Source organism: Rhodoferax sp. (genome assembly GCF_034519335.1).
Taxonomy (GTDB): domain Bacteria; phylum Pseudomonadota; class Gammaproteobacteria; order Burkholderiales; family Burkholderiaceae_C; genus Allorhodoferax.
In genome coordinates, this window is the sequence record NZ_JAXHOL010000025.1 from 1 (window position 1) to 57,671 (window position 57,671).

50 protein-coding genes, 2 tRNA genes, 2 pseudogenes and 3 riboswitches (1 of these 57 running past the window's edge) are annotated in these 57,671 nt (G+C 59.7%); of the genes and pseudogenes, 14 read left to right on the forward strand and 40 right to left on the reverse strand.

From position 1 onward, the window contains the following. From U5O12_RS10655 to U5O12_RS10680, 6 genes are all read right to left on the reverse strand, one after another. A partial coding sequence (locus tag U5O12_RS10655; RefSeq protein WP_322578615.1) for a hypothetical protein occupies nt 1–246 on the reverse strand: 246 nt, incomplete at its 3' end. A gap of 130 nt (nt 247–376) precedes the next feature. After that, nucleotides 377–877: a GNAT family N-acetyltransferase gene (locus tag U5O12_RS10660; protein WP_322578616.1), complete on the reverse strand. Its 501-nt coding sequence runs from the start codon at nt 875–877 to the stop codon at nt 377–379. Between the two features lie 4 nt (nt 878–881). Next, nucleotides 882–2,213 carry a phosphoglucosamine mutase gene (glmM, locus tag U5O12_RS10665; protein ID WP_322578617.1) on the reverse strand — a complete coding sequence of 444 codons (1,332 nt, stop codon included), beginning with the start codon at nt 2,211–2,213 and terminating at the stop codon, nt 882–884. Nucleotides 2,214–2,277: 64 nt separating this feature from the next. After that, nucleotides 2,278–3,222, reverse strand: a complete 945-nt coding sequence (gene folP, locus U5O12_RS10670; RefSeq protein WP_322578618.1) for a dihydropteroate synthase — start codon at nt 3,220–3,222, stop codon at nt 2,278–2,280. A 101-nt stretch (nt 3,223–3,323) separates the two neighbouring features. Then, nucleotides 3,324–5,237 (reverse strand): ATP-dependent zinc metalloprotease FtsH, encoded by a 1,914-nt coding sequence (gene ftsH, locus U5O12_RS10675; RefSeq protein WP_322578619.1) that lies wholly within the window; start codon nt 5,235–5,237, stop codon nt 3,324–3,326. Between the two features lie 133 nt (nt 5,238–5,370). After that, nucleotides 5,371–6,057: an RlmE family RNA methyltransferase gene (locus U5O12_RS10680; RefSeq protein ID WP_322578732.1), complete on the reverse strand. Its 687-nt coding sequence runs from the start codon at nt 6,055–6,057 to the stop codon at nt 5,371–5,373. A gap of 18 nt (nt 6,058–6,075) precedes the next feature. Between U5O12_RS10680 and U5O12_RS10685 the strand changes: the two genes are divergently transcribed. After that, entirely contained in the window at nt 6,076–6,549 is a 474-nt protein-coding gene (locus U5O12_RS10685) for a YhbY family RNA-binding protein (protein WP_322578620.1), read from the forward strand. A 72-nt stretch (nt 6,550–6,621) separates the two neighbouring features. Here U5O12_RS10685 and U5O12_RS10690 read toward each other — a convergent pair whose 3' ends face one another. The 22 genes from U5O12_RS10690 to rpsB form a co-directional block, all read right to left on the reverse strand. Then, on the reverse strand, nt 6,622–7,041 hold the full coding sequence (locus U5O12_RS10690; RefSeq protein WP_322578621.1) for a hypothetical protein: 420 nt from the start codon (nt 7,039–7,041) through the stop codon (nt 6,622–6,624). A gap of 29 nt (nt 7,042–7,070) precedes the next feature. Further along, nucleotides 7,071–7,478 (reverse strand): DUF4149 domain-containing protein, encoded by a 408-nt coding sequence (locus U5O12_RS10695; RefSeq protein ID WP_322578622.1) that lies wholly within the window; start codon nt 7,476–7,478, stop codon nt 7,071–7,073. Further along, nucleotides 7,478–7,954 (reverse strand): transcription elongation factor GreA, encoded by a 477-nt coding sequence (greA, locus tag U5O12_RS10700; RefSeq protein WP_087497048.1) that lies wholly within the window; start codon nt 7,952–7,954, stop codon nt 7,478–7,480. The genes U5O12_RS10695 and greA overlap by 1 nt, the downstream gene beginning before the upstream one ends. 192 nt (nt 7,955–8,146) lie before the next feature. Further along, complete coding sequence (gene carB / locus U5O12_RS10705) at nt 8,147–11,401, reverse strand: carbamoyl-phosphate synthase large subunit (protein ID WP_322578623.1); 3,255 nt, start codon at nt 11,399–11,401, stop codon at nt 8,147–8,149. Between the two features lie 24 nt (nt 11,402–11,425). Next, nucleotides 11,426–12,094 (reverse strand): leucine efflux protein LeuE, encoded by a 669-nt coding sequence (leuE, locus tag U5O12_RS10710; protein WP_322578624.1) that lies wholly within the window; start codon nt 12,092–12,094, stop codon nt 11,426–11,428. A 6-nt stretch (nt 12,095–12,100) separates the two neighbouring features. Next, nucleotides 12,101–13,270: a glutamine-hydrolyzing carbamoyl-phosphate synthase small subunit gene (gene carA / locus U5O12_RS10715; protein ID WP_322578625.1), complete on the reverse strand. Its 1,170-nt coding sequence runs from the start codon at nt 13,268–13,270 to the stop codon at nt 12,101–12,103. Nucleotides 13,271–13,451: 181 nt separating this feature from the next. Beyond that, nucleotides 13,452–14,222 (reverse strand): RNA methyltransferase, encoded by a 771-nt coding sequence (locus tag U5O12_RS10720; protein WP_322578626.1) that lies wholly within the window; start codon nt 14,220–14,222, stop codon nt 13,452–13,454. Continuing rightward, a complete protein-coding gene (gene rnhB / locus U5O12_RS10725) occupies nt 14,219–14,854 on the reverse strand; it encodes a ribonuclease HII (protein WP_322578627.1) in 636 nt (211 codons plus the stop codon). Before rnhB ends, U5O12_RS10720 begins: the two co-directional genes overlap by 4 nt. After that, on the reverse strand, nt 14,826–16,001 hold the full coding sequence (gene lpxB / locus U5O12_RS10730; protein ID WP_322578628.1) for a lipid-A-disaccharide synthase: 1,176 nt from the start codon (nt 15,999–16,001) through the stop codon (nt 14,826–14,828). Before lpxB ends, rnhB begins: the two co-directional genes overlap by 29 nt. A gap of 22 nt (nt 16,002–16,023) precedes the next feature. Next, nucleotides 16,024–16,818: an acyl-ACP--UDP-N-acetylglucosamine O-acyltransferase gene (gene lpxA, locus U5O12_RS10735; protein ID WP_322578629.1), complete on the reverse strand. Its 795-nt coding sequence runs from the start codon at nt 16,816–16,818 to the stop codon at nt 16,024–16,026. Between the two features lie 9 nt (nt 16,819–16,827). Next, entirely contained in the window at nt 16,828–17,268 is a 441-nt protein-coding gene (gene fabZ, locus U5O12_RS10740) for a 3-hydroxyacyl-ACP dehydratase FabZ (protein WP_322578630.1), read from the reverse strand. After that, the gene (gene lpxD, locus U5O12_RS10745) at nt 17,265–18,257 is read right to left on the reverse strand and encodes a UDP-3-O-(3-hydroxymyristoyl)glucosamine N-acyltransferase (RefSeq protein ID WP_322578631.1); all 993 of its coding nucleotides are present in this window, start codon (nt 18,255–18,257) and stop codon (nt 17,265–17,267) included. Before lpxD ends, fabZ begins: the two co-directional genes overlap by 4 nt. A gap of 30 nt (nt 18,258–18,287) precedes the next feature. After that, the gene (locus tag U5O12_RS10750) at nt 18,288–18,797 is read right to left on the reverse strand and encodes an OmpH family outer membrane protein (RefSeq protein WP_322578632.1); all 510 of its coding nucleotides are present in this window, start codon (nt 18,795–18,797) and stop codon (nt 18,288–18,290) included. Continuing rightward, complete coding sequence (bamA, locus tag U5O12_RS10755; RefSeq protein WP_322578633.1) at nt 18,797–21,112, reverse strand: outer membrane protein assembly factor BamA; 2,316 nt, start codon at nt 21,110–21,112, stop codon at nt 18,797–18,799. The genes U5O12_RS10750 and bamA overlap by 1 nt, the downstream gene beginning before the upstream one ends. A 47-nt stretch (nt 21,113–21,159) precedes the next feature. Further along, a complete protein-coding gene (rseP, locus tag U5O12_RS10760; protein WP_322578634.1) occupies nt 21,160–22,536 on the reverse strand; it encodes an RIP metalloprotease RseP in 1,377 nt (458 codons plus the stop codon). 18 nt (nt 22,537–22,554) lie between these two features. Further along, complete coding sequence (gene ispC / locus U5O12_RS10765) at nt 22,555–23,754, reverse strand: 1-deoxy-D-xylulose-5-phosphate reductoisomerase (protein WP_322578635.1); 1,200 nt, start codon at nt 23,752–23,754, stop codon at nt 22,555–22,557. Continuing rightward, the gene (locus U5O12_RS10770; protein WP_322578636.1) at nt 23,751–24,596 is read right to left on the reverse strand and encodes a phosphatidate cytidylyltransferase; all 846 of its coding nucleotides are present in this window, start codon (nt 24,594–24,596) and stop codon (nt 23,751–23,753) included. The genes ispC and U5O12_RS10770 overlap by 4 nt, the downstream gene beginning before the upstream one ends. 11 nt (nt 24,597–24,607) lie before the next feature. Beyond that, complete coding sequence (uppS, locus tag U5O12_RS10775) at nt 24,608–25,333, reverse strand: polyprenyl diphosphate synthase (protein WP_322578637.1); 726 nt, start codon at nt 25,331–25,333, stop codon at nt 24,608–24,610. A gap of 14 nt (nt 25,334–25,347) precedes the next feature. Next, entirely contained in the window at nt 25,348–25,908 is a 561-nt protein-coding gene (frr, locus tag U5O12_RS10780; RefSeq protein WP_322578638.1) for a ribosome recycling factor, read from the reverse strand. A gap of 42 nt (nt 25,909–25,950) precedes the next feature. Next, the gene (gene pyrH / locus U5O12_RS10785; protein WP_322578639.1) at nt 25,951–26,673 is read right to left on the reverse strand and encodes a UMP kinase; all 723 of its coding nucleotides are present in this window, start codon (nt 26,671–26,673) and stop codon (nt 25,951–25,953) included. Between the two features lie 40 nt (nt 26,674–26,713). Beyond that, nucleotides 26,714–27,637: a translation elongation factor Ts gene (tsf, locus tag U5O12_RS10790; protein ID WP_322578640.1), complete on the reverse strand. Its 924-nt coding sequence runs from the start codon at nt 27,635–27,637 to the stop codon at nt 26,714–26,716. Nucleotides 27,638–27,721: 84 nt separating this feature from the next. Next, nucleotides 27,722–28,474 (reverse strand): 30S ribosomal protein S2, encoded by a 753-nt coding sequence (rpsB, locus tag U5O12_RS10795; RefSeq protein WP_322578733.1) that lies wholly within the window; start codon nt 28,472–28,474, stop codon nt 27,722–27,724. 247 nt (nt 28,475–28,721) lie between these two features. On the opposite strand from rpsB, the gene U5O12_RS10800 reads away from it, so the two are divergent. From U5O12_RS10800 to U5O12_RS10815, 4 genes are read left to right on the forward strand one after another with little or no spacing between them, the layout of a single operon-like run. Then, a complete protein-coding gene (locus U5O12_RS10800; protein ID WP_322578641.1) occupies nt 28,722–30,014 on the forward strand; it encodes an FAD-dependent oxidoreductase in 1,293 nt (430 codons plus the stop codon). 60 nt (nt 30,015–30,074) lie between these two features. Next, the gene (locus U5O12_RS10805; protein WP_322578642.1) at nt 30,075–30,917 is read left to right on the forward strand and encodes an HDOD domain-containing protein; all 843 of its coding nucleotides are present in this window, start codon (nt 30,075–30,077) and stop codon (nt 30,915–30,917) included. Between the two features lie 10 nt (nt 30,918–30,927). After that, on the forward strand, nt 30,928–31,815 hold the full coding sequence (locus tag U5O12_RS10810; RefSeq protein ID WP_322578643.1) for an MBL fold metallo-hydrolase: 888 nt from the start codon (nt 30,928–30,930) through the stop codon (nt 31,813–31,815). Beyond that, a complete protein-coding gene (locus U5O12_RS10815; RefSeq protein ID WP_322578644.1) occupies nt 31,799–33,259 on the forward strand; it encodes an NAD(P)H-hydrate dehydratase in 1,461 nt (486 codons plus the stop codon). The genes U5O12_RS10810 and U5O12_RS10815 overlap by 17 nt, the downstream gene beginning before the upstream one ends. Nucleotides 33,260–33,366: 107 nt before the next feature. On the opposite strand, the gene rnr is transcribed toward U5O12_RS10815, so the two are convergent. Continuing rightward, nucleotides 33,367–35,670, reverse strand: coding sequence for a ribonuclease R (gene rnr, locus U5O12_RS10820; RefSeq protein ID WP_322578645.1), 2,304 nt, complete (start codon nt 35,668–35,670; stop codon nt 33,367–33,369). Nucleotides 35,671–35,835: 165 nt separating this feature from the next. Between rnr and U5O12_RS10825 the strand changes: the two genes are divergently transcribed. After that, nucleotides 35,836–35,922, forward strand: a tRNA-Leu gene (locus tag U5O12_RS10825). Nucleotides 35,923–36,031: 109 nt separating this feature from the next. Here the strand turns inward: U5O12_RS10825 and rimO are convergent. From rimO to U5O12_RS10840, 3 genes are all read right to left on the reverse strand, one after another. Next, nucleotides 36,032–37,435 carry a 30S ribosomal protein S12 methylthiotransferase RimO gene (rimO, locus tag U5O12_RS10830; protein WP_322578646.1) on the reverse strand — a complete coding sequence of 468 codons (1,404 nt, stop codon included), beginning with the start codon at nt 37,433–37,435 and terminating at the stop codon, nt 36,032–36,034. 51 nt (nt 37,436–37,486) lie between these two features. Beyond that, nucleotides 37,487–37,936: a polyhydroxyalkanoate synthesis repressor PhaR gene (gene phaR / locus U5O12_RS10835; RefSeq protein WP_322578647.1), complete on the reverse strand. Its 450-nt coding sequence runs from the start codon at nt 37,934–37,936 to the stop codon at nt 37,487–37,489. A gap of 118 nt (nt 37,937–38,054) precedes the next feature. Continuing rightward, a tRNA-Val gene (locus U5O12_RS10840) sits at nt 38,055–38,131 on the reverse strand. A 130-nt stretch (nt 38,132–38,261) separates the two neighbouring features. On the opposite strand from U5O12_RS10840, the gene U5O12_RS10845 reads away from it, so the two are divergent. After that, complete coding sequence (locus U5O12_RS10845) at nt 38,262–39,020, forward strand: 3-hydroxyacyl-CoA dehydrogenase (protein ID WP_322578648.1); 759 nt, start codon at nt 38,262–38,264, stop codon at nt 39,018–39,020. Between the two features lie 29 nt (nt 39,021–39,049). Here U5O12_RS10845 and U5O12_RS10850 read toward each other — a convergent pair whose 3' ends face one another. Then, complete coding sequence (locus U5O12_RS10850; RefSeq protein ID WP_322578649.1) at nt 39,050–39,949, reverse strand: DMT family transporter; 900 nt, start codon at nt 39,947–39,949, stop codon at nt 39,050–39,052. A gap of 30 nt (nt 39,950–39,979) precedes the next feature. Beyond that, nucleotides 39,980–40,762, reverse strand: coding sequence for an SDR family oxidoreductase (locus tag U5O12_RS10855; RefSeq protein ID WP_322578650.1), 783 nt, complete (start codon nt 40,760–40,762; stop codon nt 39,980–39,982). Between the two features lie 136 nt (nt 40,763–40,898). Between U5O12_RS10855 and U5O12_RS10860 the strand changes: the two genes are divergently transcribed. Then, nucleotides 40,899–42,590, forward strand: coding sequence for an electron transfer flavoprotein-ubiquinone oxidoreductase (locus U5O12_RS10860; RefSeq protein ID WP_322578651.1), 1,692 nt, complete (start codon nt 40,899–40,901; stop codon nt 42,588–42,590). A gap of 45 nt (nt 42,591–42,635) precedes the next feature. Here U5O12_RS10860 and U5O12_RS10865 read toward each other — a convergent pair whose 3' ends face one another. Next, nucleotides 42,636–43,358, reverse strand: coding sequence for a 1-acylglycerol-3-phosphate O-acyltransferase (locus U5O12_RS10865; protein ID WP_322578652.1), 723 nt, complete (start codon nt 43,356–43,358; stop codon nt 42,636–42,638). A 161-nt stretch (nt 43,359–43,519) separates the two neighbouring features. Further along, nucleotides 43,520–43,622, forward strand: a riboswitch (glycine riboswitch). A gap of 16 nt (nt 43,623–43,638) precedes the next feature. Next, a riboswitch (glycine riboswitch) is annotated at nt 43,639–43,762 on the forward strand. 63 nt (nt 43,763–43,825) lie between these two features. Between U5O12_RS10865 and gcvT the strand changes: the two genes are divergently transcribed. The 5 genes and pseudogenes from gcvT to U5O12_RS10890 all read left to right on the forward strand — a co-directional run bounded on the left by gcvT (nt 43,826) and on the right by U5O12_RS10890 (nt 51,548). Next, on the forward strand, nt 43,826–45,076 hold the full coding sequence (gcvT, locus tag U5O12_RS10870) for a glycine cleavage system aminomethyltransferase GcvT (protein ID WP_322578653.1): 1,251 nt from the start codon (nt 43,826–43,828) through the stop codon (nt 45,074–45,076). Nucleotides 45,077–45,164: 88 nt separating this feature from the next. Then, entirely contained in the window at nt 45,165–45,536 is a 372-nt protein-coding gene (gene gcvH, locus U5O12_RS10875; protein WP_322578654.1) for a glycine cleavage system protein GcvH, read from the forward strand. A gap of 159 nt (nt 45,537–45,695) precedes the next feature. Further along, a pseudogene (gene gcvP / locus U5O12_RS10880) lies at nt 45,696–48,545 on the forward strand (aminomethyl-transferring glycine dehydrogenase); the annotation flags it as partial. Nucleotides 48,546–48,610: 65 nt separating this feature from the next. Further along, nucleotides 48,611–48,707: riboswitch (glycine riboswitch) on the forward strand. Nucleotides 48,708–48,895: 188 nt separating this feature from the next. Next, entirely contained in the window at nt 48,896–50,119 is a 1,224-nt protein-coding gene (locus U5O12_RS10885) for a D-amino acid dehydrogenase (RefSeq protein ID WP_322578655.1), read from the forward strand. A 39-nt stretch (nt 50,120–50,158) separates the two neighbouring features. Next, a pseudogene (locus U5O12_RS10890) lies at nt 50,159–51,548 on the forward strand (L-serine ammonia-lyase). Nucleotides 51,549–51,731: 183 nt separating this feature from the next. Here the strand turns inward: U5O12_RS10890 and U5O12_RS10895 are convergent. The 5 genes from U5O12_RS10895 to U5O12_RS10915 all read right to left on the reverse strand — a co-directional run bounded on the left by U5O12_RS10895 (nt 51,732) and on the right by U5O12_RS10915 (nt 56,805). Next, nucleotides 51,732–52,166, reverse strand: a complete 435-nt coding sequence (locus U5O12_RS10895; RefSeq protein ID WP_322578656.1) for a hypothetical protein — start codon at nt 52,164–52,166, stop codon at nt 51,732–51,734. Nucleotides 52,167–52,345: 179 nt separating this feature from the next. Next, entirely contained in the window at nt 52,346–53,479 is a 1,134-nt protein-coding gene (locus tag U5O12_RS10900) for a methyl-accepting chemotaxis protein (RefSeq protein ID WP_322578657.1), read from the reverse strand. A 77-nt stretch (nt 53,480–53,556) separates the two neighbouring features. After that, nucleotides 53,557–55,269: a YbaL family putative K(+) efflux transporter gene (gene ybaL / locus U5O12_RS10905; protein WP_322578658.1), complete on the reverse strand. Its 1,713-nt coding sequence runs from the start codon at nt 55,267–55,269 to the stop codon at nt 53,557–53,559. A 6-nt stretch (nt 55,270–55,275) separates the two neighbouring features. Further along, nucleotides 55,276–55,824, reverse strand: coding sequence for a helix-turn-helix domain-containing protein (locus tag U5O12_RS10910; protein WP_322578659.1), 549 nt, complete (start codon nt 55,822–55,824; stop codon nt 55,276–55,278). A gap of 201 nt (nt 55,825–56,025) precedes the next feature. Then, complete coding sequence (locus U5O12_RS10915; RefSeq protein ID WP_322578660.1) at nt 56,026–56,805, reverse strand: class III extradiol ring-cleavage dioxygenase; 780 nt, start codon at nt 56,803–56,805, stop codon at nt 56,026–56,028. A 140-nt stretch (nt 56,806–56,945) separates the two neighbouring features. Between U5O12_RS10915 and U5O12_RS10920 the strand changes: the two genes are divergently transcribed. Then, nucleotides 56,946–57,671, forward strand: partial view of an ionic transporter y4hA gene (locus U5O12_RS10920; protein ID WP_322578661.1) — the 5' portion only. Its footprint extends 360 nt past the window's final position; 726 of the gene's 1,086 nt are visible here — the first part of the coding sequence; it begins with the start codon at nt 56,946–56,948; its stop codon lies off the right edge, out of view.

Here is a 57,671-nt window from a genome sequence, read left to right on the forward strand (position 1 = left end):
GTAATGTAGACGGCAAAACTCGGTTGATACATCCGGAGCTTGACGATACAGACTTTTTGGAAAAAATGCGAAACCCGCATGTGCATTGACTCTGCGGCACGCAGGCTGTGCAAATATGCAGGTATAAATTTTCCATGAAACCCGGTGTGCCTCCAAAGCTGTGCAGCCCATGTTTTTTAAGAAAAACGTACGGGCGAGATCTACGACCGGACTATAGCGTGAAGGCAGTGGGTCAAAACGCGTCATGGATGCCCTGGGCCAAGGCGAGAAGGTAGGCCGACAGACAGCAGTCATTGGCGACCGTCAGCACCTGGCCCAAACCAGTCTCACTCCTACAGACTAGCCCCTCGTGTATCGCTGCGGCGCTGACTCGCGACTAAGCCAACCACTTCTGCATAAACCCGGCCTGCCCCATGGCCGGGTCCAGCTCGTAATAGGCAAAGCCCACGCGCTCATACAGCTTGACGGCGCCGCCGTTGCCCGACAGCACTTCCAGTGTGAGCTTGCAGGCGCCACGCTCAATGGCGATCTGCTCCACCAGCGCCAGCATCTTCTCGCCAATGCGCTGACCACGGTAGCCGGGCAGCACCGCCACGTCGTGCACGTTCACCAGCGGCTTGCAGGCGAAGGTAGAAAAACCTTCGATGCAGTTGATCAGGCCCACGGGCACGCTGTCGTCTTCGGACGCAAAGGCCAACACGCTAAAGGCTTGCGGGCGCGCGGCCAGCGAAGGCACGAGCTGGGCTTTGGCAAAGTCGCTCAGGCCTTCGCCACCGCCCATGGGGTCACTGGCGTAAGCATCGAGCAGCATCACCAAGGCCGCTGCATGCACGGGGTTGGCGTAGTCGGCACGGACTGCGCGGATCGCATTTGTCATGGGTTCAGGCTTTCAGGGTGTCTGCAATGCGCTGGGCGCAGCTTTGGGCTTGTGCGGCATCGCGCGCCTCCACCATCACGCGCACCAGCGGCTCGGTACCGCTGGCGCGGATGAGCACGCGGCCGGCGTCGCCCAGCGCAGCCTCCGCAGCTTTGGTTTCTTCGGCCATGCGGGCGTTGCTCTTCCAGTCCTGGCCGGGCGTCAGGCGCACATTGATCAGGGTCTGCGGGAACAGCGTCACCCCCTGCAGCAGCTGGGCCAGCGTCTTGCCACTGCGCACGCAGGCTTGCAATACTTGCAAGGCCGACACCAGGCCATCACCCGTGGTGTGCTTGTCCAGCGCCAGCAGGTGGCCCGAGCCTTCGCCACCCAAAATCCATTGGTGCTTTTCCAGCTCTTCGAGCACATACCGGTCGCCCACCTTGGCGCGCACAAACTGCACGCCACGGGCCTTGAGCGCCACTTCCACCGCCATATTGGTCATGAGCGTGCCCACCACACCGGGCACATGCTCGTCGCGGCCCAGGCGGTCGTCGGCCATCAGGTACAGCAGCTCATCGCCGTTGTAGAGGCGGCCTTCGGCATCCACCAGCTGCAGGCGGTCGGCATCACCGTCCAGCGCCACACCAAAGTCGGCTTTGTGCTCTTTCACGGCCGCGACCAGGGCCTCAGGGTGGGTGGCGCCCACGCCCTTGTTGATGTTCAGGCCATCGGGCGAGCAGCCAATGGCGATGACTTCAGCGCCCAGCTCGTGGAACACCTTGGGTGCGATGTGGTACGCCGCGCCGTGCGCCGCGTCCACCACGATCTTCAGGCCCTTGAGGGTCAGATCATTGGCAAAGGTACTCTTGCAGAACTCGATATACCGGCCTGCCGCGTCGTCCAAACGACGGCTCTTGCCCAGGCTGGCCGAGTCCACCCACACGGGCGGCTTTTGCAGCTCGGCCTCCACCGCCAGCTCCCAGGCGTCAGGCAGCTTGCTGCCTTTGGCGCTGAAGAACTTGATGCCGTTGTCCGCAAAGGGGTTGTGACTGGCGCTGATGACCACGCCCAACGAAGCACGCTGCGCGCGTGTGAGGTAGGCCACGCCCGGTGTGGGCAGCGGGCCCAGCAGCACCACATCCACGCCTGCAGAGTTGAAGCCGCTCTCCAGCGCGCTCTCCAGCATGTAGCCCGAGATGCGGGTGTCTTTGCCGATCAGCACCGTGGGGCGCGCCTCGGTTTCCTTGAGCACGTGGCCCACGGCGTGCGCCAAGCGCAGTACAAAGTCGGGGGTGATGGGGGCCTGCCCCACCGTGCCGCGAATGCCGTCGGTGCCGAAATACTGTCGTCCCATTGAATGTCCTTGTGTTGTTTGTGTTTGTTTTTTTGGGCAGGTTTTAGCGCCGGGCCGCCCCAAGCTAAAACGCGCCCCCGGTGCGTAGCGCCCCCTTCGGTAGTGGGGAAGCGACCCGCGCAGCGACGGAGCGTGGGGGCTCTTGCCCTTGCATGGCGGCCAACACTTTCAGTGCGCTCACGGTGTCGCGCACATCGTGCACCCGCACCACGTTCGCACCGTTTTGCACGGCCAGCACCGCTGCTGTGATACTGGGCGCACGGCGCTGGTCCACGTCCATGCTGGCCGCGTTGCTCAATGAGGTTTGGGTTACGGCCGCCAGCGATGATTTGCGCGACCAGCCCGCGAGCACTGGGTAGCCTTCGGGCACAGCCTGGGCTTGGCGTGCCAACAGCGAAAAATTCTGTGCCACCGTCTTGCCAAAACCAATGCCAGGATCCAGGCAAATACGAGGAGAATCGACGCCCAGCCCTCGTAAATGCTGCGCAAGCAGCTCCAAAAATGATAGCACCTGCGGCACCACGTCGCCCTCCATCGGCGCTACCTGCATGGTCTGCGGGTCGCGGTGCATGTGCATCAGGCAAACACCGCAGCGTGGGTGACCCGCCACCACGGACTCGCCCGTGGGGCCGCCCAGCCCGTCGCGCCAGCGCAGGGCCCACACATCGTTGACGATGTCGGCGCCCAGGTCCAACGCGGCCTGCATGACGGCCGGCTTGTAGGTGTCCACCGACACCGGCACCCCCAAGGTCACCGCATGGCGAATGACCGGCAGCACGCGCGCCAGTTCCTCTTCCAGCGTGACCGGCGGCGCACCAGGTCGGGTGGACTCGCCACCGATGTCCAGAATATCGGCACCATCCTTGAGAAGGCGCTCGCAATGCGCTTGGGCCGAATCGCGCGCGGCATACTGCCCGCCATCCGAAAACGAGTCGGGCGTGACATTGACGATGCCCATCACCTTGGGGGTGCGGAGATCGATGTCGAAACGGGAGGTTTGCCAGTGCATGGGCACGATTATCGGTGTTGCCGAAGGGGCACCTTGGGAGGTGGAGACCCTAAAACGAACACAGGGCCCGAAGGCCCTGTGGATGTCAGCGCAGCCTGGTATCAGGCGGCAGTGGGTGCGGGGTCCGCAGCCACGGCTGGGGAGCCACCGCTGCCTCCGCCGCCGTTGTTGGGCGTGCGGGGTGTCCAGTCTTTGGGCGGACGGGGTTCACGGCCGGCCATGATGTCGTCGAGCTGCTCTCCATCAATGGTTTCCCAATCCAGCAAGGCCTTGGCCATGGCGTGCATCTTGTCGCTGTTTTCTTCGATCAGCTTGCGCGCCAGGGCGTACTGCTGATCGATGATGCGGCGCACTTCTGAGTCCACCTTCTGCATGGTTTGTTCGCTCATGCTGGTGGTCTTGGTCACGCTGCGGCCCAAGAACACTTCGCCTTCATTCTCGGCATACACCATGGGGCCCAAGGCGTCAGTCATGCCGTAACGGGTCACCATGTCGCGGGCAATGGAGGTGGCACGCTCAAAATCGTTGCTGGCGCCGGTGGTCATCTGGTTCATGAACACTTCTTCGGCAATACGGCCACCAAACAACATGCTGATCTGGTTCAGCATGAATTCGCTGTCATAGCTGTAGCGGTCTTGTGCGGGCAGGCTCATGGTCACGCCCAAGGCACGGCCACGGGGAATGATGGTGACCTTGTGCACCGGGTCACACTTGGGCAGCAGCTTGCCGATGAGTGCGTGGCCAGACTCGTGGTACGCCGTGTTCTTGCGCTCTTCCTCGGGCATGACCATGCTCTTGCGCTCGGGGCCCATCAGGATCTTGTCCTTGGCTTTCTCGAAGTCCTGCATTTCCACCAGACGTGCATTGCGGCGCGCAGCCATGAGGGCGGCTTCGTTGCACAGGTTGGCAAGGTCGGCACCACTCATGCCGGGCGTACCGCGGGCAATCGTCAGGGCGCTCACATCTTGGCCCAAAGGCACCTTGCGCATGTGCACATTCAAAATCTGCTCACGGCCACGGATGTCGGGCAGCGTGACATAGACCTGGCGGTCAAAACGACCGGGGCGCAGCAAGGCGGCGTCCAGAATGTCAGGGCGGTTGGTGGCAGCCACCACGATCACACCGACATTGGTCTCGAAGCCGTCCATCTCGACCAGCATCTGGTTGAGGGTTTGTTCACGCTCGTCGTTGCCACCGCCCAAGCCAGCGCCACGCTGGCGGCCCACGGCGTCGATTTCATCGATGAAGATGATGCAGGGAGCATTCTTCTTGGCGTTCTCGAACATGTCGCGCACGCGGGACGCACCCACGCCAACAAACATTTCCACAAAGTCAGAACCCGAGATGCTGAAAAATGGCACCTTGGCTTCGCCTGCAATGGATTTGGCCAACAAGGTCTTGCCGGTACCGGGAGGGCCGACCAGCAGCAGGCCACGTGGAATACGACCACCGAGTTTCTGGAACTTGCTAGGGTCTTTGAGGAAGTCGACAACTTCCTTCACTTCTTCCTTGGCCTCGTCGCAACCGGCCACATCGGCAAAGGTCACGGTGTTGGTGTTTTCGTCCAGCAGGCGGGCTTTGCTCTTGCCGAAACTGAACGCTCCGCCCTTGCCGCCGCCTTGCATCTGGCGCATGAAGTACACCCACACGCCAATCAGCAGCAGCATGGGCCCCCAGCTGACCAGCAGGGTCATCAGTAGGGAGCCTTCTTCACGGGGTTTGACGTCGAATTTGACGTTGTTGGCGATCAGGTCACCCACCAGGCCACGATCCAGGTAGGTGGCAGTGGTACGCACCTTGCGGTCATCCGAGGTGACGGCCAAAATTTCGGTACCGCCCTGCCCCTCTTGGATCAGGACACTCTTGATTTGGTTGTTGCGTACCTGCTCCAGGAAGTCGGAATAACCAACCGTGCCCGAGGCCGCAGCGCGCGTGTCAAATTGCTTGAACACGGTGAACAGCACCAAGGCCACCACCAACCACACTGCAATTTTAGAAAACCACTGATTATTCAAGCGAAGCTCCAATACTGGCGCAAGTAAACGAACCTTGCGTACTTGGGACCCATTTTAGGCGTTTCAAGCCATGAAAGCTGTTATTTCGGACTGGACGGCCTCAGAAACAGCATGGGAATTGACGGGCAGATTGTCAGACGGGCTTGAGGCCCATGCCAACCAGAAAGGTTTCAGACGAGCGGTCGCGCGAGGCCTTGGGCTTGAAGGGTTTGACCGTGACAAACGCCGCCTTGAAACGCTGCACCACATCGTTGTAACTGCCGCCATGGAACACCTTGGCCACCAGCGCACCCTGGGGCTTCATGTGGTTCTGGGCAAATTCAATCGCCAACTCCACCAGGTATTCAATGCGCGCCGCATCTGCTGACGAAATACCCGACAGGTTGGGCGCCATGTCTGACACCACCAAATCCGCCTGTTTGCCCCCCAAGGCTGTCTCTAGCAAGGCCAGGGTGTCGGCCTCGCGAAAGTCTCCCTGGATAAAGTTCACCCCCTCAATTGGCTCCATGGGCAACATATCCAAACCGATGATGGTCCCATTCATCTCTCCCACGGCGGCACCATTGGGCGACATGCGGCGACGCAGGTACTGGCTCCAGGCCCCAGGCGTGCACCCCAAATCCACCACCAGTTGGCCGGGTTTGACCAAGTGCAGGGTTTCGTCAATTTCCTTGAGTTTGTAGGCCGCGCGGGCCCGGTAACCCTCTTTGTTGGCCAGCTTCACATAGGGGTCATTGATGTGGTCATGCAACCAGGCTTTGTTGACCTTTTTGTTGCCGGCCTTGTTGTCCGGCTTGCTACTTTTGCTCTGCGTATTCATTGCGTCGATAATACCCACATGCCTCAAATACAACTAACTCCCGCTCAGCGCAAGGATCACCGCGCTGACGCCCACCACCTGGACCCCGTGGTCATGGTGGGCGGCGATGGCCTGACGGCCAACGTCAAAAAAGAAATCGATGCGGCGCTTAACGCCCATGGCCTGATCAAAGTGCGTGTGTTCTCCGATGACCGCGCCGCACGTGAAGAGATGTTCAAGACCCTGGCGGACGAACTCCATGCAGCGCCTATACAGCACATCGGCAAACTGCTGGTGCTGTGGCGCCCGCAGCCGGAGAAGGAAAAAGCCATTGACGAAGACCGCAAACCCGGCCCGCGTGACTTCAAGGTGTTGAAGTTTGGCCGCCCCGGCACCCGCCCCGAGGTCAAAACTCTGCGTGTGCTGGGCAACCAGCGCCTCACCCCCGGCGGCAACATCAAACGCGCCAAGCCCAAGCCAAAGACCAGCGTCAAGAAACGCAGCCAGACCTGAAGCTGCTCCCATATCCCGCTGAAGAAGCCCGCACCGCTGCGGGCTTTTATCTTTACGTCCGTTAGCTATTTTTTAAAAAGCAGCTAAAGCAGCACCTACAAGCAAGACAGCGCCCATAAGCGAAGACATTGCACCCAATATATTGCCAAGATAAACGCACCGCGCCCAGCCTTTCGCGCCAGACGATAGCCCCCGGTCCTTGGTTATTGCAGCCATGGGTGTAGCAACACAAAAGGCATATCCGGAAACAATCATTGGGACCGCTATCGCCCACTTCAGTCCATTCGCTACCGGCATCGCATTCAAGACTGGCGCAAGCCCCAACAAGAGCAATGCACCAATAGACAGGGACTGATGCGCCACACGCCAAGAATTAACAACCTGTGCATCTGCATGCCGCTTGATTGCACGGGCGTAGGGTGCCCCCAGCAACAAAGCGAACAGCAGCACCAAGCTCCCATGCAAAACCAAATGCCGTGAAACTAGGTCCATATCTTTTCCTAGCTAAAAATAATCCGTCTTTATCGCGCGGCAATCATCTTCTTGAAAACCACCAACGCGCACACCCACTGCCCAAAATACATCGCACTGCCTATGCGATGCCACAAGGCGAGGTTCTCGCGGGCCACGATGCGGGGTGCTACCGCCAGCTCCACCAGCAATGCAAGCAACACGCCACCCACTACAAAAAGTGTAGCTGCCCGCGCAGATTCCACGGGCACCAACAGGCGATTTGACCTAAAAGCCATCAAGAGCATGGCACCGCAGGCCACCGACACCCAGGTCTGGGCACTGAAGAGTTTGGCGGCCATCTGGCCGGCCATCGCCGGGGTCGGCAGGTGCACAAACAGCATGGGCACCACCATAAAGCCCAGCATCGTCAGGCTCATGGCCCATGCGGCTGCCAACCAGACAGGAAGTTGGCGCATCAGATGTAATGGACGGCCACCACCTCGTAGGCGCGCTCACCGCCGGGCGCCTGCACGACCGCGGTATCACCGACTTCTTTGCCAATAAGGGCACGGGCAATCGGGCTGCTGATGTTGATGAGGCCTTGCTTCAAATCCGCCTCATCTTCACCAACGATCTGGTATTTCACCTGCTGGCCACTGTCTTCATCTTCCAGTTCCACGGTGGCACCAAACACCACACGACCATCGGCCTGGATAGTGGACGGATCGATCACTTGGGCTGCCGACAGCTTGCCTTCCACTTCCTGAATACGGCCTTCGATAAAGCCTTGGCGTTCCTTGGCAGCGTCATAGTCGGCGTTTTCACTCAGGTCACCCTGGGCGCGGGCTTCGGCAATGGCCTGAATCACGGAGGGGCGCTCGACGGTCTTGAGCTTGTGCAACTCGGCCTTCAGCATCTCAGCGCCGCGCTTGGTAATGGGATAGGTTGCCATGGTGTCTCTAGCTAGGTTTTTGGGGGCCTCAAAGTACAAGGACAGTGCGGCGCTTGCGCGCGGCACTGTCCTATGCAGTTGACCCAGATTATGCCAAGTTATTGGCCCCCAAGCTCCGCCACTGCGCGGGCCGCAGCCCCCACAGAAAGGCAGCGTTTTAGCTTGGGGCGTCCGAGCGCTAAAACAGCTCTTTCAAGCCTGAAGTTCCGCATGCATTTCCTGCACAGAGATGACACCCAGGTTGTCCAGGTACTTCATGCCTTGCACCGCGGCTTCGGCGCCGGCGATGGTGGTGTAGGTCGTCACGCGAGCCAACAATGCGGACGTACGGATCTGGCGCGAATCCGCGATCGCGTTGCGACGCTCTTCCACGGTGTTGACCACCATGGAGATTTCCTCGTTCTTGATCATGTCCACGATGTGCGGACGGCCTTCGGCCACCTTGTTCACCACACCGCAGGCAACACCCGCCGCGTTGATGGCAGCAGCCGTGCCCTTGGTAGCCACAATCTCAAAACCCATGGCAGCTAGGCTGCGCGCCACCTCTACCGCGCGCGGCTTGTCGGTTTGTTTGACCGAGATAAAGGCCTTGCCGCCGCGTGGCAGCTTGGCGCCCGCGCCCAGCTGCGACTTCACAAAGGCTTCGCCAAAGGTCTTGCCCACGCCCATGACTTCGCCGGTGGACTTCATCTCGGGGCCGAGGATGGTGTCCACGCCAGGGAACTTCACGAAGGGGAACACGGCCTCCTTGACGCTGAAGTACGGCGGCGTCACCTCATCGGTGATGCCCTGCTGGGCCAGCGTCTGGCCCGCCATGCAGCGTGCGGCCACCTTGGCCAGCTGGATGCCCGTGGCTTTGGAAACGAAGGGCACGGTGCGGCTGGCGCGGGGGTTCACTTCCAGCACGTAGATAACGTCCTTGCCGTCCACGTTCTGGATTGCGAATTGCACGTTCATGAGACCCACCACATTCAGGGCACCGGCCATGGCCTTGGTCTGGCGCTTGATCTCGACCACGGTGTCTGCGTGCAAGCTGTAGGGTGGCAGCGAGCAGGCGGAGTCACCGCTGTGCACGCCGGCTTGTTCAATGTGCTCCATCACGCCGCCGATGAAGGTAGCGCCGGAGCTGTCACGGATGCAGTCCACATCGCACTCGATGGCGTCGTTCAGGAAGCGGTCCAGCAGCACGGGGCTGTCGTTGCTCACCTTCACGGCTTCGCGCATGTAGCGCTCCAGGTCGCGCTGCTCGTGCACGATTTCCATCGCGCGGCCGCCCAGCACGTAGCTCGGGCGCACTACCAAGGGGTAACCCAAGGCAGCCGCTTTCTCCAGCGCTTCGGGCTCGGTACGGGCTGTAGCGTTAGGTGGCTGGCGCAGCTTCAGTTCGTGCAGCAGCTTCTGGAAGCGCTCGCGGTCTTCGGCGGCGTCAATCATGTCGGGGGTGGTACCGATGATGGGCACGCCATTGGCTTCGAGGTCCAACGCCAACTTCAAGGGCGTCTGGCCACCGTATTGCACAATGACGCCGACGGGCTTTTCCTTGTCCACGATTTCGAGCACGTCTTCCAGCGTCAGCGGTTCGAAGTACAGGCGATCGGATGTGTCGTAGTCGGTAGACACGGTTTCGGGGTTGCAGTTGACCATGATGGTCTCGTACCCGTCTTCGCGCATGGCGAGTGCGGCGTGCACGCAGCAGTAGTCAAACTCGATGCCCTGGCCTATGCGGTTGGGGCCACCGCCCAACACCATGATTTTCTTCTTGTCGGTCGGCGCGGCTTCGCACTCGGAGCCTTCGGCTTCGTAGGTGGAGTACATGTAGGCGGTGTTCGTGGCGAACTCCGCTGCGCAGGTGTCCACGCGCTTGTAGACCGGGCGCACGCCCAGAGCACGGCGCTTTTCGCGCACAGCTTTGTCGGTAGTTTTGAACTGGCGCGCCAGGCGGCGGTCCGAGAAGCCTTTTTGCTTCAAGGCGCGCAAGGTGGGCGCATCGATCTTGTCCAGCGCAGAGCCGCTGGCCGGCTGGGGCAGACGTTCGATTTCCAGTTCCAGCTTCACGATCTGCTCGATCTGCACCAGGAACCAGGGGTCGATCTTGGTCAGCGCAAACACTTCGTCCACGCTCATGCCTTGGGCAAACGCATCACCCACGTACCAGATGCGCTCGGGGCCGGGCTCGCCCAGCTCTTTTTCCAGCACTTCGCGGTCCTGAGTCTTCTCGTTCATGCCATCCACGCCCACTTCCAGGCCGCGAAGGGCTTTCTGGAAGGATTCCTGGAAGGTACGGCCCATGGCCATCACCTCGCCGACCGACTTCATCTGGGTCGTCAGGCGGCTGTCGGCAGCAGGGAATTTCTCGAACGCGAAACGCGGGATCTTGGTGACCACGTAGTCGATGCTAGGCTCGAAGGACGCAGGTGTGGCACCACCCGTGATGTCGTTGCGCAGCTCGTCCAGCGTGAAGCCCACGGCCAGCTTGGCTGCGACCTTGGCAATGGGGAAGCCGGTGGCCTTGGAGGCCAGCGCGGAAGAACGCGACACACGCGGGTTCATCTCGATAACGACCATGCGACCGTCCTTCGGGTTGATCGAGAACTGCACGTTCGAACCACCGGTGTCCACACCGATTTCGCGCAACACAGCCAGCGAGGCGTTGCGCAAAATCTGGTATTCCTTGTCGGTCAGGGTCTGTGCGGGTGCCACGGTGATGGAGTCACCGGTGTGCACGCCCATGGGGTCCAGGTTTTCGATGGAGCAGACGATGATGCAGTTGTCAGCCTTGTCGCGCACCACTTCCATTTCGTACTCTTTCCAACCCAAGAGCGACTCTTCAATCAGCAGCTCGTTGGTAGGCGATGCTTCCAGGCCGCGTTTGCAGATGGTCTCGAACTCTTCGGCGTTGTAGGCAATGCCGCCGCCTGTGCCGCCCAGCGTAAAGCTGGGGCGGATGACGGTGGGGAAGCCGACCGTCTTTTGTACGGCCCATGCTTCGTCCATGCTGTGAGCGATGCCCGAACGCGCCGAGCCCAGACCGATTTTGGTCATGGCATCCTTGAACTTGAGGCGATCTTCAGCCTTGTCGATGGCTTCGGGTGTGGCGCCAATCAGCTCGACCTTGTATTTGTCCAGCACACCGTGGTGCCACAGGTCCAGTGCGCAGTTCAGCGCCGTCTGGCCGCCCATGGTGGGCAGAATCGCGTGGGGCTTTTCCTTGGCGATGATCTTCTCGACCGTTTGCCAGGTGATGGGCTCGATGTAGGTCACATCGGCCGTGGCCGGATCGGTCATGATCGTGGCGGGGTTGCTGTTGATCAGGATGACCTTGTAGCCCTCTTCGCGCAAGGCCTTGCACGCTTGCACGCCGGAGTAGTCGAACTCGCAGGCCTGCCCGATGATGATGGGGCCGGCGCCGATGATGAGAATGCTTTTGATGTCGGTACGTTTTGGCATTTCGGGTGCTCTTTACTTTTCAAATTAATTCAGACTGGCCGTGGCCAGCTTGGCGCCAAACCACATGAACAGGCCACCAACGGCGCTGGACAGGCTGGCGGACAGGCGCTTGCGGCGACCAAAGCCCTGGGCCAGGCGGGCGCCGGCAAAGATCAGGGCAGACAGGTACAGCGCGCTGAACACCATGATGATGGAGCCCAGGATCAGGAAGGGGATTGCAGGTGTCTCGTAGTTCGGGTCGATGAACTGCACAAAGAACGAGAGCAGGAACAGAATAGCCTTGGGGTTGAGCAGGCTGATGACCAGCGCGCGCTTGAAAGGTTGCTGCATATTGGCAGCCGCCTCAGCCACCACCGTCTGCGCCGACAGATCTGCCACATCCGCACTGCGCCACTTCTTGAATGCGGCAATCAACAGGTTCACACCCACCCAAGTGAGGTAGGCCGCCCCGGCGTACTTCACCACCATGAACAATGGCGGATAGGTACGCAGCAGGCTGGCCGCGCCCAGCGCGGTGAGCAACAGCAAAATGGTGTCGCCCACAAACACGCCGCACGCCCCTTGGTAGCCCGCCTTGACGCCCCGCACGGTGGCCACCGACAGGACATACAGCGAGTTGGGGCCGGGCAGCAAGATGATGCCGATGGCGCCAATCACATAGGTCCAGAGGTCGGTGACACCGTAGAAGCTCATGGCGGCTTACCCTGCCTTCTTTTCCATCAGACCGATGAAACGGTCGAACAGGTATCCGATGTCGTGCGGGCCAGGCGATGCTTCGGGGTGGCCCTGGAAGCAGAAGGCTGGCTTGTCGGTACGCTCCAGGCCCTGCAGCGTGTTGTCAAACAGGCTGATGTGCGTGGGGCGCAGGTTGGCGGGAAGGCTCTTCTCGTCCACCGCAAAACCGTGGTTCTGGCTGGTGATGGAGACGCGGCCGCTGTCCAGGTCTTTGACGGGGTGGTTGGCACCGTGGTGGCCGAACTTCATCTTGAAGGTCTTGGCACCACTGGCCAGCGCCATGATCTGGTGGCCCAGGCAGATGCCGAATGTGGGGGTGCCGGTTTCGATCAGTTCCTTGGCCGCAGCAATCGCGTAATCGCAGGGCTCAGGGTCGCCGGGGCCATTGGACAGGAACACGCCATCGGGTTGGTGCTTGAGGACGTCGGCGGCCGAAGTCTGCGCAGGCACTACGGTGACTTTGCAGCCCCGCTCCGCCAACATGCGCAGGATGTTTTTCTTCACGCCAAAGTCATACGCGACCACGTGGAACTTGGGTGCAGTTTGCTGGCCGTAGCCTTGGCCTAGTGTCCACTCGGCTTCCGTCCAGCTGTAGTTGGCCTTGCTGGACACCACTTTGGCGAGGTCCAGGCCGGCCATGCTGGGCGCGCCCTTGGCGGCGGCCACGGCCTTGTCGATGGCGTCCTTGGTGACGGACTCACCTCGCGCCAGTGCCAAGATGCAACCGTTCTGCGCGCCCTGGGTGCGCAGCTGGCGGGTCAGTTGGCGGGTATCCAGGTTGGCAATGGCCACGGTGCCTTCAGCAACCAAGTATTCGGTCAGCGTCTGGGTGCTGCGGAAGTTGCTGGCCACCAGCGGCAGGTCCTTGATGATCAGACCGGCGGCAAACACCTTGTGGGACTCCACGTCCTCTGGGCTGATGCCGTAGTTGCCAATGTGGGGGTAGGTGAGCGTGACGATCTGCTGGCAATAGCTGGGATCTGTGAGGATCTCCTGGTAGCCGGTCATGGAGGTGTTGAACACGACTTCACCGACGGTGGAGCCTGCGGCTCCAATGGAATTGCCAATGTAGACCGTGCCGTCTGCGAGCGCCAGGATGGCGGGTGGGGTGGTTCCCTTGAGAGACAAAAGCACTGGTTTCTCCGAATGTTTTACGGGTACGCCCAAACGCGCTCAAGACAGGCTCTTGGCGGGTGCCGCGCGGGAGGTAACCCCTGGCGGATGCTTTTTACGAGGGAATGTGCAGAGGTGCGCTTGGGACGGCTGTTTTCTGGAAAGCCTCTGAGTATAACCGAGGGCAAACGCGAATTCAGTTTCAGGCAAGCTTCAAACTGCTCGCGTGCAAGCAAATGGCTGCCGCAGCGGCCACATTGAGGGACTCCTCCCCCCCCGGCTGACCTATGCGAGCGAATACTGTGGCTTTTGCCATCAGCGCCTCAGATACGCCCTGCCCTTCGTGCCCCATAGCCCACGCACACGGGTGAGGCAAGTCCAGCTTTTGCACCAGATCACCTTGGTGGGAACTGGTGACCACCAAGGGCACCTTCAAGGCATCCAGGTCTTGTAGCTCCAGCCCCTCAACCAAGCGAAGGCCGAAGTGCGCCCCCATGCCCGCCCGCAATACCTTGGGGCTCCAAAGTGCAGCAGACCCTTTGAGCGCCAGCACCTGACGGAAACCGAAAGCCCCGGCGCTACGGAGAATAGAACCCACATTGCCGGCATCTTGCACCCGGTCCAGTATCACGGTAGCAGCCAAGGGCTCGATGTCTACTGCCGCCGGCAAGTCGACCAGGAATCCAACCTTGGCAGGCGACTCCAGCCCGCTAATTTCCCGAAACAAGGCATCCGGGATCACTACTATTTTGATAGCTGCTCGCGCATATTCCACGGGCGCTAGAGGCATAAAAGACTCAGAAACCACCAACACCGCCGGCACCACGCCACGCGCCAGCGCGGCACTGCACAGGTGATCACCTTCAATCCAGAAGCGCCCGGCCTTGCGGTAGGCCGTGTTGTCGGTGCTCAACTTGCGCAGCTCCTTGAGCAGCGCATTCTCGCGGGAGCTGATCACGATGGGCGCGCTCATCGTTGGGCCTGCAACACCTGGGTCACCGGAGCAAAGGTTTTCCGGTGCTCAGGGCAAGCACCATGGGCCTGAAGTGCGGCCAGGTGTTCGGCCGTGCCGTAGCCTTTGTGGCCGGCAAAGCCGTACTGAGGATATTGTTGGTCCAGCGTGGCGCACCAGCGGTCGCGCGTAACCTTGGCCAGGATGGACGCAGCGGAGATGGCGGGCACCGTGGCGTCGCCACGCACAATGGCCTCAGCCAGAACGTCCAGCACCGGCAGGCGGTTGCCGTCTACCAGCACCTTGGCGGGCTTCAGGCGCAGCCCCTCCACCGCGCGGCGCATGGCCAGCATCGTGGCCTGCAAGATATTGATCTCGTCGATTTCCTCCACACTGGCCTGCGCAATCGAGCAGCACAGCGCCTTGGCGCGAATTTCATCGAAGAGCTTTTCACGCCGCAAGGCGGTCAGCTTCTTGGAATCGTTGAGGCCTGCAATCGGGTTCAGGTCGTCCAGAATCACAGCTGCGGCCACCACAGGTCCGGCTAGCGGGCCGCGACCGGCTTCGTCCACTCCGGCGATCAGCCCGGGCAGGTCCCAGGCAAAGGCAACCTGCTGGGCAGGCTCAGGCTTGGAGGACTTTTTCGAGGGCATCGGCGGCAAGAGAGGCGGTGTCGCGCTGCAGCGTGGCATGCAGCGTGGTGAAAGTGGTGTGCAAAGCCGTTATTTTCTCAGGATCAGAGGTGCATGCGTCCAGCCAAACCAGCATTTCGCGCGCCAAGGCCTCGGGCGTTGCCGCATCTTGCAGCAGCTCAGGCACCACAAAACGCTGGCAGAGGATGTTGGGCAGGCCCACCCAAGGCTGCAGGCGCTTGCGCCGCATGATCTGCCAGGACATCCAAGCCATGTGGTAAGCGATGACCATGGGGCGCTTGAACAACGCAGCTTCCAGCGTGGCCGTGCCACTGGCAATCAGCGTGACATCGCAGGCAGCAAGCGCGGTGTGGGACTGCCCGCTGAGCAACTGCAAGCGGCCCTGCATGCCACTCTTGTGCGCCAAGGCTTGGATCTCTGGCAACAGGCCGGGTACGCAAGGTACTATGAATTTGGTAGCTGGTCGCGCAGACTGAATGAGTGCTGCAGCCCGAAAGAAGCGCAAAGCCAAGTGCCGAATTTCGGATTGGCGGCTTCCCGGCAGAATGGCTACCACCGCGTCATCGTCTGTCAGGCCCAAGCTGCGGCGAGCCGCAGTCTTGTCAGGCTCCATGGGGATGACATTCGCAATAGGGTGGCCCACGTAGGTCGCTGCAATACCGTGAGCGGCCAGCAGCTCTGGCTCGAAGGGAAAAATGCACAGGACATGGTCGGTACTGCGGCGAATTTTCTCTACACGCTCAGGCCGCCAAGCCCAAATGGAGGGGCACACAAAATGCACGGTCTTGACACCATGCCCTTTGAGCCGTGCCTCCAGATCGAGGTTGAAGTCGGGCGCATCCACGCCGATGAACACATCAGGCGTGTGATCCAGTAACCGGTCGCCAAGCTGTCGACGGATGCCCACGATCTCGCGGTAGCGCTTCAACAACTCCCAGCTAAAGCCATGCACGGCCAGCTTGTGGTGCGGCCACCAAGCCTCAAAGCCTTGCTTGGCCATGTGCGGACCGCCAATGCCGTGCGCGATGGCATGGGGCCAACGCTGGCGTACACCCCCCAGTAACAGGCCAGCCAGCAAATCGCCAGAGGCTTCCCCCGCCACCATGGCCACCGTGGGGGCGCCAGCGGGGGCGTGCGACGGATTCATAACGATGCGGTGCGCTGGATGACTAGCGAACGATACCGCGCTGGGCGGACACTGCGCCCAGGAAGCCGTTCATCATGGCCACATCCGGCGCTGTCTCAGGATGCGCAGCTTCCAACTCGGCAATACGTTGCTTGGCCTGCTCCAGCGTCAGGTCGTCACGGTACAGCGCTTTGTGCATGGCCTTGACACCCGAAATACGCTCTGGCGAGAAGCCGCGGCGACGCAAGCCTTCGAAGTTCATGGAGCGGGCCGCGGCAGGCTGTCCTTGGCACATGACAAACGGGGGCAGGTCCGCAAAGAGCAACGAGCACATGGCTGTCATGCTGTGAGCGCCCAGACGCACAAACTGGTGCACCACAGTAAAGCCCCCAAGGATCACCCAGTCGCCCACATGTACATGGCCGGCCAGCTGCGAGTTGTTGGCAAAAATCACGTTGTTTCCCACCAGGCAGTCGTGCGCCAAGTGCACGTAAGCCATGATCCAGTTGTCATTGCCCAGCACCGTCTTGCCAACATCACCCGGCGAACCAATGTTGAAGGTACAAAACTCGCGAATGGTGTTTCGGTCACCGATGATCAGCTCGCAGGGCTCCCCCGCGTATTTCTTGTCTTGCGGAATCGCACCCAGCGAGTTGAACTGGAAGATGCGGTTGTCCTGGCCAATAGTGGTATGGCCTTCGATCACGCAGTGCGGCCCCACGGTAGTGCCCGCACCAATGCGCACATCCGGACCTATAACGGTGTAGGGGCCGACAGTGACCGAGCTGTCGAGCTCGGCCTTGGGGTCAATGATGGCGGTAGCGTGGATAGCAGACACGCGAACCTCTTACGCAATCGCGCGCATCGCGCACGTGAGTTCGGCTTCGCAGGCCAAATCCTCACCCACGGTCGCACTGGTCTTGAACTTGAAAATGCCAGCTTTCATGCGCAGCAACTCCACGTTCAGGATCAGTTGATCCCCCGGCTCCACTGGGCGCTTGAAGCGCGCGCCGTCAATGCCGGCAAAGTAGTACACCATCTGGTCGTTGGGCGAGGTATCCAGCGCGTCAAAGGCCAGCAGTGCCGCCGCCTGGGCCAGCGCTTCCAGCATCAGCACGCCCGGCATGACGGGACGGTGTGGGAAGTGGCCTTCAAAAAAAGGCTCATTGATGGTGACGTTCTTGAGCGCCTTGATCGTCTTGCCCTTGTCCAGCTCCAACACCCGGTCCACCAGAAGGAAGGGGTAACGGTGTGGCAGCTGCTTGAGAATTTTATGGATGTCCATCATGATTTTTGTAACTCTTTTTCCAAGGTTTTGATACGGTCGCGCAGGCCGTGCAACTGCTTCAGCGTTGCGGCATTGCGCTCCCACGAGGCGTTCTCGTCAATCGGGAACATGCCGGTATAGTGACCGGGCTTCAAAATCGATTTGCTGACCACTGTGGCCGCCGAAATATGCACATTAGCGCCCAAGGTCAAATGCCCCAAAACAATGGCGCCACCACCAATGGTGCAATTCGGCCCAATGGTGGCAGAGCCTGCGACTCCGACACAACCAGCCATGGCGGTATTTGCGCCGATACGAACGTTGTGGCCAATTTGAATCAGGTTGTCCAACTTCACACCGTTTTCAATCACGGTGTCCTGCAGAGCGCCGCGGTCAATACAGGTGTTGGCGCCAATCTCCACATCATCGCCAATGCGCACCGCACCGAGTTGTTCAATCTTTTCCCAACGGTCACCGTCGGGAGCAAAACCGAAACCATCTGCGCCAACCACTACTCCGGCATGCAGGAGGCAACGGTCGCCCACGACGCAATCTTCGCCCACCGTCACACGTGACTTGAGCACCGTATGTGCGCCAATTCGGGCACCCGCCTCCACCACACACAGTGGGCCAATCCGGGCAGTCACATCCACCACTGCGGTGGAATCCACAACAGCGCTGGGATGCACCAAAGGGGTCAAGTCGCCAGATTTGGCGCGTGTCGCCAAATCCCGCTGCTGCTTCCACAACTGGGTGACTTTGGCGAAGTAAAGGTAGGGGTTGGCTGTGACAATACATGCGCCACGGGCCAATGCCATGTCGCGCATGGCGGGGGCAACAATGACACAAGCAGCGCGAGAAGCCGCAAGTTGTTGCTGGTATTTGGGATTACTCAGGAAGCTAAGGTCTCGGGCAGTGGCCGTTTCCAGCGGAGCCAGCCCCGTGATGACAAATGCTGCATCACCATGCAGTTCACCACCCAACACCCGCACCATGGAAGCGAGGTCCATGCCTTCCCCCCGCATGCGGCGATCCAAGGCTTACTTGGCGCCGGAATTGAGAATCTTGAGAACCTTTTCGGTGATGTCATGGCGCGCATTGCTGTACACCACTTCCTGTATCACCAGATCGTATTTCTCGGCTTCAGCCACCTGCTTAACTGCCTTGTTGGCTTTGTCCAGCACCTGTTGCAACTCTTCGTTGCGGCGGCCGTTCAAGTCTTCTTGGAACTCGCGCTGTTTGCGTTGGAAATCGCGATTCTGCTCTGCAAACTCTTTTTGACGGGTTACGCGCTGAGTTTCCGTAAGGGTGGGTGCATCTCGCTCAAAGCGGTCACTCATAGCCTTCAAGGACTGCTGCTGGTCCGCCAACTCTTTTTGGCGCTTGGAGAACTCTTGCTCCAACTTTGCTTGTGCTGCTTTTGCCGGCCCGGACTCAGTGGTGATGCGTTGGGTATTGATGTACCCAATTTTGGAATCTTGGGCATGGGCACCCACGGCGGCCAAGGCCAGAACCAGTGCGACGCCCCACATTGCTTTAACGTGTTTCATTAGAAAGTTGTTCCGATCTGGAATTGAAGACCTTGGATTTTATCGCCTTCAAATTTGGTAATAGGACGGGCAAATGCCAAACGCAAAGGACCCACCGGAGAAATCCAGCTGATACCGACGCCATACGAGGAGCGCATGTCACCCAATTGAATAGACTCATTGGCTCCGTAGATGCCCCCTGCGTCCACAAAGCCGTAAACGCGCAGCGTCCGGTCATTGCCACCGCCGGGCAAGGGGGCCAACAGCTCACCGCTGAAATTGATGCGTTTGGTGCCACCGGTAGCCTTCAAAGATCCTGCACGCTGCGCTGCAGTAGTCAAGCTGCCCTGCTCAAATCCGCGGACTGATCCCAGACCGCCTGCATAATAGTTTTTGAAAACTGGGTATGTCCCACTGCCCGTCGCAGCACCCAACGCAATTTCTGAGTTGAAGGCAGCAGTCACCTTGCGAGAAATGGGGAAGAACTGTTGGTACTGCGCAGTGCCACGTGCGTAACGCAAATCACCTCCCACACTCCATTCGGCATTGGTTCGCATCACCTTGCCCGTACTGGGAACCAGAGCACTGTCACGCGTATCGCGTGCCCAGCCCAAAGTCAGCGGAACAGCGGTACTGCTGTAGCCGAACTCGTTGGCGTAATCTTGAAACGCGGGCGGTAGACAGGTGCTGACCGTGGTACAGGTGCCGGGAATGATACGTGTCTTGTCCGCACCAACACCAACATACACCGTATCAGAGTCGGTAAATGGAATGCCAAACCGTACAGCTGCGCCCGTGGTTTCAATCGCGTAGGTGTCGACATCATCGTAAGGCCGAGACGTGCGCTGGTACAGATCGATAGTGCGCGACACACCGTCTTCAGTGAAGTAGGGGTTTGTTGTGCTGAACACCACCGTGCGATTGGTTTTACTGGTATTGACTTCTACACCCAGCGAGTTACCAGAGCCAAATGCATTCTCTTGCTTAAATCCAAATGACAGACCCAAGCCGTCTGCGCTCGAAATTCCGGCACCCAAACTAATGCTACCCGTGGGTTTCTCAACCACGTTAACTGTCAAATCCACCTGGTCTGGCGCGCCGGAAACCTCTTGGGTTTCGATACCCACCTCGGTGAAGTAGCCCAAGCGGTCAACCCGGTTACGGGACTGGCGAATTTTCTCGCCGTCGTACCACGCGGCCTCCAACTGACGGAACTCGCGGCGGATGACCTCGTCACGCGTTCTGTCATTTCCAGCCACATTGATGCGACGCACGTAGACCCGTCGCGACGGCTCAGCTACCAACATAAGTGCAACCCGGTTGGTACTACGGTCAATTTCAGTGCGCGCTTCGGTACGGGCAAATGCATATCCAAAATTCGCAAAGTAATCGTTGAAGGCTTTCGTCGTTTGCGTGACTTCACTGGCGTTGTAGGCCTCGCCCGCCTTGATGGTGATCAACGACTGAAATTCTTCGTCTTTTGCCAAATAATTGCCAGCCAGCTTGATACTGGACACGACAAAACGCTCGCCTTCGGTCACATTGATGGTGATATCAATGTCTTGTTTGTTCGGCGAAATGGCTACCTGGGTCGAGTCGACTTTGAATTCAAGGTAACCACGTGACAAGTAGTAGGAGCGCAATGATTCGATGTCGGCGTTAAGCTTGGTGCGCGAATACCTGTTGGATTTGGTGTACCAACTCAGCCAGTTACCAGTATCCGAGTCGAACAAATCACGCAATGTACTTTGCGAGAACGCGTTTGCGCCGGCAATTTTGATGTCATTGATTTTGGCAGTGTCACCCTCGACAACAGCAAAACTCAAATTAACCCGATTACGCTCAATCGGCGTTACGGTCGTGACTACTTCGGTGGCATACATGCTCTTGTTGATGTACTGACGTTTGAGCTCTTGCTCAGCGCGATCCACCAGAGCTTTGTCAAAAGGACGCCCTTCTGCCAGTCCCGTCTCACGCAGCGCTTTTTTCAGTACCTCTTTGTCAAACTCCCGAGTACCTGTGAAATCCACGTCAGCAACCGTGGGACGCTCCTCAACAATGACAACCAACACGCCATTGTTGGCTTCGATACGTACGTCCTTGAACAAACCAAGACCAAACAGAGCTCGAATGGCTGCAGCAGCTTTGTCATCAGTGTAGGTATCACCGACACGGACCGGCAACGAAGCAAAGATGGTCCCCGCCTCGACTCGCTGTAGCCCCTCAACCCGAATGTCGCGCACAGGAAATGGCTCCAACGCTATGGCCGCCTGCGCCACCATTCCAAGTAGCAAAGAGCAAGCGACTGCACGCAAAGAAGATCGTTTGAAATACATAGTTGCCAGTTCTATTTGTGTGGACTGCGTAGCCTGAGGGCTTGCGCTTAGCTCAACAGTTGTGCCACATCGTTGAATACCGCGATCGACATCATTGCCAAAAGCACGCCCAAACCTGCTCGCTGCAGGTAACCCATCCAAGCTTCGGACACAGGGCGCCCCGTCAATGACTCCCAAAGATAATACATCAGGTGCCCTCCATCGAGGACCGGGATGGGTAGCAAATTGAGCACCCCCAAACTGATGCTAATCAGAGCTAAAAAGACCAAATATTGGGACCATCCAACGGAGGCGGATTTGCCCGCATAGTCTGCAATAGTCAACGGCCCACTCAGATTTTTGAGAGAGGCTTCGCCCAAAACCATTTTTCCCATCATCTTTAGTGTCAACAACGACACTTCCCACGTACGTGAAAAAGAGCGGCTGAGCCCCTCCCAAACGCCATACCGCACAGAGACGGTTGCAGGCTTTGCGCCGATCATCGCATTCACGCGCCCCAACGGTTGTCCATCCACAGATTCAATGCGTGGGGTGACCGGGAGTATCAATTGCCGGCCCTCACGAACTACCTGCCAACGCTGAGTCGTGCCTGAAGCATTCCCCAAAGCCGAACGAATTACCTCACGCAATTGAGCTGCGTCCACTATTGCGACTCCATCCACCTGCACGACCAAGTCACCTGTAAGCAAACCCGCATCTGCAGCAGCGCCCCCAGGCATAACCTCACCAATCTGCGCAGCCGACATAGGCCCCTGCCAACCAATCGCCCGAAACAGGCTTGCATCCGCAAAACGGGTATCAAGCCCTTTTAGATGGAGCGTTCTGCGTAAACTGGTGTCTGCGCCAGCCTCTGTTTGGGAGGATCCGCTGTATTCGACAATCAAGTCATTTTTCGCCAATGCAGCCTGGGTCAACCACCAACGAAAATCTTCAAAAGAACGCACCGGCTCCATGGCATTTGGCTGGGTGCCAGCAAACAACACACGTTCGCCGCCAACGAAACCCGCCTGGACAGCGACAGAACCAGCCAGTGGCCTGGGCAAGACAGCATCCAGCTGGGTTGAGCCTGACCAATGCACAATGCTATACAGCACAATCGCCAAAACCAAGTTCGCCAGCGGACCAGCAGCGACTATGGAGGCCCGGGCTCTCAAGCTCTGAGTGTCGAAAGCACGGTGTAGTTCAGAAGAATCGACTGGGCCTTCCCGCCCATCCAGCATCTTGACGTATCCGCCAAGAGGCAAGGCGCACAGCACGAACTCAGTCCCGGAGCGCGGCGAAGACCAGCCCCAAACGCGAGGGCCAAACCCAATGGAAAAACGCAAGACCTTGACGCCCCAAAAAACAGCCATGCGGTAGTGCCCCCATTCATGGACCGCAATAAGTAGCGCAATGGCAAAGACAAATGCAGCGATGGTGAGCATGGCTTTCGACCTATGGACTCAGTGTGTCAAGTTGAACACGGTTTGCTCAGCAAAACGCCTTGCCAAACCGTCGATGGCCAGAAGATCCTCGATGGAACTTGGGTGTGCAAACTGTGTCGCAGACAATGTTTCTACATTGACCCGGTGGATCTGATCAAAGCGAATTTGACGATTCAGAAAGGCGGCCACCGCAATTTCGTTGGCTGCATTCAATACGGCGGTAGTTCCTTGCGGGCCAGCCATCGCATCCCAAGCCAATTGCAAACCGGGGAAACGCTCTTTATGGCCGTGGGAATGAACAGCCTCAAAACTCAGACTTGTCAACTGGGAGAAATCAATGGCAGCAGATCCTGAAACCACACGCTCTGGCCACGACAAACCATAGGCAATCGGGCCGCGCATGTCAGGCGTGCCAAGTTGTGCGACTACAGAGTGATCCACAAACTGCACCATAGAGTGGATAACGCTTTGCGGGTGAATTACCACTTCGATACGTTCAGGCGGGATACCGAATAGGTAGTGAGCCTCTATAACCTCAAGAGCCTTATTCATCATGGTGGCGGAGTCCACCGAGATTTTCCGCCCCATGACCCAATTCGGGTGCGCGCAAGCCTCTTCCGGAGTTACTTCGCGCAAAGTCTCCGGGGCTCTAGATCGGAAAGGCCCGCCAGACGCTGTCAGGATAATTTTATCTACCGTGGTGTTCCAAAGAGATCTCGTCTCTGGCAACGACTGGAAAATGGCCGAATGTTCGCTATCGATGGGCAACAGGGTCGCCCCACCCGCCACAACAGCATCTATAAACAGCTGCCCTCCGACCACCAAGGCCTCCTTGTTGGCAAGTAGCAGGCGTTTACCCGCCCGCGCCGCTGCCATGCAGGATGGCAAACCAGCGGCGCCCACAATCGCGGCCATCACCGAATCGGTTTCGGGATGTGCAGCAACTACATCTAGGGACGAGGCACCACTCAGCACATGGGTACGCACATTGACGGCCTGCAAGCGCGATTCCAGCTCACGTGCATGCGGCACGCTCACCATCACGGCATATTTCGGACGGTGGCGCACACACTGCTCAAACATGAGCTCCACACTGGTGGAGGCTGTTAGGGCAAAAACCTCGAACTGCGTAGGATGCCGCGCGATGACATCCAGCGTATTTACGCCAATCGAACCCGTTGACCCCAAAACGGTAACACGTCGAAGATTGGGAGTCATAGCGATTGCAACATCATGGCCATTGGGAGCACCGGCAACAGGGCATCGAGGCGATCCAGCACTCCGCCATGACCAGGCAACAAATTACTGCTGTCTTTGACGCCAGCACCCCGCTTGATCAAGGACTCTGTCAAATCCCCCACCACACTCCAGGCTACTAACCACAGAATGGCCAGCACGGTCAGCAAGCCATCCTGCTGCCACAGCTTTTTGTAGATACTGACACTGTCCAGCACCACCCGCTGTTCAATCTGTATCCAAACTAGGGCACATAACGCCACCCCCAACATGCCCCCAAGTACGCCTTCCCAAGTCTTCCCTGGACTGATCGAAGGTGCGAGCTTGCGCTTGAATAACTTGCCGCCTAACAATCGGCCAGAGAAATAGGCGCCAATGTCTGCCGCCCATACCAAAACCATGACCGAAAAAAGGAAGTTAATACCAATTACGCGAGCCTGAATCACTGCAAGCCATGCTGCGCAAAGGCAGAAGACACCAAGCATCCACCGAATCGGTTTGGGAACCAACACCCAGCGCGCTGCACCAAGGGCCAACAACCAGCTACCACCGAGCACCCAGATTGCGGTCACCGTGAGCCACAGCCCACTCACGGGTACAAACTCGGCCGCGCAATAAAGCAGCACGGCACAAACAACCATACACACTGCGCCCGTAGCCCAAGCCCCAGCTGTACCCACATGGTTCAATCGTGCCCACTCCCACCCGCCAGCAGCAATCAGCAATATTGCTACGATGGAAAATACCACCGGCTGAGGGTAAAAAATAGCGGGGAGCAGCACCGCCAGAAGCAGCACCGCAGTAACAACTCGTTGCCACAACATGGGCAATCCTTTTAAACAGAGGGAATTCTGGACAGGACCACTTGCGCAGAAGTTTTCCCGAACCTCCGCTCTCGTGCATGGTATTCCGCAAGCGCTTGGTCTAGCGCCGATTCATCAAAATCTGGCCAAAATGCAGGGCTGAAATACAACTCAGTGTACGCAGACTGCCACAACAGAAAGTTGCTCAGGCGGAATTCGCCGCCCGTACGGATCAGCAAATCAGGATCAGGCCCAACACCCAATGCAATGGCCTGCGACAAGGAGGTTTCGGTGATCGGCTCACCACGCGTAGCCAGCGCTGCTGCAGCTTGGGCAATTTCCCACCTGCCGCCATAGTTGAAGCACACGTTCAATGTCAGCAAACTATTGTCAGCAGTTTCTAGCTCCGCAAGGGATAAGCCGGTTCGCACACGGTCCGATAAACCAGAACGATCCCCAACGAAACGCAGGCGGACTCCGTCTCGCTTGAGTTGCGACACCTCACGGGCAAGCGCACCTGCCAGCAAATCCATCAACCCGGAGACCTCTTCTGCAGGACGACTCCAGTTTTCCGAGGAAAACGCAAAGACCGTCAAAACCGCGATCTTCCGTTGGGCACACAAACGCACAACTTTTTTCAGGGTTTCAACACCCTGCTTGTGCCCGGCTATACGCGGCAAAAACCGTTTGGAGGCCCAGCGCCCATTGCCATCCATCACTATAGCCACATGGTGTGGCCCGGCATCAGGTTGTGGCATGGGGTGCAAGGCGGTCAAACCGCCATGATATCTTGCTCTTTGGAAGCAACGAGCTTGTCAATTTCAGCAATGTGCTTGTCGGTGAGTTTTTGCACATCTGCCTCAGAGCGCTTTTGATCATCCTCTGAGGCCAACTTGTCTTTCACGAGCTTCTTCACCGCCTCGTTCGCATCACGACGCAAGTTACGTACTGCGATCTTGGCTGCTTCGCCCTCGGAACGCACCACTTTCGTGAGTTCACGGCGACGCTCTTCCGTCATGGCGGGCATGGGAACACGAATCAGGTCTCCCATGCTGGAAGGATTCAGTCCCAAATCACTCTCGCGAATGGCTTTTTCAATCTTCGCACCCATGCCTTTTTCCCACGGCTGAACGCTAATGGTTCTCGCGTCAATGAGGGACAAGTTCGCGACTTGGCTCAGGGGCAACATGGAACCGTAGTAGTCGACTTGAACGGTATCGAGCAAGGCCGGATTGGCACGCCCGGTACGAACTTTGGTCAAATTATTCTTGAACGCAGCGATGGATTGATCCATCTTGTTTTCAAGGTTGGTTTTGATATCTGCGATTGACATGGTGACTTCCTTGGATACAGGCGAATGAGGCGAGTCTAAGTATCAAACGTGGACCAAAGTACCTTCGTCCTCGCCCATCACTACGCGCTTCAGCGCGCCATGCTTAAATATGGAAAATACCTTGATAGGCAATTTTTGATCGCGGCACAATGCGAACGCAGCCGCGTCCATGATGCCCAGATTTTGCGACATAGCAGAATCAAATGTGATCTGCGTGTAGCGAGTGGCTGAGACATCTTTCTTGGGATCGGCGGTGTACACACCATCTACTTTGGTAGCCTTGAGCACAATCTCAGCACCGATTTCTGCTCCGCGCAAGGCTGCCGCAGTGTCTGTGGTGAAAAACGGATTACCCGTGCCAGCCGCAAAAATTACGACCTTTCCTTCTTCCAGATACTGCAGCGCTTTGGGACGAACATAGGGCTCTACGACCTGTTCAATACCAATCGCGGACATGACACGCGCGGTGAGACCTGCTTTGTTCATGGTGTCGCCCAAGGCCAGGGCATTCATCACTGTTGCGAGCATCCCCATGTAATCGGCCGTGGCGCGATCCATCCCCACAGAGCCGCCCGCAACACCCCTGAAGATGTTTCCACCACCAATCACCACCGCTACCTCGACGCCCAGTCGGGTGACTTCCGCAATTTCGTCCACCATGCGTACGATGGTGTTGCGGTTGATACCAAACTGGTCATCACCCATGAGCGCCTCGCCAGACAGCTTCAGCAAAATTCGCTTGTATGCAGGACGGTCTTGGCTCATGGGTAACTCCGGAAGGTAAGGTGGTTAAGCAAAGTCAGAATCAAGCAGCTTGCTTGGCAGCAGCCACTTGTGCCGCTACCTCTGCCGCGAAGTCATCGACCTTCTTCTCAATACCCTCACCCACGACATACAAGGTGAAACCCTTCACGGTAGTGCCAACAGATTTGAGCATTTGCTCCACGGTTTGCTTGTCGTTCTTCACAAATGGCTGGTTGAACAAGGAGACTTCCTTGAGGAACTTCTGCACGCCACCTTCAATGCGTTTGGCAACAATTTCTGCAGACTGCACGGGCTTGCCAGCTGCTGTAGCCACTGCAGCATCTTCAGCGGCCTTTGCAGCAGCAACGGAACGCTCGCGCTCCACCAATTCAGCGGGCACCTGATCAGCAGACAAAGACACAGGCTTCATGGCAGCCACATGCATGGCAACGTCTTTCGCTGCAACTTCTTCACCTTCAAATTCCACCACCACGCCGATGCGGGTCCCGTGCAGATAAGAAGCCAGCTTGGTAGAACCGTCGAAACGTTTGAAGCGGCGGAAGGTCATGTTCTCGCCAATCTTGCCAATCAGGCCCTTGCGAACGTCTTCCAGTGTGGGGCCAAAACCGTCCTGCTCGTAAGCCAAAGCGCTCAAAGCAGCCACGTCGGCTGGGTTGTGCTTGGCCACAAGGGATGCTGCCGCATTGGCCAAGGCCAAGAAGCTGTCGTTCTTGGTTACAAAGTCGGTTTCGCAATTTACTTCAATCAGCGCGCCTGCGGAACCTTCGATACTGGTAGCCACAACACCTTCAGCGGTCACGCGCGCAGCGGCCTTGCCGGCCTTGCTTCCGAGCTTCACGCGCAAAAGTTCTTCTGCTTTAACCATGTCGCCTTCGGCCTCGGTCAAAGCTTTCTTGCATTCCATCATGGGCGCATCGGTCTTGCCGCGCAGTTCTGCCACCATGCTTGCTGTAATTGCTGCCATTTGGATTCTCCGTTAATCAGTAGTTTATGTAAGAGCTAAAAAAAAGGGGCAACAAAGCCCCCTTTTGAAGGGTGATGCAGAGCCTTAAGCGGAGGCTTCACTCACTTCAACGAATTCATCTTCGCTTTCAGCAGCGACTGCCTTGACCACATCGTCTACGGCATTGGCGCGGCCTTCCAAGATCGCATCAGCAATACCACGGGCATACAAAGTCACAGCCTTGGAGGAGTCGTCGTTACCGGGGATCACATAGTCAATACCTTCGGGGGAGTGGTTAGAGTCCACCACGCCGATCAAAGGAATGCCCAGCTTGCGCGCTTCAGCAATGGCGATCTTGTGGTAACCCACATCAATCACGAAAATTGCATCAGGCAAGGTGTTCATATCCTGGATACCACCGATATCTTTCTCCAGCTTTTCCAATTCACGAGCGAACATCAGCTGCTCTTTTTTGCTCATGCTGTCCAAACCTGCTTCTTGCTGAACCTTCATGTCCTTCAAACGCTTGATGGACGTCTTGACAGTCTTGAAATTGGTCAACATGCCACCCAACCAGCGCTGATCCACAAAAGGAACACCGGCGCGTTGTGCTTCAGCAGACACAATTTCGCGAGCCTGGCGCTTGGTGCCAACCATCAGGATGGTGCCGCGTTTTGCAGACAGCTGGCGAACGAACTTCGCAGCCTCCAGGAACATCGGCAAAGATTTTTCCAGGTTGATGATATGGATTTTGTTGCGGTGACCGAAGATGAACGGGGCCATCTTGGGGTTCCAGAAGCGGGTTTGGTGTCCAAAGTGAACGCCTGCTTCCAGCATTTCGCGCATAGTAACTGCCATGATTAACTCCAAAGGTTAGGTCTTAAATCCGATCCGCACATCGCCCCTGCGTGGCAGGCGCAACACCTTGGCTGGACCGGTTTGTGATTGCTATTGCGAGGGACAGATGTACCGCCAGCAAAGCCAGTCGAGTATATCACGCGGGGCGTTTGTACCAAAACGCCCACGACGCGCCTTATTGCGGACAAAGTTGAACAGCTCCGTATTTTCCATCCATGCTTGTGAAAAAATACCCTGATGCGCGAGCATGAGGTTTGCGACAAAGCATCTGAAAGTAAAAATGAAAATAGCAGTAGTAGGCGCCGGTGTAGTCGGCATTGCCACGGCCTATGAACTGGCAATGGACGGCCATGCCGTCACCGTTTTTGATAAATCTGCAGCAGCATGCGAGGAGGCAAGCTTTGCCAACAGCGGTTTGATCGCACCTAGCATGTATATCCCCTTCGCATTCCCTGGGGACAAAGGCAACGCTTTTGCACGACTGATTCACACGGGGCGGCATTTGACCCAGCGTCCGTGGCGTTCACTGCAGCAAATCAAATCCCTCAGGCGCTGGACTCGCTACAACACCTCCGAAGTGCGTGCTAAGCAGGTCGCGCTAGCACAGACATTAGGAAAGTACAGCGCAAATCAACTCGCGAATATCGTCGAGCGCAACCAGATGGAGATAGAGCGAAGTGAAGGGCAACTGGTGCTGGTCGAGAGCGAACAATCGCTGCAACGCCTGCAGCCTGCGCTGGAAGCCCTCAAAAGCGAAGATATCGATTGCAAAGTATTGACACCTGCGGAGGCTCGGAAATTTGAGCCCGCCCTGCATAGTGAGGCGTCTTTTCATGCTGCGCTTTGGCTACCGGGCGACCATGTGGCGAACTGCCGTCAATTTGCCCTGGAACTCAAACACCTTACCCAAAAACTGGGAGTGACATACCAATTCGGCGCAGATTTGCTGGATCTGGGTCCGCAGACCCTTCCAAACCTGACGTTTGCGAGCCCACAGGGCACAGAACTTGTCAGCGCAGACCATGTAGTGCTGTGCACGGGGCAAATCCCCCCACATTTGAAGGCAAAGTTTCCTCTGCACATGCCCTTGGTCAGCCTGCATGGCTACGCTCTCAGTGTTGCAGTTCGAGAACCTCTCAATGCCCCCCGCAGTGCTGTGCACGACTTGCGTGAAAACATGGTTATCAACCGTCTTGGAAACCGAATTCGCGTATGCGCTGGTGCAGAATTGGGAATCAAGTCGGATGTCAAAGACGCTCGCGTGGTCAATGCCATGTATCGGGCACTGGAATTACATTTCCCGGGAGCGGCGAACTACCCGGCAGGCACCCAAGTCTGGCAGGGGACCCGTCACACCATCACCGATGGACTGCCTGCTATTGGCCCTAGCGGACTAGCAAACGTATCTCTCAATTTGGGGCATGGCGCCTGCGGCTGGACATGGGCATGCGGCTCAGCGCGGCTCCTAGCGGACCAAATTGCAGGGCGCCCCACAGACGTCACCATGTCCCCCCTGTTGCCTACCCGATTCATTCGCTAAAAAACTGTTGTCGATGCCCATACGGTGCTGACACAATGGGATGAGGGAGACGCCTTATCCATGAGTCCTGAACTTTCACAAAAACTGACGGCTGCCGTAGATGGCATGCCCGCATTCCCCAAAAGCGTACAGCGCATTTTGGAGCTGACGCGGGACGTGAACAGCACGCCCAAAGACTTGGTTGAAGTTATCGACAAAGACCCAGTGGTCACAGTCAAAGTCCTCAAGGTCGTGAACTCGGCTTACTACAGCCTTCCCAAGCAAATCACCTCGATTGGCCACGCCGTGGTGTACCTGGGATTCAACACCATCAAAAACTTGGCGCTGAGCATTGCCGCCATCGGAATGCTCCCCAAAGACAACGATGCCGGATTTGACGTACAGCAGTATTTGTTGCACTCACTGGCCACTGCAGGCATCGCCAAGCAGCTGGCTCTCAATGTCGATGATGCAGACCCCATGGACTGCTTCATCGCGGGCCTATTGCACGACTTTGGCAAAGTGGTGTTTGCGCAATTTATGCCATCCGAGTTCAAGATTGCACTTCAAATCAGCAAGGAAGGGCAAAGCTCCTTGCATGCGGCGCTTCTAAGCACAATCGGCGCAGACCACGCGGTAGTAGGCGCCATGCTGGTGGAAAAATGGCGCTTCGCCCCTCATTTGATCGATACCATCCGGCACCAACGGGTGGACGACCTCAAGGACACGGACATGATCGCCTGCGTGTTTGCGGCCAACCAGATCAGCAAAAAATTGGAGTATGGTTTTGCGGGCAACCACAAAATTGAACAGTTGCCGGCCGGTATCCAGAGGCGCTTGGGTGGCGATCTGGATGCAGTGATTGCCTCCATGGGCAACCTGGACACCCTGTTTGCAGAAGCGCAGGTATTTGCCAAACTGTGAAGGAGATGGCATGAAGGTGAAGTTTTGGGGAGTTCGTGGGTCCATTGCTTCGCCTGGTCCCAAGACGGTGCGATATGGCGGCAACACTACCTGCATCGAGATTCGCACGGACAACAACGAACTCATCATCCTGGATGCTGGTACCGGCATTTTCCCGCTGTCGCAAACGCTGCTGGCCGAAATGCCCGTCACTGCCAACGTGCTGATCACCCACTCCCACTGGGACCATATCCAGGGCTTGCCCTTTTTCATTCCCAACTTCATTCCGGGCAACACGTTGCGCCTGCATGGCTGCTTCGACCCGGTGTCGGGCAAAGGCATCGAGCAGGTTATGGCGGTGCAACTGCAGTACAGCTACTTTCCCGTGCGTGAGGCAGAAATGAAAGCACGGATCGAGTACGTCACTCTGATGCCGGACCAGCCCATCCAGATCGGTTCGGCCACGGTAACGCCATGTCTGTTGAACCACCCGGTCATCGACTTCGGCTACCGCATTGAATGCAACGGCAAGTCGGTTTTTTTTACGGGTGACCACGAGCCGCCCTACAACATCTACGAACCAGGCGACGAGGCCTACGACGAGTACCAGGTGTTTGTGGACGAGAAAGAGCGTGCCATCCAGGACGCCATCCGCGGCGTGGACGTCTACATTGCCGACAGTTCGTACACCGACGCCGAATACCCCGCAAAAAAAGGCTGGGGCCACGGCACCTTCAGCACCAGTATTGCCAGCGCGCACGGAGCGGGTGCCAAGTTGCTCTTTTGCACCCACCATGAACCCACCCGCAGCGACGATGCGCTGGAAGTCGCCTTTGCCGATGCACTAAGCACCAACGCGGCAATAGCACAGGGCATGGACATCCGACTGGCCCGCGAGGGTGATGTCTACGAATTCTGAGTGGGTACTGGGCCCACAGGGGCCTTTGCGCCCCACACCCTACCCGCTGTTTGGTACAGCCGCGCTACGCACGCTGGAGGCCCATGCCGCCAGCACCCTCCCCGCCCATGCCCTGATGCAGCGCGCCGGACTGGCCTTGGCGCGGCTCACACTGGCCTACGCCCCGCACGCCCAAACCATCTGGGTGGCCTGTGGCTGCGGCAATAACGGGGGCGACGGTTTCGAAGCCGCCATGCACTTGCAACGTTGGGGCAAAACGGTTTGGCTATCTTTGCCCGAATCTGCGCAGCCACTGCCTGCTGATGCGATGGCCTCGCTGCACAGGGCCCAAGCGGCAGGCGTTCTCATCCACACCACGCCACCAGCCCACTGGGATGTCTGTATCGATGCTTTGTTGGGTATCGGTCTGCAGGCGGCACCCCGTGGCGCGGCGCTGGCCACCATCCAAACCATGCAGGCCGGTGATGGCGACATCATTGCGGCCGATGTGCCCAGTGGCCTGGTGGCCGACACCGGCCACACCCCGGGTTCTTGCGTGCGGGCACGGGCCACGCTGTCGTTTCTAGCCCTGAAGCCAGGGCTGTTCACGGCTCACGGTAGGGATGTCTGTGGCGACATCTGGCTAGACACATTGGAGTGCACAGCACTCCAGGCTCCCGATGCATGGCTGAACGTCGCCCCACAAAACACCCCGCGCCAGCATGCGTCCCACAAAGGCAGTTTTGGCGATGTGGCCGTCGTAGGCGGCGCCGTCGGCATGGTGGGGGCTGCCTTGCTGGCGGGCTCCGCTGCCCTGCACGGCGGTGCCGGACGCGTCTACTTGGCGTTATTGGGCCCGGGTGATCACAACGCCGTATTCGCCACCCACCCAACATTGATGCAAGCGAGCGTGGAACAACTAGCCATCGGTCGCATGGCTGTGGTGGCAGGGTGTGGTGGCGGGGCTGCTATTGCCGCCTGCTTGCCCCTGCTCCTGGCCGACGCCCGGCAATTGGTGCTGGACGCCGACGCCCTGAACGCCCTGGCCCAAAACCCTGACTGGCACTCGGTGCTGGCAGCGCGCACGGCCGGCACCACGGCACTCACACCACACCCTCTAGAGGCCGCGCGCCTGCTGGGTTGCAGCGCCGCAGACGTGCAAGCCAACCGCGTGGCCAGTGCCCAAGCACTGGCGCATGGATTCCAATGCACGGTCGTACTGAAAGGATCGGGAAGCGTTATCGCCAGCCCCGCTGAGGTACCACGCATCAACCCCACCGGCAATGCACGGCTGGCCACCGCTGGAACAGGCGATGTGCTGGCAGGCCTGCTAGGCAGCCTGATGGCAGGGGGTAAAAGTAGTTTCGAAGCCGCGTGCAGCGCCTGCTACCGACACGGCCAATTGGCTGACCAATGGCCTGAGAGGTCGACACTGACCGCATCTAGCTTGGCAAGAAAAATATAAGCCAAATAGGCCGCAAGCCCACGTGGAATATGCGCGAGCAGCTATCTTTTATATAGCGTCCGAGGGCTTCTCTCCAGCCGCATCCGGCGACTGGCAGACACCACCACTTAGCGCCGTTGCTTCTTGGCCGGCTTTTTCGACGCGCCAGAGACTTTCTCACCCGTGCGTACGCTGCGCGAGGATTTGGTGCCGGCCCGCTGCCGAGCTTTGCCATTGAACGCGCCGCCACCATCGGACTCCACGCGGTCAGCGAATTCTGCACGCCCTTTGGCCTCCCGCGGCAACCCCTTGTCGGCCATGGCTCGCGGCTGCAAGCTCTGGCCTTCTTGCACCAGACGGAAGTCAATCTTGCGGCCATCCAGGTCGACACGGCTGACCTGGATACGCACACGTGTGCCAATCGCGTAGCGAATGCCCGTGCGCTCACCGCGCAGCTCCTGCCGCAACTCATCGAAGCGGAAATACTCCCCGCCCAGCTCCGTGATGTGCACCAAGCCTTCCACATACATGGCGTCCAGCGTAACAAACAGGCCAAAAGTGGTGGCCGAGCTGACCACCCCCGAGTACTCCTCGCCCAAGTGCTCGCGCATGTACTTGCATTTGAGCCAGGCTTCCACATCCCGACTGGCTTCATCGGCGCGGCGTTCGTTCGCGCTGCAATGCAGGCCAGCGGCTTGCCAAGCCGTGCCCTCCGCATTCATCTTCTTGGGTTTGGTGCCAGGCTCTGCCACGCGACTGGCAAGGTTTTTTTCCAGACGGCGCGCAAGCTTGGCATGCGCCTCACCAGGCGTGGGCAACACCGGCAATTGGTATTTGGTTTTGGCCAGGATCGCCTTGATCACCCTGTGCACCAACAGATCGGGATACCGGCGAATGGGGCTGGTGAAGTGGGTATAGGCATCAAACGCAAGACCGAAGTGACCGCTGTTGATGGGCGTGTAAATCGCCTGCGACATGGACCGCAACAACATCGAGTGAATTTGCTGCGCATCTGGCCGGTCCTTGGTGGCAAGAGCAATAGCCTGAAACTCTCCCGGGGCGGGCTTATCGCTGATGCTCATGCCGATACCACTGGCCTTGAGGTAGTTGCGTAGAACTTCCTGCTTTTCCGGTGTAGGGCCTTCGTGCACACGAAACAAACCGGGATGTTTGTTTTGTGCAATGAAGTCGGCACTACACACGTTGGCCGCCAACATGGCTTCTTCAATCAGGCGGTGGGCGGTGTTGCGAGTGCGCGGAACGATCTTCTCGATTCGACCGTTCTCGTCGCACACAATCTGTGTCTCGGTGGTTTCAAAGTCCACCGCGCCGCGCTTGTGGCGAGACTTCAACAATGCCTGATACACACCGTGCAAGTCTAGGAGTTGCGGCACCAAATCACGCCGTTTGCTGGCTTCGGGGCCTCGCGTATTGCCCAATATAGCGGCAACTTCGGTATACGTGAACCGGGCATGGCTCCACATAACTGCCGGGTAAAACTGGTAAGCGTCCACTTCACCGTCTGCAGTGACGAACATGTCGCACACCATGCACAAGCGCTCTACTTCAGGATTCAGTGAGCACAGTCCATTGGAAAGCTTCTCGGGCAGCATGGGAATCACGCGGCGCGGAAAGTAAACGCTGGTGGCCCGGTCGTAGGCGTCTACATCAATCGCAGAGCCCGTCTCCACATAGTGGCTGACATCTGCAATAGCGACCAACAGGCGCCAGCCTTTCAGGGCTGTCTTGCCACGGCCTTTGGTAGCGGGTTCGCAGTACACCGCATCGTCAAAGTCACGGGCATCTTCGCCATCAATAGTCACCAATGGGATGTCGGTCAGGTCAATGCGCTGAAGTTTGTCCTGTGGACGCACTTTATCGGGCAAGGTGCGTGCGAGTGCAATACATGCATCAGAAAACTCATGCGGTACGCTGTACTTGCGCACGGCAATTTCAATCTCCATGCCCGGGTCGTCCACTTCCCCCAGCACTTCTTTGATGCGCCCAACCGGTTGTCCAAAAAGTGCTGGTGGCTCTATCAGCTCCACCACCACCACTTGCCCTGGCTTGGCAACGCTCGTAGCCCCTTTTGGAATCAACACATCTTGGCCGTAGCGTTTGTCCTCAGGCGCCACCAGCCACACACCACTTTCTTGCAAAAGACGGCCTATGATGGGTTGCGTGGAGCGCTCCATGATCTCCACCACGCGCCCCTCGGGGCGGCCCTTGCGGTCGCTGCGCACAATGCGCACCTTGACGCGGTCTTTATGCAGCACCGCGCGCATCTCGTTCGGGGGTAAATAGATGTCCGGTGCACCATCATCACGGGACACGAAACCGTGTCCGTCGCGGTGCCCCTGAACAATGCCTTCTACTTCGTCCAGCATGCCGCTGGTTTGGCTGACGTTTTTAATGAAATCGCTCGCTTTCATGAGTAGCCCGGGCTGAAAGGTTGTTAGTTCCTCTTGGCCATTAGTATGCGCCAGAAATGCGACGGCTTATGCAGACACCACCGCTGCTCACGCTGTCACACCAATTTCAAAAAGTGCGGCGCGAATCCAAAACAGCTTTTTAACCGTGCTAGAATTCAACTCGTTGCCCAGGTGGCGAAATTGGTAGACGCACTAGCTTCAGGTGCTAGCGGTTGCAAGACCGTGGAAGTTCGAGTCTTCTCCTGGGCACCACCGATAGATGAGCCCTGTGACGTAAGTCACAGGGCTTTTTCTTTGCCTGTTTATCCATGCTAGCCATAAAAAAGGGCCCTGTTACGGGCCCTCGGTTTTCATGGGTCTTTCAGATCGGAACAGCGACCAGATCGTGTCCCTGCGCGCTCACAATGCGTGCCTTGGTGAACTCACCCACTTTGAGAGTCTTGCTAATTTTTTCGGGTGGCAGCAATCGCACCACGCCATCAATCTCTGGCGCGTCGGCATAACTGCGCCCCACCCCGCCTTTGCGGCCCAAGGCGGGCGCGGAATCCACCAACACCTGCATCACGGAACCTACACGCCGCTGCAAGCGTGCGGCAGACACCTCTTCAGCCACAGCCATAAAACGCGCGCGCCGCTCTTCGCGCAACTCGATGGGCAACATGCCCGGCAAATCATTGGCGGTTGCGCCATTCACGGCACTGTAGGCAAAGCAACCCGCGCGGTCGATCTGCGCTTCACGAATGAAGTCCAGTAGGTGCTCAAACTCGGCCTCCGTCTCGCCCGGAAAGCCCGCAATAAAAGTACTGCGTACCACGAGTTCGGGACAGGCCGCACGCCATTGCTGCAGGCGGTCCAGATTTTTCTCGCCGCTGGCGGGGCGCTTCATGCGGCGCAGCACATCAGGATGGCTGTGCTGCAGCGGCACATCCAGGTAGGGCAACACACGACCCGTGGCCATGAAGGGAATGATGTCGTCCACGCTCGGGTACGGGTACACATAGTGCAAACGCACCCAGGCACCGTAAGGCTCGGCAATATCACCCAAGGCCTGTACCAACTCCAGCATGCGCGTCTTCACCGGCGTGCCATCCCAGAATCCCGTGCGGTATTTCACATCTACGCCGTAGGCCGACGTGTCCTGGCTGATGACCAGCAACTCTTTCACGCCTCCTTCGAACAGGGCCTTGGCTTCACTCAGCACATCGCCAATCGGGCGGGACACCAGGTCGCCACGCATGCTGGGGATGATGCAGAAGGTACAACGGTGGTTACAACCCTCGCTGATTTTCAAATACGCATAGTGGCGCGGCGTGAGCTTGATACCCGCCACACCAAAGGACTGCGGCACCAAATCAATAAAGGGATCGTGGGGCTTGGGCAGGTTCAGGTGCACAGCGTCCATCACCTCTTGCGTGGCATGCGGGCCGGTCACGGCCAGCACCTTTGGGTGCATCTGGCGCACCATGTTTTCGCCGCCATCGGTCGTCTTGGCCCCGAGGCAACCGGTCACGATCACCCGGCCGTTTTCGGCCAGTGCTTCGCCAATCGTGTCCAAGCTCTCCTTGACCGCATCGTCGATGAAGCCACAGGTGTTCACGATGACCAGATCCGCCCCTTGGAAAGTTTTGGATGTCTGATAGCCCTCAGCACTAAGCTGGGTGAGGATTAGCTCGGAATCGGTCAAGGCCTTGGGGCAGCCCAAGCTCACAAACCCGACTTTGGGTGAAGCCTGTGCGGAAGGGTTGGAGGTCAATACATCTGTCATATCTTTGAATCCGTGGAACCAGCCCAGCCCACCGCCAAGGCCCGAATGCGCCTAGCGCTTCAAGCCGAAGGTGCCGAGGAACTGTTCTGTTTGTTTTTGCATTTGTTCCTGCATTTGCTGGAACATGTTGTTGCTCATGACACCCTGCACCATAGGCGCTTGCATGTCCATCAGTGCCTGCATGTTCTTCTCGAGGTAGCCACCCATCATGCCCTGCATGGCGTGGCCATAAAAGCGGATGATGTGCGAGAGCACTGGCGTAGTGAACATGGGTGAACCATTCGCCTCTTCTTCCAAGATGATCTGCAGAAGGATGCTGCGGGTGATGTCCTCACCCGATTTCGCGTCCACCACCGAAAACACTTCGCTGTCCATCACCAACTGCTTGATTTCTGCCAGCGTGATGTAGGTGGACGTATCGGTGTCGTAGAGACGGCGGTTGGGGTATTTCTTGATAACCCGTTGCGTCTTCTTGGAATCTTTGGAGGATGTTTTTTGCATTGCGATCGCCCGGCACTGAACGTGAGAGCCAAAATGGTGTTGCACTGCAGCACATTCTAGGGAGTGATCACCCGGCATTGACCTAGGAATACCCTAGAAGCAGGAGATGTTGGAAATTTGGTAGGCGCAATTGGACTCGAACCAACGACCCCCACCATGTCAAGGTGGTGCTCTAACCAGCTGAGCTATGCGCCTACATTATCCGAGAGGCCAAAGTATAGCAGCATAAATGCACGCACCAAGGCTTAGCCCAGGCAAAAGTTGAGCAGGGCTGGGTCATAATTGACGTTTACGTAAACGTCAACCCAACTCCAAGGAGCTATTTATGGAAATTGCAGGCAAAGTCTTCATCGTTACGGGCGGTGCATCTGGTTTGGGCGAAGGCACTGCACGCATGCTGGCAGCCAAAGGCGGGAAAGTGGTGATTGCAGACATGCAAGCAGAAAAAGGCGAAGCCATTGCCAATGACATTGGCGGAGCGTTTGTCAAGTGCGATGTCAGCAACGAGGCAGACGGCCAAGCCGTGGTGGCGAAGGCAGTATCGATGGGCAAGCTCATGGGCTTGGTGAATTGCGCTGGCATCGCCCCTGCTGAAAAGACGGTAGGCAAAAACGGCGCGCACGCGCTGGCCTCTTTCAGCAAGACCATCACCGTGAACCTGATTGGCAGCTTCAACATGATTCGTTTGGCAGCAGATGCCATGAGCAAGAACGAGCCCGAAGCCACAGGTGAGCGCGGCGCCATGATCTCCACCGCATCGGTTGCCGCTTACGACGGACAGATTGGCCAAGCCGCTTACAGCGCCTCCAAAGGTGGCGTGGTGGGCATGACCCTACCGATTGCACGTGACCTTGCGCGCAACGGCATCCGCAATATGACAATTGCCCCCGGCATCTTCGGCACACCCATGCTTTTCTCCATGCCGCAAGAGGTGCAAGACGCACTGGCAGCCGGCGTGCCCTTCCCTTCGCGTCTGGGCACCCCGCAGGACTACGCCAAACTGGCAGTGCACATTTTTGAGAACGACATGCTCAACGGCGAAGTGATTCGACTGGACGGTGCGATTCGTTTAGCACCAAAGTAATTCTCCAGCTTCTTCCGGGCCGCGCGCTTTTAGCGATGCGCCCGGATGGAGGCGACAATGCCCAGAACAAACACCGCGCTCGCCAGCAGTTGCAACCAGTGCGGCCACACGCCGTAGCCCACAAAGGCATAGAGCAAGGCGAATAAAGTTTCGCTCACAATCAGCTGGCCGCACAGACTGGCACTCAGGCGGCGGCTGGCAATGTTCCACAACACCGTCGCCAGCCATGCCGAGCCGACTCCGGTTGCTATACAAACCATAGCGCCTTGCGCAATACCTGCCTGGGCTAGAAGCACTTTTGTCTCTGAACCTAGCACCAACCACAAGGCCACAGCGCCCAGCCCGGACGCCACACCCAGCCAGTTGGTCCAGTCCGTCACATTCACCTCATGGTGGTGCTTGAGCCAAGCCGAGTTCAGCACCGCAAACGCAGTCCAGCAAAGCATGGACAAAAGTGCAAAGCCAATGCCGCGCCAATACGCCCAACCTTCCGTGGCTTGCGCCGTGGCACCTGCCGTCTCGGTGCCCATCATCAAGAGCACCCCAGTGATCGTGAGCAACAAGCCCGGCAACAGGCTGCGCCACCGCAGATGCTCTGGCTTGCCCATCAGCATGACCCAGATGGGGATGGTGCCAATGATGAGTGTGGGCACCTCCACCCCGGCATCGCGGATGGATAACACCAGCAAGAGGTAGTAACCCGAGAAACCCAACACGCTCAAACCCAGGGCGGCGCCCCACTGACGTGGAGTGGGCCAACGCCGTTTGCCACGCGCCAACAACATCACCAACAATGCCGTGAGGCCGTAGCAGGCAAAGCGCCCTGCCGCCAGATCCACCGCAGCCATGCCCGGCGCCAGTGCCGGCGCCACAAACACCAAGCCCCAAAGCGCCCCGGCCGCCAGTCCGGCCAGAATCCCTACCAACAAACCCGCACCCGAGCTGTCAAACGCAAACCCTCAAACACCAAAGCCATCGTCCGCAGCAATCACGGCGCCGTTGATAAAGTGGCTTTGGTCGGAACACAGGGTGACCAGAATGGCGTCCAAATCTTGAGGATGGCCAATACGTTTGCGCGGCAACATCTGCACCAGCTTCTGGCCTGCGTCGGTCTGCCAGTGGTGGTGGTTGATTTCGGTGTCGATGTAGCCCGGGCAAAGCGCATTCACATTGATGCCGAATTTGCCCCACTCCAGGGCCTGCGCCTTGGTCATCTGGATGATGGCAGCCTTGCTCATGCAATAGACGCCAATTTGCGGGAGCACCCGCAAACCCGCCATGGATGCGATGTTCACGATGCGCCCTCCGGTGTAGCTGCCAGGCGCCGCGCCCTTGGCGCGCGCCAGCATGCGTTTGCCCACCTCTTGGGCCACAAAAAAGGCGCCCTTCACATTGGTGTTGAACATGAAGTCGTAATCGTCGGGCGACACATCCTGCAGGCGTTGGGTGGTGCTGACGCCAGAGTTGTTAATCAGGATGTCGATCGAGCCCACCTCCGTCTCTGCATGCGCCACGGCCGACTTGATGGAATCGTGGTCGGTCACGTCCAGTTCCACCACATGGGCATCACCACCCTGCCCCGAGATTTCGGCACGCAGGTCTTTAAGTTTGTCCAGCCGACGGCTAGCCAGCACAACGGCCGCCCCTGCCGCGGCCAATGTTTTGGCAAACTGCGCCCCCAGCCCGCCAGACGCACCCGTGATGAATGCGACACGCCCTGAAAGATCGATGCTGTAAGCCATTTAGAGTGCCTCCTCAAAATAAAAAGAACGACCGTTCTTTTTTGTGAATTCAGCGAATAAAATCCCACTCCAGTACGATGCGCCTTTGTGCGGGCGGACCGATCCGAAGACCACCCATTATTAAGCGAGACACCCCATGACAAACCAGGAAATTCTGGCGCAATTCGGCCCCCGTGAATCCATGGAATACGACGTGGTCGTCGTAGGCGGTGGCCCTGGTGGTCTTGCAACGGCAATCCGCCTGAAGCAGCTTGCGGCGGAACAGGGCAAAGAGGTATCAGTCGTCGTGCTGGAAAAAGGCTCCGAGCCCGGCGCGCACATATTGTCCGGCGCCATCATGGACCCCAAAGCGCTGACCGAGCTGATCCCCAACTGGAAAGAACTGGGCGCACCGCTGAACCAGCCGGTTACCGACGATGCCTACATTTTCCTGGGCGAGAAAACCGGCGTGCGCGTGCCCAACATGTTCCTGCCCCCGTTCGCCCACAACGATGGCAATTACATCGTGAGCCTGGGCGCCGTCACCAAGTGGATGGCCGAACAAGCCGAGGCTTTGGGCGTGGAGATTTTCCCCGGGTTCACTGCGGCCGAAGTGCTCTATAACGAGGATGGTTCGGTCCGGGGCGTGGCCACCGGCAATATGGGCGTGGGCAAAGACGGCGAACCCATGGAGAGCTTCCAGCTCGGTATGGAACTCCTGGGCAAATACACCGTGTTTGCAGAAGGGGCACGCGGCCACCTGGGCAAACAACTCATTGCCAAATACAAACTCGATGAGGGTCGCGACCCCCAAAGCTTCGGCATTGGCATCAAGGAACTGTGGGAGATCGACCCCAGCCGCCACAAGCCCGGATTTGTCATGCACACCGCCGGCTGGCCCATGGAATCCGACACCTACGGCGGCGCATTTTTGTATCACCTGGACGGCAACAAAGTCGCACTCGGCTTTGTGACCGGTTTGGGCTACAGCAACCCTTACCTGAGCCCGTTTGAAGAATTCCAGCGCTGGAAGACGCACCCCAATGTGCGCTACTACTTCGAGAACGACAAGGGCGAGGTCACCGCCAAACGCCTGGGCTATGGCGCGCGCGCGATCAACGCCAGTGGCATCAACGCCTTGCCCAAAACCGTGTTCCCTGGCGGCTGCCTGGTGGGCTGCAATGCTGGCTACCTGAACGTCAGCCGCATCAAGGGCAGCCACGCCGCCATCAAAACTGGCATGCAAGCTGCTGAGGCTGCTTTTGATGCCGTGGTGGCAGGCCGCCAGCACGACGAGTTGAGCGCTTACCCGGAAGCCTTTGAGAAGAGCTGGCTGCACACGGAGCTGAACAAGGACCGCAACTTCAAGAACTGGTTCAAACACGGCTTGACGGTAGCAACGCTCATGAACGGCTTTGAACAATTCGTGCTGCGCGGCCACATCCCCTGGACGCTGCGCCGTGACAAGCCCGACCACGCTTACCTCAAGCCCGCGGCCGAATGCAAACCCATCGTCTATCCCAAGCCCGATGGAAAGCTCACCTTTGACCGCCTGAGCAGCGTGTTCATCAGCAACACCAACCATGAAGAGCAGCAGCCTGCGCACTTGACGCTCAAAGACGCCTCGGTGCCGGTGAGCATCAACCTCGCCAAGTACGCCGGCCCCGAAGCCCGCTACTGCCCGGCCGGCGTCTATGAGTTTGTGAAGAACGAAGACAACACCGACCGCCTGCAGATCAACGCGCAAAACTGCGTGCACTGCAAGACCTGCGACATCAAGGACCCCACGCAAAACATCGTCTGGGTCACGCCCGAAGGCGGCGGCGGACCGAACTACGCGGGCATGTAATTCCCGCAATCGCAAGCAACAAGGGAGGCGCCAAAACTCCCTTGTTTACGCCTGAGCAATCTGGGCATCCAGCTCCGCCAAGCAGGCCAGCATCTGTTCACGGCAACGCTCCATCAGCGCGGGCATATCCTCCAGCGTCATCCCCGCGGTGGGGATGGGCGCCAAGGTCTTGATCACAATGCAGCCGCTATGCCAGCGGTTCAGTCGCATGGTGCTTTTGTAGTTGCTGCACACCAGGGGAACAATCGGCACGCCCGCGTTGATGGCCATCTGGAAGGCACCTTTCTTGAAAGGCAACAAGCCCTTGCCCAGGTTGCGCGTGCCTTCCGGAAAGACCCAAATCGAGGTGTCCTGGTGCAACATCACATCGGTGGTTTTCAGCATGGCCTGCTTGGCCTTGATGGCATTGCCACGGTCGATCAGGATGTTGCCTGCAAGCCAATAAATCTGCCCGAAAAAAGGCACCCACTTCAGGCTCTTTTTGCCCAAAGACACCGTGCGCCGTGGCACGGAGCAGCCCAACACCCACAGATCCCAGTTCGACTGGTGGTTCGCCACCACCACAAAGGGGTTGGGCTGGCGCAGCATGTCGGCCGTGTCCAGCTTCATGGTCAGCCCCAAAATGCGCAAGGCAGGCACCGAATACACCCAACCACACAAGCGCGAGTTGTCAGGGTTGAACGGGCGTACAAGACAAATGAGGAAATTGATTACCGCTGCCACGAGAAAGTGGAGCCCGATCAGACACAAGCGCAGGATTTGGAGCATAAGGAAGCGAGAAGAGACGACACACGACGCCCACCATGGGGCGCCAGCAACTGCAAAGCAGTGTAGATGAGCATGAACAAGCCAAGATTGCGACAAATCAGCCCTTGTGGAAAGCGCAAGTGCCAAGAACTTGCAGACGTCGTGGGCACCTCGTTTAGAATCCCGTCCAGTCAGGAGAGAGCTTCCCCCGCGGAGGCCGCCGAAGGCGCAGGACGGCTGATTGCAGCGGTCTGAACGCTCAGGCAAAAGGACTGACATCCGTTGGTGGCTTGGCTGTCAACGACACCCCACTGGAGAGAGGCTGCAAACTTTGCAGCCCACCGAAGGAGCAACCCGCAGTCTGCGCACCCCACGTGCATGCAGGCCCGGCGAATCTCTCAGGTAAAGCGGACAGCGGGGGCAGCACCGGGCGAGCGCAGCCATGCACTCGCCTCGGGTTTTGACTTGCCCCTACCTGGATTGCCGCCATGTCCGCTCCCGCCACCGAATCCCTGCTGACCACCCCGCTCAACGCGCTGCACATCGAATTGGGTGCCCGCATGGTGCCCTTTGCCGGCTACTCCATGCCCGTGCAATACCCAGCCGGCCTGATGGCCGAACACCACCACACCCGCAAGGCCGCCGGCTTGTTTGACGTCTCCCACATGGGCCAGCTGCGCCTGGTGGGCCCCGATGCTGCCGCGGCTTTTGAAACCCTGATGCCGGTGGACGTGATCGACCTGCCCGTGGGCAAGCAGCGCTACGGCCTGCTGCTCACGGACGAGGGCACCATCATTGACGACCTGATGTTCTTCAACATGGGGAACAACGAATTGAGCGTCGCCGGGCCGCCCCAAGACGCGAAGGCCCCCTCGGGGGGCAGCGACCCACGTGCAACGGGGGAGCGTGGGGGCCAAACGATCTTCGTGATCGTCAACGGCGCGTGCAAGGTGGGCGACATTGCCCACATCCAGGCCAAGATTGGCAGCCGCTGCCAGGTCATCCCCCTGCCCGACTACGCGTTGCTGGCCCTGCAAGGCCCCGAGGCCGTCACCGCCCTCTCTCGCCTGGCACCCGGCGTGGAGAAGCTGGTGTTCATGACCGGTGGCAATTTCACCGTGGATACGGGCACCCAAAAGATCGAGGTGTTCCTGACCCGCAGCGGCTACACCGGGGAAGACGGGTTTGAAATCTCGGTCCACAACGACTATGCCGAGGCCTTGGCCCGCGCCCTGCTGGCGCAGCCCGAAGTCAAGCCGATTGGCCTGGGCGCACGCAATTCCCTGCGGCTGGAAGCCGGCCTGTGCCTCTATGGCAACGACATTGACACCACCACCAATCCGGTAGAGGCCAGCCTGAATTGGGCCATGCAAAAGGTGCGCCGCGCCGGTGGTGCGCGCGAAGGTGGTTTCCCCGGCGCTACAAAAATACTAGCTGCTCTCGCAGATTCCACGGGGGCTAGCGGCACAAAAGGCACTAGAAAGCGCGTTGGACTCATTGCGCTGGAGCGCATCCCCGTGCGGGACCACACCGAGCTGCAAGACGGCGCCGGCAACAAGATTGGTGAAGTCACCAGCGGCCTGCTCGGCCCCACCATCGACAAGCCCGTGGCCATGGGCTATGTGGACAGCGCATGGGCGGCTGTGGGCAGTAAGGTGGTGGCCATCGTGCGCGGCAAACCCGTGCCCATGGAGGTGAGCGCCATGCCCTTTGTGCCCACGCGTTACTACCGCGGCTAAACCACAGGCCGGGGCGGCTAAAGTCTGTCCTGGCAGGTTCGTTTTTATTGTTTTATTTCCATTTATCACCCGTTTTCAGGAGTTCCCCATGACGATCAAATACACCCCCGACCACGAATGGCTCAAGGTTGAAGGCGACATCGCCACCGTCGGCATCACCCACCACGCGCAAGACGCGCTGGGCGACGTAGTGTTTGTGGATCTGCCCGAAGTTGGCGCGTCCATCGACGCCAAGGCCGTGGCCGGCGTGGTGGAGTCCGTCAAGGCCGCCGCCGATGTCTACATGCCCGTGACCGGTGAGATCACCGAAGTCAACGAAGCCCTGCGCGCCGACCCCGCACTTGCCAACACCGACCCGCTGGGCACCGGCTGGTTCTTCAAGGTCAAGCTGTCCAACGCAGCCGAACTCGACGGCCTGATGGACGAGACCAGCTACACCGCCTTCTCCGCCAAGGCTTAGAGCGGCTGCGCAGGCCCCGCCTGCGAAGTCTCCGGGAGCCCGCCGGGCTGAACGAGCGGGGCTACCCGTGATTGTGTGGGCTGCTCACCGACCAAACGCCACAGCCTACGTCCACCTGCCCCAACGTCCTCGTCTACCTCTGCGCCCACTCTCGCCCAGCTGGAAAACGCCAGCGAGTTCCACGCCCGCCACATCGGCATCAATGCGGCTGACGAAGCGCTGATGCTGAAAGCGATTGGCGAAACCTCGCGCCGCGCGCTGATCGACAGCATCGTGCCGCCAGCATTGCACGCTCCAGCAAGATGGACGATTCCGGCGGCGATTACGGAGGCGGCTGCGCTGGCGGAGTTGAAGGCGTTTGCGGGCAAGAACCAGGTGCTCAAGAGCTTTATTGGCCAGGGCTACTACGGCACGCACACGCCCGGCGTGATCCTGCGCAACATCCTGGAGAACCCCGCTTGGTACACGGCCTACACGCCCTACCAGGCCGAGATCTGCCAAGGCCGTATGGAAGCGCTGGTGAACTTCCAGACCATGGTGTGCGACCTGACCGGTATGCCCATGGCCAACGCCTCCATGCTGGACGAAGCTACCGCCGCCGCTGAAGCCATGACGCTGGCCAAGCGCTCGGTCAAGAGCAAGAGCAACACCTTTGTGGTGGCCGGCGACTGCCATCCGCAAACCATCGAAGTGATTCAAACCCGTGCCAAGCCGCTGGGCATCACTGTGCAGCTGGCCAACTCTGCTGCGGAGTGGGACGCTGCACTCGCGGGCGACTACTTCGCGGTGCTGGCCCAGTACCCCGCCACCAGCGGCCGCATCGACGACTTGCGCGCTGACGTAGCCACCGTGCACGGCAAGCAAGCGGCCTTCATCGTGGCGGCTGACCTGCTGGCCTTGACGCTGCTGACCCCACCCGGTGAATGGGATGCGGACATCGTGGTCGGCACCACCCAGCGCTTCGGCATGCCGCTGTGCAATGGTGGTCCGCACGCTGCCTACATGGCCTGCCGCGACGAATACAAACGCTCCATGCCGGGCCGTTTGGTCGGCGTGAGTGTGGACGTACATGGCAACCCCGCCTACCGCCTGGCCTTACAAACCCGCGAACAGCACATCCGCCGCGAGAAAGCCACCTCCAACATCTGCACCGCACAGGTGCTGCCAGCCGTAGTGGCCAGCATGTACGCCGTGTACCACGGCCCTGCCGGTCTGACCCGCATTGCCCAGCGGGTCGCGACCTTCACCGCCATCCTGGCGGCGGGTCTGCGCGCCTTGGGCCATGTGCCCAGCAGCGACACGGCGTTTGACACGCTGACCATCAAGACCGGATCTGCTACCAAATCGATAGCTGCTCGCGCAGTATCCATGGGCGCCAACGTGCGAATTTACTTTGAAGAGTACATCGCCATCTCTCTGGACGAAACCACTACCCGTGCGGACATTGCTTTGCTATGGAGCCTGTTTGCCGCCGAAGGCCAGGCCCTGCCCACCGTGGAAGCTTTGGAAGCCGGAGCCGGGTCGTTGATCCCCGCCGCCCTGCGCCGCACCAGTGCCTTCTTGACCCACCCGGTGTTCAACACCCACCACTCCGAGACCGGCATGCTGCGCTACATCCGCGCACTCAGTGACAAGGACTTGGCGCTGGACCGCAGCATGATCCCGCTGGGCTCCTGCACCATGAAGCTCAACGCGACCAGCGAGATGATTCCCATCACCTGGCCTGAGTTCGCCAATATCCACCCCTTTGCACCTGCGGACCAGCGCGAGGGCTACACCGAGCTGGACGCGCAATTGCGCGCATGGCTGTGCGCCGCGACTGGCTACGCGGGCATCAGCCTGCAGCCCAACGCCGGCAGCCAGGGCGAATACGCCGGCTTGCTCGTCATCAAGGCCTACCACGAAGCCCGTGGTCAGGGCCACCGCAACATCTGCCTGATCCCCAGCAGCGCGCACGGCACCAACCCCGCCAGCGCCATGATGGTCGGTATGACAGTAGTGGTCGCCAAGTGCGATGACAACGGCAACGTAGACATGGACGATCTGCAAGCCAAGTGCGAGCAGCACAGCGCCAACCTGGCCGCGGTGATGATCACCTACCCCAGCACCCACGGCGTGTTTGAAACGTCCGTGAAAGAGCTGTGCGCTTTGGTGCACCAGCACGGCGGCCGGGTCTATGTGGACGGCGCCAACATGAACGCATTGGTGGGCACCGCAGCCCCCGGCGAATTTGGCGGCGATGTGAGCCACCTGAACCTGCACAAGACCTTCTGCATCCCCCACGGCGGTGGCGGCCCCGGTGTGGGCCCGGTATGCGTGGTGGAAGACCTGGTGCCTTACCTGCCCGGCCATGCCACCGGCGGTGTCCCCGGCACAGGAGCAGTCAGTGCGGTGCCCCTGGGCAACGCAGCGGTGCTGCCCATCAGCTGGATGTACTGCCGCATGATGGGCCCGGACGGCCTGCAACAAGCGACTGAAGTCGCCATCCTGAGCGCCAACTACATCAGCGCGCGCCTAGCCGACCACTACCCCACCCTGTACGCATCTGCCAACGGGCACGTCGCCCACGAGTGCATCCTGGACCTGCGCCACTTCAAGGACACCTGCGGCGTGATGGCCGAAGACGTGGCCAAGCGCCTGATGGACTACGGCTTCCACGCGCCCACGCTCTCCTTCCCCGTGCCCAACACGCTGATGGTGGAGCCCACCGAGAGCGAAACCCTGGCCGAGCTGGACCGCTTTATCAACGCCATGATCGCCATCCGTGGCGAAATCGCGCGGGTCGAAAAAGGCGAATGGCCGCAGGACAACAACCCCTTGAAGCATGCTCCCCACACCGCCGCCAGCCTGCTGGGCGGCGAGTGGGAGCGCCCCTACAGCCGTGAGGTAGGCGCCTTCCCGGTGGCCAGCCTCAAGGCCGTGAAGTACTGGCCCAGCGTGGGCCGGGTGGACAACGTGTATGGCGACCGCAACCTGTTCTGCAGCTGCGTGCCGTTGACCGAGTACGCTAAAGCTAAGTTTGAAATTCAGGGTGGCAGTGCATTGCATGCAGCCCCCCTGGCCAGGCTAGACCTGGCATCGCAGCGGGAGAGCCTGGTGCCTCACACAGCACCAGCGCCGAAGGAGCAACCACCCCGGAAACTCTCAGGCACCCAGGACCGCTGCGGTAGGGATCTTGCATCCCTGAGCACTCAGAAGAGCTGTCGCGGTCAGTCCCGCGGCACACCGCAGGAGCAAGCCGCCGGCCCACCAGGCCGGCGGTGAATCTCTCAGGTCTCAAACAGAGGGGGTCGTCACCGGCACATGGTGTGTGGGTGGGCGACTTCTTTGTTTGCGACTGTTCTTTGAGAGAGTGCTTCATGAAACACATAGCCATCATCGGCGGCGGTATCACCGGCGTCACCAGCGCCTACACCCTGGCCAACGCGGGTTACCAGGTCACCCTGATCGAGAAACACCGCTACGCGGGCATGGAAACGTCGTACGCCAACGGCGGCCAGTTGTCGGCGTCCAATGCCGAGGTCTGGACCCACCCCAGCACGATCGTGAAGGGGCTGAAGTGGATGTTCACCAAGGACGCGCCCTTGTTGATGAACCCCACACCCACCTGGCACAAGCTGAGCTGGATGGCCGAGTTTGTGGCCGCTATTCCCCGTTACCGCGACAACACGGAGGCCACCACGCGCCTGGCCATTGCCGCGCGTGAGCACCTGTTTGGCTGGGCTGAGAAGGAAGGCATTGACTTCGACCATAAGCGCAAAGGCATCTTGCACATCTACCGCAACAAGGCGGGCTTTGACCATGCGGGCACCGTGTCCACCATGCTGGCGGCGGGTGGCCTGCCGCGCCGTGCGGTCACGCCCGACGAGATGCGCGCGATCGAGCCCACGCTGCAGGGCCAGTACTACGGCGGTTACTACACCGAGAGCGATTCCACGGGCGACATCCACAAATACACGCACGGCCTGTCACAGGCCTGCGCGCGCCTGGGCGTGACGTTTTTGTATGGCCACCAGGTGCTCAAGGCGTCTGCCGATGGTACGCGGGCGGATCTGGTCTTGCAAAGCGATGCGGGCACCGAGACCCAAACGTTTGACGGTGTGGTGGTGTGCGCCGGTGTGCATGGGCGTGGCATCGCCGCTCAGCTGGGCGACCGCTTGAACATCTACCCGGTCAAGGGCTACTCCATCACCGTGCACCTGAACGACGAAGCCAGCCAGCAGGCCGCACCGCAGGTGAGCCTGCTGGACGACGAGACCAAGCTGGTAACCAGCCGCCTGGGCCAGGACCGCTTCCGCGTGGCGGGCACGGCCGAGTTCAATGGCTTCAACCACGACATCCGCGCCGACCGCATCCGCCCACTGGTGAACTGGGTGAACCAATGCTTCCCCGGCGTGAGCACGCGCCGCGCCGAACCCTGGGCCGGCCTGCGGCCCATGATGCCCAACATGCTGCCGCGCGTGGGTGCGGGCAAAAAAGCCAACGTGTTCTACAACACCGGCCACGGCCACCTGGGCTGGACCCTGTCCGCCATCACCGCGCACCAGTTGGTGGGCCATGTGCAACAGCAACTAGCCGCGTAAACATTTCCAGCGCACACTCCACCAAGAAGGACCCACACCATGGCAGTCTCTGTTTTCGACCTGTTCAAGATCGGCATCGGCCCCAGCAGCTCGCACACCGTGGGGCCCATGCGGGCGGCGCGGCAGTTTGTGGCGCGGCTGCAGCACGCCAACCTGCTGGCGCAGACCGCCACGGTGCGCTGCTGGTTGCATGGCTCCCTGGGCGCCACGGGCAAGGGCCACGCCAGCGATGTGGCGGTGCTGCTGGGCCTGAGCGGCATGGAGCCCGACACGGTGGAGGTGGAGCAGATCGCGCCCACGCTGGCGCAGATCCGCAGCAGCCAGCGCATCACGCTGGGCGGCGTGCACAGCATCGCTTTCCACGAGAAGGACGACCTGCTCTTCATGCGCGCGCCGCTGCCCTTCCATGCCAACGGCATGCGCTTTGTGGCGCTGGACGCGGCAGGCAAGGAGCTGCAGGAGCGCATCTACTACTCGGTGGGCGGCGGCTTTATCGTGAGCGACGAGGTGGCGGCCGATGGCACGCGGCAAAAGGTGATTGCCCCCGACGCCACCGTGCTGCCCCTGCCCTTCACCAGCGGCGAGTCGCTGCTGCAGCTGGCGGTAGCAACACGGCCTGAGCATTGCGCAGATCATGCGCCGCAACGAGCAACATTGGCGCAGCGATGCCGACATCGACGCCGGCCTGCTGCGCATCTGGCAGGTGATGCAAGCCTGCGTGAAGCGCGGCTGCGCCACCGAGGGCGTGTTGCCCGGCGGCTTCAAGGTCAAGCGCCGCGCCAAGGCCCTGCGCGATGCGCTGGTGAGCAAACCCGAGGAAGCGCTGCGCGACCCGCTGCAGGTGCTGGACTGGGTGAACCTCTACGCCCTGGCCGTGAACGAGGAAAACGCCGCCGGGGGCCGCGTGGTCACCGCGCCCACCAACGGTGCGGCCGGCATCATCCCCGCCGTGCTGCACTACTACACGCGCTTTGTGCCCGGCGCGCATGACCAGGGCGTCATCGACTTCCTGCTCACTGCCGCCGCCATCGGCATCCTCTACAAAGAAAACGCCAGCATCAGCGGCGCCGAGGTGGGCTGCCAGGGCGAGGTGGGCGTGGCCTGCAGCATGGCCGCTGCAGCCCTGTGCGCCGTGATGGGCGGCACGCCCGAGCAAGTAGAAAACGCGGCCGAGATCGGCATGGAACACCACCTGGGCCTGACCTGCGACCCGGTGGGCGGGCTGGTGCAAATCCCCTGCATCGAGCGCAACGCCATCGCCTCCGTCAAAGCCATCAACGCCGCCCGCATGGCCCTGCGCGGCGACGGCAGCCACTTCGTCAGCCTGGACAAGGTCATCAAAACCATGCGCGAAACCGGCGCCGATATGAAGACCAAGTACAAGGAAACTGCGCGCGGGGGGTTGGCGGTAAATATTGTGGAGTGCTGAGGCAGCAGGCTGCATGAGCGGCTCCAGGCCTGCCGCAATCAATTGCCAATAGCTGCTTCAAAGGATCGAACTGCTTTGCGTATCGCGGCAACTCAAGTTCTGATTTAGGTCACCTTCAGACTGTTTCCGGCCGTAAGACTCAGTGAACAAGGTATCCCATTGCGGACATTGTCTGAAAGGCTGTCAGGCTACAAGCCCTTTGGGCTTTGAAGCTATCACCTTCTCAATCCAAAACTGTGCCGCTGAAAGGTTGTCGAATGTCTTTGTTTCAAGCAAGTCCGTATACATGGATTCGTAGCGTTTGTAGAGGAAAGAATAGCCCTCCAAGTCTGGCTTTAAAACCCAAGCCAAGGCAACCAGCGCGGAATCTTTTGGCAAAGAGGCTACTGCGTCTCTGCCAGCTTGGAGTACCTCTAGGGAGGTCACCATAGACTCGTGCACGACCGTTATACAACCCCATGGCCCTTTGGCGTTGAGTTCTTCTACGAGGGGTTTTGACAGCCTTGCCGACTCTTGGTGCATTTCAATATTCCAACTGCCCCAACAATGAGCAATCAAGACTTGCCCATCTATTGTGGATTTATATTCACCATGCGCTGGGAATTTGGACTTTGGCATTCTTTGCATTCTATTAACACTTTGCATAGTCAAAAAGCGGTCGTTCACCAACACCCGTAAGCGCCGCATTTCGGCTGTTAATCGCATCCCTCAAGGCACCAAAACGCTCCTAATTCAATAGCTACTCGCGCATACTCCACGAGGGCTAGAGCCTTAAATTATCCCAAACTACGGCGCACTCACACCTTGAACTGATCCACCGCGCTCTGCAGCTTGCGCACGCGCTCGCTCATCGCGGTGGCGGCGCTTGCTGTATGGCCCACTTGCTTGGTGTTGTGGCGGGTTTCGGCCTGCATGTGCACCACGGCCTGGCTGGCTTGCAACACGCTTTGGCTTTGCTGGGCCGATGCTGCAGAGATATCACCCAGCAAATCAGTGACCTGGCGCACGGCGGTGACAATGTCTTGCATGGTGGCGCCAGCGCGGCCCACCAGCTGCGAACCCGCATCCACCTGCTGGGCCGAATGGCTGATAAGGCCGCGGATTTCCTTGGCGGCATCCGCGCTGCGGCCGGCCAGGCTGCGCACCTCGCTGGCCACCACGGCAAAGCCACGGCCCTGCTCACCTGCACGGGCTGCCTCCACCGCCGCGTTCAGCGCCAGGATGTTGGTCTGGAAGGAGACGCCTTCTATCACCGCGATGATGTCCACCACCTTGCGTGAGCTGTCGGTGATGGCGTGCATGGTTTGCACCACCTCGCCCACCACCTCACCGCCGCGCTGGGCAATGCTGGAGGCACTCACCGCCAACGTGCTGGCGCTTTGCGCGCGCTGGGCGTTTTCTTGCACGGTAGCGGTGAGTTCGCTCATGCTGCTTGCGGTGGCGTTGAGTGCGTTGGCTTGCACTTGGGTGTGCTGTAGCAGGTCGGCGCTGGACTGCGCAATGTCTGCCGAAGACGCCGTCAGCGGCTCAGTGCTTTCCTTGATCTGCGTGACCAGGTCGGTGAGCGTGTCTTCCATGGTGCCCATGGCATCCAGCAGGCGGCCAAACTCGCCACCGCGGCTATTTTCAAAGTCGTGGCTCAGGTCGCCCGAGGCCACAGTCTCTGCAATGTGGATGGCGTCGGCCAGCGGAAGCGAAATGCTGCGCACCTGGTTGATGGTGGAGACCACGCCCACCACCACGGCCAGCACCGCCATGACCAGCATGCTGTTCTGTGCGGTGTTCACCTGCGGTTGAAATTGCGATGCTTGCCTGGCCACCGCACCGAGGGCGCTGTAGCCCGTGTAGAGCACGCCCAGCAGAAGCGCAAGAACAGTGGCGGTGGTCAGGGACAGACGGGTACCGACGGACAGGGACTTGAGGGACTGCATGGGCCTCCAATGCGGGTGTGAGAGTTGTGGGCACTACCGCACTGCAGTGTAGCCCCGCCCCAGGCCAGGGCGGCCCCTCAGTGCCGCAACGGCGCCGCTGGTGCCCCCAGCGCCACCAGCCCCAGCACGTGGCCAATCATGGATTTCGCCAACTCTGTTTCGCCCACAAAGACGGTGCCAGCACCGTCGCTTTCCAGGCGCGTGGCTTCTTCGACGTTGTGGCTGCGCACCACCACCGCAATGTGGGGGTTGAGCGTGCGGGCGGTCTCCACCATGCCGCGCACCTGCAGGGTTTCGGGGGTGGCAATGACCAGGGCACGCGCCTCGCGGATATGGGCTTGCACCAGCACCATGGGCTCGGTGGCATCGCCCCATACGGCGGGGATGCCCTGCGCACGCAAAGACTCCACCGCCTCGCGGTTGGACTCGGCCACCACAAAAGGAATGCCGCGCTCAGTCAGTGCGCCGGCAATCAGCTTGCCCACGCGGCCCCAGCCCACCAAGACCACCTGGTTGGCCAGGTACTTGGCCTCGGTGCTCATGGGCAGCTCGGCCAGCGGGTTGGCCGCAAGCTCCAGGCGCGCTGCCAGCTTGGGATGGCGCTGCAGCCACTGCAGCAGCGGCTGCACCGTGCCAAACACCACGGGGTTGAGGGCAATGGAGATCAGTGCACCGGCCAGAATCAAACTGTTCCCCTCCTTGGGCAGCAGGTTCAGCGCCATGCCCAGGCCGGCCAGGATGAAAGAAAACTCCCCCACTTGGGCCAAGCTCGCCGCCACCACCAGCGCCGTGCGCGCCGGGTAGCCCAGCGCCAGCACCAGTGCGGCGGCGGCCAGGGTTTTGCCGAACACGATGACCGCCACCGTGGCCAGCACGTGCAGCGGCTCGTCCACCAGCACCATGGGGTCAAACAACATGCCCACGGACACAAAAAACAGCACCGCAAAAGCGTCTTGCAGCGGTAGCGTTTGCTCTGCCGCGCGCGCGCTGAATTCGGACTCGCGCAGCACCATGCCGGCAAAAAATGCACCGAGCGCAAACGACACACCAAACAAGGCAGCCGAGCCATAGGCAATGCTGACCGCCGCGGCCACCACGCTCAGGGTGAACAGCTCACGCGATCCGGTCTTGGTGACCTGCCAGAGAATCCACGGAAACAGGCGCCGCCCCACCACCAGCATGAAGGCGACAAAGCCCCCCACCTGCGCCAGCGTGATGACAATCGTCATGGCCGTGCTGCGGTCAGTGGCAGCCGCTTTGCCACCCAACGAGGGCGCCAAGGCCGGCAACAAGACCAACACCAGCACCATGGCCAGGTCTTCCACCACCAGCCAGCCAATGGCGATGCGGCCGTCCGCTGCATCGGTCAGGCCCTGGCTTTCCAGCGCCTTGAGCAGCACCACCGTGCTGGCCACCGACAGCGACACGCCAAACACCAAGGCCGCCCCCAACGACCAGCCCCAGAACAACGCCACGCCCGCACCCAGCGCCGTGGCCACCACGATCTGCACGATGGCACCGGGCAAGGCAATCTTGCGTACGGCCATCAGGTCGTCGATGGAGAAATGCAGCCCCACGCCAAACATCAGCAGCATCACGCCCACCTCGGCCAGCTGCGAGGCGATCTGCGCATCGGCCACAAAACCCGGCGTGGCCGGGCCAATCATGATGCCGGCCACCAAATAGCCCACCAGCGCGGGCAGCTTGAGCTTGGCGGCCACAAAACCGAGGATGAGCGCCAGACCAAAACCAGCGGCCAGGGTGGTGATGAGGCTGACAGAGTGTTCCATGGCGTCTCAGGGCGCAGGGTTGGGAGCGTGCGCGTGGGTGCGCAGGTAGTCGTCCACCGCCTGCTTGGCAATGCGGCGGTGGCCGCCCTCGGAGCGGGTGACTTCGCCGAGCTTGCCCTGGTCGCACAGCATGGAGACATAGGGGCGGCTCATGCCCAGTTGAGCCGCCACCTCGGCGGTGGTGAGCAGGTCGCTGGCAGCGTCTGCCCGACGGGCAGGCGCTTGTGCGGGCAGACTGCCGGCCGTCGCTTCCAGCTGGGCCAGGGCGCTCACCAGCTCCATGCGATGGCGCGTGCCGTGGACGGATGTGTCGGTCAAGGCCGAAGTGATACCAAACGCCGCCACCTCAGCCAGCCGTTCGCACACGGCGTCCAGCAGTACGCGCGACTCGCCCGCGTCCGGCGGCAAGGGCAGCTCCAGGCCGGCCACGCGCAACAGCCGGGTTTGCGGACCATCGGCCACCTCCACATGCTGCGCAAACGTGGTTTTGAGCTGCACAAACAGGCCCTGCAAGGTGGGCAGCGGGTTGCCGACGGTAGTGCTGTGTGGGGCCATGGTGTGCGCGCAGTGGCTGCGCCCGGGTTGTTCAGGCCCCTATTTTCACTTGCAAATACGACAAATTCGAAACAATCGAAATAAATCTAAAATTGATTGCCGGACTTAGCAAGCGAAAGCAGGCACTTTTGCTCCTAAATCAGGAGCTATTCACGCAGTATCCACGGCCTCCAAGGCCAATTTGAGCCTTAAAGTGGCCGATCACTGCAAGGTAAACGCATCCATGGCCAGCATGCTGTACATCACTTCGCGGCTCAGGTAGTCGGGCCGGGCATCGGGCCCTGCGGCGCCCAGCGCAAAAAACAGGGGCAGGAAGTGGTCTTCGCTCGGGTGGGCCCGGCTGGCATGGGGCGCCTGGGCCCGGTAGGCCAAGAGCGCATCCAGGTTGCCACTGCTCAGCTTGTCTTCAATCCAGCGGCTGAACTCGGTCACATACGGTGCGACCTCGCGTTCACCCCCAAAAAACTCCGCCAGGTTGTGCGTCATGCTGCCCGAGCCCATGACCAGCACCCCGTGCGCACGCAAGCCCTCCAGGGCCGCGCCCATGGCGTAGACCTCGCGCGGGCCATAGCCCATGGGCAAGGCGACCTGCACCACCGGCACCTTCGCCTGCGGCAGCAGGTGCATCAGGGGCACCCAGGTGCCGTGGTCCAGCGGACGGGTGGCGTCGGGCGCGGCGCTGATCCCGGCCGCCTGCAGCGCGGCAATCACCTCCAGCCCTAGCGCCGGGCTGCCCGGTGCGGGGTAGTTCAGCTGGTACAGCGCGGGCGGAAAACCGCCAAAGTCGTGCCAGGTGCTGGGCTTGGGCGTGGTCATGACCGAAGGGCTGCGCGCCATCCAGTGCGGCGACATGATGACGATGCCGCGCAAGTCGGCCGGCAGCGTGGCACCCCAAGCTGTCAGCGCGGGGCCGGTGGTACCGGCATCCACGGCAAACAGGGGCGCGCCGTGGGAGACAAACAGGCTGGGCAGAGTGGTCATGGCAGAGTCCTTCGGGGTTTTCAAGAGCAATGCCTGCACTGTAAAAGCGCACAAACCAAAGATAAATATGCAAGCTATTGATTCAATGTCCTTGTTTTATTGACAATAGGACCCAACCGCCGTTTTGAAGAAAGCCCCGTATGCACCAGCAAGTCCCCCTCCCCCTTTGGTCTGTGGCCTGGCCCATGGTGGGCTGCCTGTTGTTGGCGGGCAGCATGTTCGGCCTGTCGGGCGGCTGGTGGGTGGCACTGCTGGCCGCCGGGCTGGTGGGCACCGTGCTGTCGGCGGTGCACCATGCCGAGGTCGTGGCGCACAAAGTGGGCGAGCCCTATGGCACGCTGGTGCTGGCGCTGGCGATCACGGTGATCGAGGTGGCGCTGATCGTTTCCATGATGCTGGCCGGCGGCCCCGAGACCACGGCGCTGGCGCGCGACACCGTGTTTGCCGCAGTGATGCTGATTTTGAATGGCATTGTGGGCATGTGCCTGCTGGCGGGCGGCAGCCGCTACCGCGAGCAGACCTTTGGCCAGCTGGGTGTGAGCGCCTCGCTCACCACGCTGGCCGCCATCGCGGTGCTCACGCTGGTGCTGCCCAACTACACCACCAGCGTGATTGGCCCGGTCTACAGCCCCAGCCAGCTGGCCTTTGTGGCCATCGTCTCGCTGGTGCTCTATGGCACCTTTGTGCTGGTGCAAGCGGTGCGCCACCGCGACTACTTTTTGCCCCCCGAGGCCGCCACCAACGAAGAGGTGCATGCACAGCCGCCCAGCGGCAAGCACGCCGCAATCAGCGCCGGCCTGTTGTTGCTGGGCCTGGTGGCGGTAGTGCTGCTGGCCAAGGCACTGGCCCCCACCATTGAAGCCGCC

Bases quoted from the DNA above. Each gene is read 5' to 3' on its own strand.
- U5O12_RS10660 (WP_322578616.1), bottom strand. From the start codon at position 877: ATGACAAATGCGATCCGCGCAGTCCGTGCCGACTACGCCAACCCCGTG.
- glmM (WP_322578617.1), bottom strand. From the start codon at position 2,213: ATGGGACGACAGTATTTCGGCACCGACGGCATTCGCGGCACGGTGGGG.
- folP (WP_322578618.1), bottom strand. From the start codon at position 3,222: ATGCACTGGCAAACCTCCCGTTTCGACATCGATCTCCGCACCCCCAAG.
- U5O12_RS10680 (WP_322578732.1), bottom strand. From the start codon at position 6,057: ATGAATACGCAGAGCAAAAGTAGCAAGCCGGACAACAAGGCCGGCAAC.
- U5O12_RS10685 (WP_322578620.1), top strand. From the start codon at position 6,076: ATGCCTCAAATACAACTAACTCCCGCTCAGCGCAAGGATCACCGCGCT.
- U5O12_RS10690 (WP_322578621.1), bottom strand. From the start codon at position 7,041: ATGGACCTAGTTTCACGGCATTTGGTTTTGCATGGGAGCTTGGTGCTG.
- U5O12_RS10695 (WP_322578622.1), bottom strand. From the start codon at position 7,478: ATGCGCCAACTTCCTGTCTGGTTGGCAGCCGCATGGGCCATGAGCCTG.
- greA (WP_087497048.1), bottom strand. From the start codon at position 7,954: ATGGCAACCTATCCCATTACCAAGCGCGGCGCTGAGATGCTGAAGGCC.
- carB (WP_322578623.1), bottom strand. From the start codon at position 11,401: ATGCCAAAACGTACCGACATCAAAAGCATTCTCATCATCGGCGCCGGC.
- leuE (WP_322578624.1), bottom strand. From the start codon at position 12,094: ATGAGCTTCTACGGTGTCACCGACCTCTGGACCTATGTGATTGGCGCC.
- U5O12_RS10720 (WP_322578626.1), bottom strand. From the start codon at position 14,222: ATGAGCGCGCCCATCGTGATCAGCTCCCGCGAGAATGCGCTGCTCAAG.
- rnhB (WP_322578627.1), bottom strand. From the start codon at position 14,854: ATGCCCTCGAAAAAGTCCTCCAAGCCTGAGCCTGCCCAGCAGGTTGCC.
- lpxB (WP_322578628.1), bottom strand. From the start codon at position 16,001: ATGAATCCGTCGCACGCCCCCGCTGGCGCCCCCACGGTGGCCATGGTG.
- fabZ (WP_322578630.1), bottom strand. From the start codon at position 17,268: ATGATGGACATCCATAAAATTCTCAAGCAGCTGCCACACCGTTACCCC.
- lpxD (WP_322578631.1), bottom strand. From the start codon at position 18,257: ATGGACCTCGCTTCCATGGTGCGGGTGTTGGGTGGTGAACTGCATGGT.
- U5O12_RS10750 (WP_322578632.1), bottom strand. From the start codon at position 18,797: ATGAAACACGTTAAAGCAATGTGGGGCGTCGCACTGGTTCTGGCCTTG.
- bamA (WP_322578633.1), bottom strand. From the start codon at position 21,112: ATGTATTTCAAACGATCTTCTTTGCGTGCAGTCGCTTGCTCTTTGCTA.
- rseP (WP_322578634.1), bottom strand. From the start codon at position 22,536: ATGCTCACCATCGCTGCATTTGTCTTTGCCATTGCGCTACTTATTGCG.
- ispC (WP_322578635.1), bottom strand. From the start codon at position 23,754: ATGACTCCCAATCTTCGACGTGTTACCGTTTTGGGGTCAACGGGTTCG.
- U5O12_RS10770 (WP_322578636.1), bottom strand. From the start codon at position 24,596: ATGTTGTGGCAACGAGTTGTTACTGCGGTGCTGCTTCTGGCGGTGCTG.
- uppS (WP_322578637.1), bottom strand. From the start codon at position 25,333: ATGCCACAACCTGATGCCGGGCCACACCATGTGGCTATAGTGATGGAT.
- frr (WP_322578638.1), bottom strand. From the start codon at position 25,908: ATGTCAATCGCAGATATCAAAACCAACCTTGAAAACAAGATGGATCAA.
- pyrH (WP_322578639.1), bottom strand. From the start codon at position 26,673: ATGAGCCAAGACCGTCCTGCATACAAGCGAATTTTGCTGAAGCTGTCT.
- tsf (WP_322578640.1), bottom strand. From the start codon at position 27,637: ATGGCAGCAATTACAGCAAGCATGGTGGCAGAACTGCGCGGCAAGACC.
- rpsB (WP_322578733.1), bottom strand. From the start codon at position 28,474: ATGGCAGTTACTATGCGCGAAATGCTGGAAGCAGGCGTTCACTTTGGA.
- U5O12_RS10800 (WP_322578641.1), top strand. From the start codon at position 28,722: ATGAGGTTTGCGACAAAGCATCTGAAAGTAAAAATGAAAATAGCAGTA.
- U5O12_RS10805 (WP_322578642.1), top strand. From the start codon at position 30,075: ATGAGTCCTGAACTTTCACAAAAACTGACGGCTGCCGTAGATGGCATG.
- U5O12_RS10810 (WP_322578643.1), top strand. From the start codon at position 30,928: ATGAAGGTGAAGTTTTGGGGAGTTCGTGGGTCCATTGCTTCGCCTGGT.
- U5O12_RS10815 (WP_322578644.1), top strand. From the start codon at position 31,799: ATGTCTACGAATTCTGAGTGGGTACTGGGCCCACAGGGGCCTTTGCGC.
- rnr (WP_322578645.1), bottom strand. From the start codon at position 35,670: ATGAAAGCGAGCGATTTCATTAAAAACGTCAGCCAAACCAGCGGCATG.
- rimO (WP_322578646.1), bottom strand. From the start codon at position 37,435: ATGACAGATGTATTGACCTCCAACCCTTCCGCACAGGCTTCACCCAAA.
- phaR (WP_322578647.1), bottom strand. From the start codon at position 37,936: ATGCAAAAAACATCCTCCAAAGATTCCAAGAAGACGCAACGGGTTATC.
- U5O12_RS10845 (WP_322578648.1), top strand. From the start codon at position 38,262: ATGGAAATTGCAGGCAAAGTCTTCATCGTTACGGGCGGTGCATCTGGT.
- U5O12_RS10855 (WP_322578650.1), bottom strand. From the start codon at position 40,762: ATGGCTTACAGCATCGATCTTTCAGGGCGTGTCGCATTCATCACGGGT.
- U5O12_RS10860 (WP_322578651.1), top strand. From the start codon at position 40,899: ATGACAAACCAGGAAATTCTGGCGCAATTCGGCCCCCGTGAATCCATG.
- U5O12_RS10865 (WP_322578652.1), bottom strand. From the start codon at position 43,358: ATGCTCCAAATCCTGCGCTTGTGTCTGATCGGGCTCCACTTTCTCGTG.
- gcvT (WP_322578653.1), top strand. From the start codon at position 43,826: ATGTCCGCTCCCGCCACCGAATCCCTGCTGACCACCCCGCTCAACGCG.
- gcvH (WP_322578654.1), top strand. From the start codon at position 45,165: ATGACGATCAAATACACCCCCGACCACGAATGGCTCAAGGTTGAAGGC.
- U5O12_RS10885 (WP_322578655.1), top strand. From the start codon at position 48,896: ATGAAACACATAGCCATCATCGGCGGCGGTATCACCGGCGTCACCAGC.
- U5O12_RS10895 (WP_322578656.1), bottom strand. From the start codon at position 52,166: ATGCCAAAGTCCAAATTCCCAGCGCATGGTGAATATAAATCCACAATA.
- U5O12_RS10900 (WP_322578657.1), bottom strand. From the start codon at position 53,479: ATGCAGTCCCTCAAGTCCCTGTCCGTCGGTACCCGTCTGTCCCTGACC.
- ybaL (WP_322578658.1), bottom strand. From the start codon at position 55,269: ATGGAACACTCTGTCAGCCTCATCACCACCCTGGCCGCTGGTTTTGGT.
- U5O12_RS10910 (WP_322578659.1), bottom strand. From the start codon at position 55,824: ATGGCCCCACACAGCACTACCGTCGGCAACCCGCTGCCCACCTTGCAG.
- U5O12_RS10915 (WP_322578660.1), bottom strand. From the start codon at position 56,805: ATGACCACTCTGCCCAGCCTGTTTGTCTCCCACGGCGCGCCCCTGTTT.